The organism is Clostridium frigidicarnis, assembly GCF_900111985.1.
GTDB lineage: Bacteria > Bacillota > Clostridia > Clostridiales > Clostridiaceae > Clostridium_Z > Clostridium_Z frigidicarnis.
Genome location: NZ_FOKI01000026.1, coordinates 1 through 52,021, shown reverse-complemented (window position 1 = coordinate 52,021; position 52,021 = coordinate 1). Strand labels below are relative to the sequence as shown.

General features: G+C 28.6%; 46 protein-coding genes. 11 read left to right on the top strand and 35 right to left on the bottom strand.

Annotated features, from left to right (window positions below; translation table 11 throughout):
• The coding region (locus tag BM119_RS13940; protein WP_423231009.1) for an LTA synthase family protein at window positions 1-1,024 on the bottom strand (1,024 nt) is incomplete at its 3' end.
• A 160-nt stretch (window positions 1,025-1,184) separates the two neighbouring features.
• Here BM119_RS13940 and BM119_RS13935 point away from each other — a divergent pair.
• Window positions 1,185-2,276 (top strand): PRK06851 family protein, encoded by a 1,092-nt coding sequence (locus tag BM119_RS13935; RefSeq protein WP_090042352.1) that lies wholly within the window; start codon window positions 1,185-1,187, stop codon window positions 2,274-2,276.
• A 394-nt stretch (window positions 2,277-2,670) separates the two neighbouring features.
• Here the strand turns inward: BM119_RS13935 and BM119_RS13930 are convergent, their stop codons facing one another.
• From BM119_RS13930 to BM119_RS13885, 10 genes are all read right to left on the bottom strand, one after another.
• Window positions 2,671-3,243, bottom strand: coding sequence for an undecaprenyl-diphosphatase (locus BM119_RS13930; RefSeq protein ID WP_090042351.1), 573 nt, complete (start codon window positions 3,241-3,243; stop codon window positions 2,671-2,673).
• A gap of 17 nt (window positions 3,244-3,260) precedes the next feature.
• On the bottom strand, window positions 3,261-4,112 hold the full coding sequence (locus tag BM119_RS13925; RefSeq protein ID WP_090042350.1) for a polysaccharide deacetylase family protein: 852 nt from the start codon (window positions 4,110-4,112) through the stop codon (window positions 3,261-3,263).
• A 290-nt stretch (window positions 4,113-4,402) separates the two neighbouring features.
• Window positions 4,403-6,520, bottom strand: a complete 2,118-nt coding sequence (locus BM119_RS13920) for a HelD family protein (protein WP_090042349.1) — start codon at window positions 6,518-6,520, stop codon at window positions 4,403-4,405.
• Window positions 6,521-6,940: 420 nt separating this feature from the next.
• The gene (gene ftsH, locus BM119_RS13915; RefSeq protein WP_090042348.1) at window positions 6,941-8,920 is read right to left on the bottom strand and encodes an ATP-dependent zinc metalloprotease FtsH; all 1,980 of its coding nucleotides are present in this window, start codon (window positions 8,918-8,920) and stop codon (window positions 6,941-6,943) included.
• 91 nt (window positions 8,921-9,011) lie between these two features.
• A complete protein-coding gene (gene pepV / locus BM119_RS13910) occupies window positions 9,012-10,388 on the bottom strand; it encodes a dipeptidase PepV (protein ID WP_090042347.1) in 1,377 nt (458 codons plus the stop codon).
• A gap of 19 nt (window positions 10,389-10,407) precedes the next feature.
• On the bottom strand, window positions 10,408-10,953 hold the full coding sequence (lepB, locus tag BM119_RS13905; RefSeq protein WP_090042346.1) for a signal peptidase I: 546 nt from the start codon (window positions 10,951-10,953) through the stop codon (window positions 10,408-10,410).
• A gap of 197 nt (window positions 10,954-11,150) precedes the next feature.
• Window positions 11,151-11,696 (bottom strand): signal peptidase I, encoded by a 546-nt coding sequence (gene lepB, locus BM119_RS13900; protein WP_090042345.1) that lies wholly within the window; start codon window positions 11,694-11,696, stop codon window positions 11,151-11,153.
• Window positions 11,689-11,910, bottom strand: coding sequence for a DUF3006 domain-containing protein (locus BM119_RS13895; protein WP_090042344.1), 222 nt, complete (start codon window positions 11,908-11,910; stop codon window positions 11,689-11,691). Before BM119_RS13895 ends, lepB (BM119_RS13900) begins: the two co-directional genes overlap by 8 nt.
• Before the next feature lie 363 nt (window positions 11,911-12,273).
• Window positions 12,274-13,206, bottom strand: coding sequence for a glycoside hydrolase family 73 protein (locus BM119_RS13890; RefSeq protein WP_090042343.1), 933 nt, complete (start codon window positions 13,204-13,206; stop codon window positions 12,274-12,276).
• 248 nt (window positions 13,207-13,454) lie between these two features.
• The gene (locus tag BM119_RS13885) at window positions 13,455-13,670 is read right to left on the bottom strand and encodes a hypothetical protein (protein WP_090042342.1); all 216 of its coding nucleotides are present in this window, start codon (window positions 13,668-13,670) and stop codon (window positions 13,455-13,457) included.
• A gap of 574 nt (window positions 13,671-14,244) precedes the next feature.
• On the opposite strand from BM119_RS13885, the gene BM119_RS13880 reads away from it, so the two are divergent.
• From BM119_RS13880 to BM119_RS13870, 3 genes are all read left to right on the top strand, one after another.
• On the top strand, window positions 14,245-16,110 hold the full coding sequence (locus BM119_RS13880) for an LTA synthase family protein (RefSeq protein ID WP_177199431.1): 1,866 nt from the start codon (window positions 14,245-14,247) through the stop codon (window positions 16,108-16,110).
• 2 nt (window positions 16,111-16,112) lie between these two features.
• Window positions 16,113-16,373, top strand: coding sequence for a hypothetical protein (locus tag BM119_RS13875; protein ID WP_090042340.1), 261 nt, complete (start codon window positions 16,113-16,115; stop codon window positions 16,371-16,373).
• 223 nt (window positions 16,374-16,596) lie between these two features.
• Window positions 16,597-17,727 (top strand): universal stress protein, encoded by a 1,131-nt coding sequence (locus BM119_RS13870; protein WP_090042339.1) that lies wholly within the window; start codon window positions 16,597-16,599, stop codon window positions 17,725-17,727.
• Window positions 17,728-17,992: 265 nt separating this feature from the next.
• Here the strand turns inward: BM119_RS13870 and kdpC are convergent, their stop codons facing one another.
• The 5 genes from kdpC to BM119_RS13845 form a co-directional block, all read right to left on the bottom strand.
• The gene (kdpC, locus tag BM119_RS13865) at window positions 17,993-18,598 is read right to left on the bottom strand and encodes a potassium-transporting ATPase subunit KdpC (RefSeq protein ID WP_090042338.1); all 606 of its coding nucleotides are present in this window, start codon (window positions 18,596-18,598) and stop codon (window positions 17,993-17,995) included.
• Between the two features lie 12 nt (window positions 18,599-18,610).
• On the bottom strand, window positions 18,611-20,668 hold the full coding sequence (gene kdpB, locus BM119_RS13860) for a potassium-transporting ATPase subunit KdpB (protein ID WP_090042337.1): 2,058 nt from the start codon (window positions 20,666-20,668) through the stop codon (window positions 18,611-18,613).
• A 16-nt stretch (window positions 20,669-20,684) separates the two neighbouring features.
• A complete protein-coding gene (kdpA, locus tag BM119_RS13855) occupies window positions 20,685-22,337 on the bottom strand; it encodes a potassium-transporting ATPase subunit KdpA (protein WP_090042336.1) in 1,653 nt (550 codons plus the stop codon).
• Window positions 22,338-22,366: 29 nt separating this feature from the next.
• Entirely contained in the window at window positions 22,367-22,444 is a 78-nt protein-coding gene (locus BM119_RS20605; protein WP_090042355.1) for a potassium-transporting ATPase subunit F, read from the bottom strand.
• A gap of 364 nt (window positions 22,445-22,808) precedes the next feature.
• On the bottom strand, window positions 22,809-23,186 hold the full coding sequence (locus BM119_RS13845) for a RidA family protein (RefSeq protein WP_090042335.1): 378 nt from the start codon (window positions 23,184-23,186) through the stop codon (window positions 22,809-22,811).
• Between the two features lie 329 nt (window positions 23,187-23,515).
• Between BM119_RS13845 and BM119_RS13840 the strand changes: the two genes are divergently transcribed.
• Window positions 23,516-24,661 carry a YecA family protein gene (locus BM119_RS13840; RefSeq protein WP_090042334.1) on the top strand — a complete coding sequence of 382 codons (1,146 nt, stop codon included), beginning with the start codon at window positions 23,516-23,518 and terminating at the stop codon, window positions 24,659-24,661.
• Window positions 24,662-24,772: 111 nt separating this feature from the next.
• On the opposite strand, the gene BM119_RS13835 is transcribed toward BM119_RS13840, so the two are convergent.
• The 3 genes from BM119_RS13835 to BM119_RS13825 all read right to left on the bottom strand — a co-directional run bounded on the left by BM119_RS13835 (window position 24,773) and on the right by BM119_RS13825 (window position 27,048).
• Complete coding sequence (locus BM119_RS13835) at window positions 24,773-26,392, bottom strand: SulP family inorganic anion transporter (RefSeq protein ID WP_090042333.1); 1,620 nt, start codon at window positions 26,390-26,392, stop codon at window positions 24,773-24,775.
• 241 nt (window positions 26,393-26,633) lie between these two features.
• Window positions 26,634-26,822: a YjfB family protein gene (locus BM119_RS13830; protein WP_090042332.1), complete on the bottom strand. Its 189-nt coding sequence runs from the start codon at window positions 26,820-26,822 to the stop codon at window positions 26,634-26,636.
• Window positions 26,823-26,841: 19 nt separating this feature from the next.
• Window positions 26,842-27,048, bottom strand: coding sequence for a hypothetical protein (locus BM119_RS13825; RefSeq protein WP_090042331.1), 207 nt, complete (start codon window positions 27,046-27,048; stop codon window positions 26,842-26,844).
• Between the two features lie 342 nt (window positions 27,049-27,390).
• On the opposite strand from BM119_RS13825, the gene BM119_RS13820 reads away from it, so the two are divergent.
• From BM119_RS13820 to BM119_RS13810, 3 genes are all read left to right on the top strand, one after another.
• Window positions 27,391-28,158, top strand: coding sequence for a threonine/serine exporter family protein (locus tag BM119_RS13820; protein WP_090042330.1), 768 nt, complete (start codon window positions 27,391-27,393; stop codon window positions 28,156-28,158).
• On the top strand, window positions 28,131-28,610 hold the full coding sequence (locus BM119_RS13815) for a threonine/serine exporter family protein (protein WP_242948434.1): 480 nt from the start codon (window positions 28,131-28,133) through the stop codon (window positions 28,608-28,610). Before BM119_RS13820 ends, BM119_RS13815 begins: the two co-directional genes overlap by 28 nt.
• A gap of 173 nt (window positions 28,611-28,783) precedes the next feature.
• On the top strand, window positions 28,784-29,947 hold the full coding sequence (locus BM119_RS13810; RefSeq protein WP_090042328.1) for an iron-containing alcohol dehydrogenase: 1,164 nt from the start codon (window positions 28,784-28,786) through the stop codon (window positions 29,945-29,947).
• 71 nt (window positions 29,948-30,018) lie between these two features.
• Here the strand turns inward: BM119_RS13810 and BM119_RS13805 are convergent, their stop codons facing one another.
• The gene (locus BM119_RS13805; RefSeq protein ID WP_090042327.1) at window positions 30,019-30,267 is read right to left on the bottom strand and encodes a GIY-YIG nuclease family protein; all 249 of its coding nucleotides are present in this window, start codon (window positions 30,265-30,267) and stop codon (window positions 30,019-30,021) included.
• A gap of 146 nt (window positions 30,268-30,413) precedes the next feature.
• On the opposite strand from BM119_RS13805, the gene BM119_RS13800 reads away from it, so the two are divergent.
• Window positions 30,414-30,824 carry a DUF2383 domain-containing protein gene (locus BM119_RS13800; RefSeq protein ID WP_090042326.1) on the top strand — a complete coding sequence of 137 codons (411 nt, stop codon included), beginning with the start codon at window positions 30,414-30,416 and terminating at the stop codon, window positions 30,822-30,824.
• A 69-nt stretch (window positions 30,825-30,893) separates the two neighbouring features.
• Here BM119_RS13800 and BM119_RS13795 read toward each other — a convergent pair whose 3' ends face one another.
• From BM119_RS13795 to BM119_RS13765, 7 genes are all read right to left on the bottom strand, one after another.
• Window positions 30,894-31,478 carry a CDP-alcohol phosphatidyltransferase family protein gene (locus BM119_RS13795; protein WP_090042325.1) on the bottom strand — a complete coding sequence of 195 codons (585 nt, stop codon included), beginning with the start codon at window positions 31,476-31,478 and terminating at the stop codon, window positions 30,894-30,896.
• Between the two features lie 16 nt (window positions 31,479-31,494).
• Window positions 31,495-32,154 carry a TVP38/TMEM64 family protein gene (locus BM119_RS13790; RefSeq protein ID WP_090042324.1) on the bottom strand — a complete coding sequence of 220 codons (660 nt, stop codon included), beginning with the start codon at window positions 32,152-32,154 and terminating at the stop codon, window positions 31,495-31,497.
• Between the two features lie 38 nt (window positions 32,155-32,192).
• Complete coding sequence (locus BM119_RS13785; protein ID WP_177199430.1) at window positions 32,193-33,356, bottom strand: (Fe-S)-binding protein; 1,164 nt, start codon at window positions 33,354-33,356, stop codon at window positions 32,193-32,195.
• A 65-nt stretch (window positions 33,357-33,421) separates the two neighbouring features.
• Window positions 33,422-34,051: a TVP38/TMEM64 family protein gene (locus tag BM119_RS13780; RefSeq protein WP_090042354.1), complete on the bottom strand. Its 630-nt coding sequence runs from the start codon at window positions 34,049-34,051 to the stop codon at window positions 33,422-33,424.
• Between the two features lie 81 nt (window positions 34,052-34,132).
• Window positions 34,133-35,077, bottom strand: a complete 945-nt coding sequence (locus BM119_RS13775) for a sulfurtransferase (RefSeq protein ID WP_242948433.1) — start codon at window positions 35,075-35,077, stop codon at window positions 34,133-34,135.
• Between the two features lie 352 nt (window positions 35,078-35,429).
• Window positions 35,430-36,320 (bottom strand): chemotaxis protein, encoded by an 891-nt coding sequence (locus tag BM119_RS13770; protein WP_090042321.1) that lies wholly within the window; start codon window positions 36,318-36,320, stop codon window positions 35,430-35,432.
• Window positions 36,321-36,767: 447 nt separating this feature from the next.
• The gene (locus tag BM119_RS13765) at window positions 36,768-38,813 is read right to left on the bottom strand and encodes a methyl-accepting chemotaxis protein (RefSeq protein WP_090042320.1); all 2,046 of its coding nucleotides are present in this window, start codon (window positions 38,811-38,813) and stop codon (window positions 36,768-36,770) included.
• 313 nt (window positions 38,814-39,126) lie between these two features.
• Between BM119_RS13765 and cutA the strand changes: the two genes are divergently transcribed.
• Window positions 39,127-39,447, top strand: coding sequence for a divalent cation tolerance protein CutA (gene cutA / locus BM119_RS13760; protein ID WP_090042319.1), 321 nt, complete (start codon window positions 39,127-39,129; stop codon window positions 39,445-39,447).
• 78 nt (window positions 39,448-39,525) lie between these two features.
• On the opposite strand, the gene BM119_RS13755 is transcribed toward cutA, so the two are convergent.
• The 8 genes from BM119_RS13755 to ssnA all read right to left on the bottom strand — a co-directional run bounded on the left by BM119_RS13755 (window position 39,526) and on the right by ssnA (window position 51,649).
• A complete protein-coding gene (locus BM119_RS13755) occupies window positions 39,526-41,208 on the bottom strand; it encodes an ABC-ATPase domain-containing protein (protein ID WP_090042318.1) in 1,683 nt (560 codons plus the stop codon).
• A 39-nt stretch (window positions 41,209-41,247) separates the two neighbouring features.
• Window positions 41,248-43,008 carry a sigma-54-dependent Fis family transcriptional regulator gene (locus BM119_RS13750; protein WP_090042317.1) on the bottom strand — a complete coding sequence of 587 codons (1,761 nt, stop codon included), beginning with the start codon at window positions 43,006-43,008 and terminating at the stop codon, window positions 41,248-41,250.
• A 418-nt stretch (window positions 43,009-43,426) separates the two neighbouring features.
• Window positions 43,427-43,804 (bottom strand): RidA family protein, encoded by a 378-nt coding sequence (locus BM119_RS13745; RefSeq protein WP_090042353.1) that lies wholly within the window; start codon window positions 43,802-43,804, stop codon window positions 43,427-43,429.
• A 26-nt stretch (window positions 43,805-43,830) separates the two neighbouring features.
• Window positions 43,831-46,389 carry a selenium-dependent xanthine dehydrogenase gene (gene xdh / locus BM119_RS13740; protein ID WP_090042316.1) on the bottom strand — a complete coding sequence of 853 codons (2,559 nt, stop codon included), beginning with the start codon at window positions 46,387-46,389 and terminating at the stop codon, window positions 43,831-43,833.
• A gap of 2 nt (window positions 46,390-46,391) precedes the next feature.
• Window positions 46,392-47,789 carry a dihydropyrimidinase gene (gene hydA, locus BM119_RS13735; RefSeq protein WP_090042315.1) on the bottom strand — a complete coding sequence of 466 codons (1,398 nt, stop codon included), beginning with the start codon at window positions 47,787-47,789 and terminating at the stop codon, window positions 46,392-46,394.
• 21 nt (window positions 47,790-47,810) lie between these two features.
• A complete protein-coding gene (locus tag BM119_RS13730) occupies window positions 47,811-48,899 on the bottom strand; it encodes a 4Fe-4S binding protein (RefSeq protein WP_090042314.1) in 1,089 nt (362 codons plus the stop codon).
• Between the two features lie 26 nt (window positions 48,900-48,925).
• Window positions 48,926-50,302, bottom strand: a complete 1,377-nt coding sequence (locus BM119_RS13725) for a nucleobase:cation symporter-2 family protein (protein WP_090042313.1) — start codon at window positions 50,300-50,302, stop codon at window positions 48,926-48,928.
• Between the two features lie 18 nt (window positions 50,303-50,320).
• Window positions 50,321-51,649: a putative aminohydrolase SsnA gene (ssnA, locus tag BM119_RS13720; protein ID WP_090042312.1), complete on the bottom strand. Its 1,329-nt coding sequence runs from the start codon at window positions 51,647-51,649 to the stop codon at window positions 50,321-50,323.
• 121 nt (window positions 51,650-51,770) lie between these two features.
• Here ssnA and BM119_RS13715 point away from each other — a divergent pair.
• On the top strand, window positions 51,771-52,021 hold a 251-nt coding region (locus BM119_RS13715; RefSeq protein WP_341465758.1), incomplete at its 3' end, for an IS1/IS1595 family N-terminal zinc-binding domain-containing protein.

The window sequence follows — 52,021 nt, the reverse complement described above, 5'->3', positions numbered from 1 at the left end:
AAGTATTGTTAGGATATCTATAAACTACTGTTCCTTGTCTAAGTGGATATATTGAATTTATAGATATAAAATCTCCGTCTGAACTTGTTCCATTATTAACTTGTTCATATGTATTCGGAAAATATATACTATTATCTAACATCTTATTTAAATTAGGAGTAATTTCTTGATTATTAACTTTTTCTCCTATAACAAAATTTTCAAGTGATTCTACTTGAAGAAAAATAACATTTTTTCCTTTCAATTGTGCAAAATAATCATTGTCAGGTAAATCTTCATTATTCTCCTTAAACCAAGCATCTATTTCTTTCTCGTCATTTTCAGTCAACGTTTTATTTTTATTATCTGCAAACTGAAGATATGCATCATATACATGATATCCTGCTGGAGACATATTAGACATAGTTTGAAATTGTGCCCAACACACCTTTAAAAATATTTGATTTCCTTTAGTAACATCTTTTACATCGATCAAATAATGATCTCTACTTATTACTCCTATTGACACTAAAAGTATAATAAAAAAGCTTATTATATTAAATTTTATATTTCTAAACATGCCTTTATAAAACTGTTTATTTTTGAAGGAATAAACTATAAACAAAATACAGTCTACTATAAATAATATATCTATTAAATGCAAATAGCTAAATAACGCCTTATTAGATGGGTTAAAGCTCGCTGGAACAATTATTTGACTTAAGCTTAGAAATCCACCGTAAGCTCTAAAATACACTAAATCCCCTATTAATAATAAGGAGAATATTAAATCTATTATTATATAATAATATAATCGTCCTCTACCCACAAACCACAATCCAAAACTTACAAATAATACTACAAATAGTATATGAGAAATAATCGGTGGTGGAGAAAAATACGTTCTACTAATATTCAATGTGGCAGAATCCTTACCATGAAGCATTGCTAAAAATAACACGGACTTAGCCATCAACAATACTATAAATACAAAAAATAATTTGTCTACTTTTTTAAATTTTTCTTTTAAATTAAGATTCTTCATTGTTTCCCTTCTTTCTACACCTTATTGAATCACCTATAAATTATATCACATATATAATATTTATTTATTAATTTTTTATAATGTTTTATAAATTTCTCAGTAACTCTCTCCTATATCTAATCATATTATATATAGAATAAATTTAAAGGAGTGTAATTTTATGGCTAGAGAAATTAAACATGTATTTCCTGGTGGTAATACTTCAACTGGGTTTTATTCCTTTTACGAATATATATTAGATAAAGAAATTGCTAAAAGAATTATTTGTATAAAAGGTGGTCCTGGTACTGGAAAATCTACATTAATGAAAACAATAGGAAAAACATTTTTTGAAAAGGGCTATGATGTAGAATTCCATCATTGTTCATCAGATAATAATTCTCTTGATGGTATAGTTATTAAAAATTTAAATATAGCACTTCTTGATGGAACCTCTCCTCATGTAGTAGATCCTGTATATCCAGGTGCTGTAGATGAAATCTTAAACATGGGAGAGTGTTGGCAAGAGTTTGGCTTTGAAAAAGATAAAGACAAAGTAATTTCTACAGTTAAAACTATAAGTAAAAAATTTAAAAGAGCTTATAGATATTTTGGTGCTGCAAGAAATATTTTGGATGATTGGAGTGCCTTTAACGAAGATGCAAAAAATCTTAATGAAGTAATTAAAATTAAAGAAACTCTAAAAAAACAAATTCTAAGTGACTTACCTATAAATACTTATGGATGTGAGCGACACTTATTTATGACTGCCTTAACTCCTAATGGAATAATAAGCTTTAAGGAATCCCATAGCAAAAGTTATGAAAAAGTCTTTGTTTTAAAAGGTGGACCTAACACATGTAAAAGTGATTTGTTAAAGTATATAGGTGAAGAGGCCTTAAAAAGAGGTTTATTTGTTGAATTTTATCATGATCCATTTATTCCCGAAAGAATAGAAAATATCATAATACCTATGTTATCTATAGCTATATTTTCTAGTAATGAGATACATTCAATAAAATTAACCAATTCAACTGAAATAGATATGGATGCTTTATTAAATAAAGATATCCTATTAAAAAATAAAGATGAAATAGACTTTGATAAAACTCAATTTTATTTTTTAATAAATAAAGGATTAAGTTCTATAAAAGAAGCTAAAATTCTTCATGATTCCTTGGAGACTTATTATATTAAAAACATGGATTTTAATAAGATAGAACACATAACTCAGGATTTAATTAAAAGAATTGAAGAATATTCAAATCATTAAATAGAATAAAATTCATAAAACATGAAAAGAGAGGTCTAAGCAACACAAACTAGCTGACTACACAAAGTATTGTAAGGCATAAAAAACTTCATATGGCTAAATTCCAATAACTCACTAGGCTCAAACAATTGGAATTCTTAACGCCATACAAAGTTTTTTATACCAACAATACTAGTTGTTCATCAAATATTTTGCTAATGCTTAGTCCTCTCTTTTCTTAATATTTTAAAAATATATATAGAATTTTTAACAGACACAATGCTTTTTTCAATAAGGATACTTACGATTTATCTGATAGTTTACTAACGCTTATAACTCTATTTTTATTAGAGAATATCAAATTTATGATAGAAGTTCATAAAAAATTAGAGGGCATAAAGTTATGCCCTCTAATTTAATGTTTATTTTTATAACTGATACCTAGAATACATTCTATGCTACCATATATTTTTTGAACATATTTTCTTAAAAATTTACTATATAAGTACCCAATTACCCATGCAATAACATATCCTGCTAAAACATCTATTGGATAGTGATTTCCAACATACACCCTAGAGATACCAACAAGTAGAGATAAAACTCCTAAAATTATTCCTAAAATTTTATTATACATACCCATTCCTACAGCTATACTCATAGTACCTAATGAATGATCACTTGGAAATGATGCATTACTTTTATGCTCTATTAAAAGATTAACTTTATTATTTACAAAAGGTCTTTCTCTATAATAAATACTTCCTATTATAAAACTTATCACCATACCTATAACTGTTATAAAAAATGTATCTACCGCTATTTTTCTTTGATTTTCATTTCTGTTTATAAGTCCCATTAAGAATATTGCACATACCACAAATATAGATATATAGGGTCCATAATTAGAAATAAATATCATAACCTTATCTAAAAATTCATTTTTATTAGCAACTCCATTTATCATTGTAAAAATACTATCGTTCATATATTATCTCCTTAGTTTTATTTCATAGATTGAAATTCATACCCTTGATCTTTAAGATATCCTATAACCTTTGGAAGGGCATTCAAACTATTTTCTCTTTGAGGTGAATCATGCATTAATATAACTAACTTTTCTTTATTTTTGATTGTCTCTTTTAAATAGTTTAAAAGCTCATCTACAGTTTTATTTTGATTCCCCTCAGCATCTCCAGTTAAACTGTTCCAATCAACACTATATTTATTTAGGTTCTTTAAGTCTGTAATAAGCTTGTCTATATTTTTATCATTCGAATGTCGTCTAGTCATTTCGCCATTAGGCATTCTTACAAGCCTTGTTTTGAATTTTTTGCCTACACTTTCCTTAATAAGGTTATCAGTATCTGCAATTTCTTTTTCAAATTCTTCTATATTAACATTTTCTTCAGGATAAAGTTTATAATAATCATGTGAAAAACTGTGATTTCCTATTGAATGTCCTTCATCAGCTTCTCGCCCTAAAATTTGTTGAGTTTCTTCATTATCCTTCAAATTTTTCCCACATACAAAAAATGTTGCTTTTATATTTTTTTCCTTAAGTAAATCTAGAACTTTAGGTGTAATATTTGTTGATGGACCATCATCAAAAGTTAAAAAAGCTATCTTTTTACCATCTTTTTTTTGTGACTTATTTATAATATTTCTAACTATGGCCACATCAGTACCCTGGTTCTCTTCATAATTTCTTTTAGGACTTTCATCCTTAACTTTTGCTATAGACTCTCCAGTATTATTATTCTCCTTACTATTAATCTTATCTTTTTCACAAGAAGTTAAGAGAATAGAGCTCCCTAAAAATAAACCTATTACTATTACTACAAAAATTTTTTTCATTTTAATTCCTCTTTTCTGCAAATAACTTTCAAGTAAATATTATACATCTAGAACAATGTAATAAATCTTAAAATAAGCTTAAACTTATATTTACACATATTGAAAATATTCCTTGCAAAAAATTGAAAATTCAACTCATTTAATCTTAAAACAGTAAAAATAATTGAATTTTATTTTATCTTATAGCTAACATCCTCTTCATCCTAGTGAATTAAGGATAATATATCCTTCAGGTTAATTCATCTACCATTTACATGAGGGAAATAAAATCACCTAAATTAACGATTCTTCTATAATGAAATATTATAGTGACACAATCTATGTAATGCTCTTGTGCTCATTACATATTTTATTAAATCTTCTAAATTTGTTTCGTTATTATCTACCATTATTACTCCATCAAACTCAAGACCTTTTGCAAAATAACTTGGTATCAACACAGTTCCACCAATATAAATCATATCCTCATGATCTAAAACTTTAACAGCTAATGTTTCTTTAATTGGCGTTGCTATTTTGTCCATAATATTTTTATTTCTACAGATTATAGCTATACTTTCAAGCCCGTCTTCCTTCATATCCTCCACCATGTTTTTTATACTTAAAATCAGCTCTTTCATATTATCAAAGTTTTCTTTATGAACTTTTTCTCCATTTCTAACAAGAGGAACTATATCACTATTATTTATAAATTTATTAGCATATTCCATTATTTCTCTTGTTGATCTATAACTCTTATTCAATGAGAAAAAGTTTATATCATTCTCTTCAAAGATAGAATCTAAATTCATCATAGGTGCAATTTGTTCTTTTTTTATAAGTCTTTGATTAACATCACCTACTATAGTAAATGAATTGCATGATGTTAACCCCTTTATTACAAGAAACTGTAGTGGTGAATAATCTTGAGCCTCATCTATAACTATATGTTTTAATTCTTCTTTAACTTTTATACCTTGCAACTTAATTTTCAAATATATAATGGCTGCTAAATCATCGTTTAAAATAGGTTTGTTGTTATTAAATTCATTGTAAATATTCTCTATTGATTTTCCTTCTAAATATACTAATGAAGTTTTAGCTTCTAATACTTTTCTTACAAGTTCTCTTATTTCTAATTTTCTTGAAAATTCCAAGTTATTTTCTTCTACAGCTAACTGTTTAGAGTCCATAGATTCTTTTTTATCTCTATATTTTTTCTCAATAACTCTAAATTCATCATCTCTTTTATATTTTATTTTATTATATAATATTCTTTTTACTTTTGCTCCTCGTCTAAATAATGGCATAGATTTATATTCAATATTAATTAATTTTTCTATTTCTTCTTTTGAAATTAAAATTTCTCCATTAAACATAAGATTTTCTACATTAAAATACTCTTTTTCCATTTCATCTATCAATTTATTTAATTCCTCAGTAAAATCACTTGATCCCTTATACTTAATTTCTTTTATAGCTTTATCATTTCCATTCAGAACACTTTCGATTTCATAATTAAATGGAACTATATTTAAATTGGAGTCTACATATTCCATAGCAAAATCTCTAAATGTTTTTTGCTTTACTCCGCCACTTTCTCCTAGGCTAGGCAAAACACTTGAGATATACTCCATAAAAATTGAATTTGGTCCTAAAATAAGAAGTTTATCCTCTAATTGCTTTCTATAATTATAAAGTAAATATGCAACTCTATGAAGAGCTATTGTAGTTTTTCCACTTCCTGCTACTCCATTAACTACAGTTGTTGAAAATCTTGGTTGTCTTATTATTTCATCTTGCTCTTTTTGTATTGTCATTACTATATCTTTTAATTTATCATTAGCATTATTACCTAGAACCATTTGTAAAATTTCATCTTTAACATCTATAGCAGAGTCAAACATTCCTGAAAGCTCACCTTTTTTTATAATATATTGTCTTCTTCCATTTAAATCAACTTCTATTTTTCCATTAGGAACCTCATAAGAGTGATCCCCTAAAGTTCCAGCATAAAACAAAGAAGAAACTGGCGCTCTCCAGTCTACTATAAGAGGCTCAGAGTAGCCATCTGGAGTTACTCCAAATCTACCAATATAATATTTATCTGTATCTTTAAACTCCTTATCTTCAAAAGTTATACTTCCAAAATAAGGTGAGTATTTTAATATATTAAGCTCTCTCAGCTTTTTATCTGCTTTTCTAAAAGCTTCTTCTTGTACATATCTTTCATGGTCAAAATATTCAATTACTGCATCTTCATCATCCCTATACTCTTCTATAAACTTTTTTCTATAGTTTACAATTTCATTAGTTATGGATTTTCTATATGATATAGAATTCAATATTTCTTCATTTATTATATTAATTGTATCTTTAAGCTTTAACTTTTCTAAATGTAAATCATACTCTCTACTCTTATTTTCCATACATAAAACATTCCTTTCTCATTAAGTGATTATTTCAACATTAATAAATAGACTTATACTAATGCATGTTGAATAAACTAATTCCACTTATATTATAATTTTCTTATGTTAAATTGAATTACTCATAATTATATCATCTATCATATAAAATTCTTTCTTTGAAATTATCATTATAATACATTTAAACTTTTTTTCCTATTGTTTTTATTTATTTTCTATTTATTAAGCCTAAAAAAGCGATTTGAATTTTTTCCATAAAGTGCTATAATATTATCATATCATATATAAAACTTAAATATTAGCTCATCTAACACACCATATGAATGAAGATTCTTTCTTTAAGAATACTTTGTTTATCTTTAATTTTATTGTTACAAAATTAAAAAATGGTTTGTAACTCTATTACAAACCATTTTATTATTATTCTTCTAATTTATCTAATTCCATTGTGTCATCATTATTAAGATGTTGCTCTTTATCATCTAAATCTATAGATGTTTTTTCTTCTTTGTTTTCTAAGTCTATATTTTTTTCTTCTTTAGAATCGTTTTTTTCACATTTTTCTTTAACTTTTTTAGGTGGTACAAGCTCGGGTTTTCTATTTCTTATCATATCCATGAACTCTTCACCTAATAATGTTTCTTTTTCTATAAGTTTTTGTGATATTTCTATTAATAGATCCTTATTATCAGCTAAAAGCTTTATTGCATTTTCATGACAAGTTTTTATAATTGATAAAGTCTCATCATCTATTATAGTAGCTGTTTCTGCACTACAGTTCATTATAGCTCTTCCATCTAAATATTTATTCCTAACAGATTCTAATGCCATCATATCAAATTTATCACTCATACCATAAATAGTTATCATACTTCTTGCACTTTGTGTAGCTCTTTCGATATCATTTGAAGCACCTGTAGATATTGATTTAAACTCAACCTCTTCAGCAGCTCTACCTCCAAGCATAACTATAATTTGATCTAGCATTTCTTCTTTAGATACTAAATATTTATCTTCTTCTGGAAGCTGAAGAGTATATCCTAATGCTCCCATAGTTCTTGGAACTATAGTTATCTTGTGAACTGGATCTGCATTCTTTAAAAGCGCTGCTGTTAATGCATGCCCCACCTCATGAAATGCAACTATTCTTTTTTCCTTTGAAGACATTATTCTATCTTTCTTTTCTTTACCAGCTATTATAACTTCTACAGCTTCTTCTAAATCCTCTTGGATTACAACTTTTCTTTTATGCTTCACAGCACTTAAAGCAGCTTCATTAACTATATTTGCAAGATCAGCTCCAACTGCTCCTGGAGTTGATTTAGCTAGAGAATTTAAATCTACATCATCTGAAAGTTTAACTTCTTTAGCATGAACCTTAAGTATAGCTTCTCTTCCAGCTAAATCTGGTCTATCAACTATTACTCTTCTATCAAAACGTCCTGGCCTTAATAAAGCCTTATCCAAAATTTCTGGTCTATTAGTTGCAGCTAATATTACAACTCCCTTAGATGAATCAAATCCATCCATTTCTGCCAACAACTGATTTAATGTTTGTTCTCTTTCATCATTACTTTGAAGTTGACCATCTCTGCTTTTACCTATTGCATCAATTTCATCTATGAATATTATGCAAGGAGCTTTTTCTTCTGCTTGCCTAAATAAATCTCTAACTCTTGCTGCTCCCATTCCAACAAACATCTCAACAAAATTTGACCCTGACATTGAAAAGAAAGGAACCTTTGCCTCACCAGCCACGGCTTTTGCAAGAAGGGTTTTACCTGTTCCTGGTGGTCCTACAAGTAATGCTCCCTTAGGTAATTTTGCACCTATATCAGAATATCTTTGTGGGTTATGAAGAAAGTCTACAATTTCAACTAATGATTCTTTGGCTTCCTCTTGACCAGCTACATCTTTAAATGTTTTTCCAGTCTTACTTTCAGCATATAGTTTTCCAACATTTTTGCCAAAAGACATAACTCCTCCACCCATTTTTTTATCCAATCTTCCAAAAATCAATCTTCCTAAAAGCATAAATATAAATAATGGTCCTATCCAATATAACAATATACTTAAAAGGGGATCATTATTAGGCACATCTGCATTAAACTTAATGTTAGACTCCCTAAGAGTTTTTATTATTTCAGGATCTTTAACATTTCCTGTATAAAGTTCTTTACCTGCATAAGATGAATCTTTTTCGGGAGTTATAACTATCTTGTCTCTTTGGAAATTCACCTCTTTAATTTGTTTTTGCTGTACTAAATCTAAGAACTCACTGTAACTTATTTGCTGCGTACTATAATTAGTTAGAAAATAATTTACACTAAGTACTACAAATAATACTGCTACTAAATAAAACATCCTATACTTAAACTTTTTATCATCTTTATTAAACATAAATTTTACTTACCCTTATGGGGTTAGCTCCTTTCTTTAAGAAGAAAATCTTTAAAGACTTATATAATCTCTAAAGATTTTCTTAAATTAATTATTTTGCTAATTCATATATAGCATTTCCATATATCTTAGCATTTAATATCAAATCTTCAACCTTTATAAACTCATTTGGTTGGTGAATTACATCTGGCTCTCCTGGGAAGGTTGGTCCAAATGCAACTATATTAGGCATTTCTTTAGCATAAGTTCCTCCACCAATTGCCAAAAGAGTTGCTTCTTTACCAGTTTGCTCTGTATAAACTTTTTGTAATTTCACTATAAGTTCATGATCTTTTGAGAAGTATAGAGGATCTTGTTGTTGGATATCTCCTACAGTACCATCAATTTCTTTAGCTTTCTTTTCTAAATTGCTAATTACATCATTCTTATCTAAAGTTACTGGATATCTTATATCAACTCTAACCTTAGCTTCTGTTTCAGTTATATTAATTATACCAACATTAAATGATAATTTTCCTGATGGCTTATCTTCAAATCCAACTCCAAAACTTTCTCCATTCACTTCAAGTCCTATAGATTTATCTAGGAAAGAGAATAATTCTCCCATATCTCCACCTACATTTAAGTAATTTAAGAACTTTACTAATTCCATTATAGCATTATGTCCTATTTCTGGAGTTGAACCATGAGCTGATGTTCCAAATCCTTTAACTTTAATTCCTTCATCAACTTTTTCTATCTCAACTTTAGTCTCTGCTGTTTTAAATGAATTTAATTTTTCTTCTACTGCTGAAAATTCCATTCCCTCTATTAATGCTTCACAGTAATCTGGAACTATATTAACCCTATCTCCAGCTTTAACATATTTTACCTTTATATTGCTATTTGCATTTAATTTTTTATCTAAAGTAAATCTAACGATTCCCTTTTCAGCAAATATTATTGGATATTCAGCATCTGGAGTAAAACCTAATACTGGTGGTTTTTCATGTTTTAAATAGTATTCTATATCTGGTCCGCCTGTTTCTTCGCTAGTTCCAAATATAATTCTTACTCTTCTTGACATTTTTAAGCCTAAATCTTTTATTGCTTTTAATCCATATAATGCAGCTATTATAGGTCCCTTATCATCAGCTGTTCCTCTTCCATATAACTTTCCATCATGTATTTCAGCTGCATATGGATCATACATCCATCCTTCACCTTCTGGAACTAAGTCTAGATGTCCTAATACTGCAATGTAATCTTCCCCTTCACCATACTCAGCATATCCAACATACCCATCTAAATTTTTTGTTTTAAACCCTAAGTCTTCTGATAATTTTAGAGCATATAAAAGAGCTTTATTTATCTCTTCCCCACAAGGCATATTTTCCTTTGGTTCACCCTCAACACTTTTGATTTTTAAAATTTCTTGTGTAGAGCCTATTATCTCTTCTCTTAGTTCTTCAATTTTTTTAGTTAACATAAATTTTTCCCCCTTATTTTTAAAAAAGTCCTATTCTATTAAATGGATAAACCCTTACAAAGGCTTTTCCCTTAATATCATTTTTGTCTATGAAGGGATCTTTCCATCTCCTTGAATCATATGAATTTGATCTGTTATCCCCTAAAAAGAAATACTTTCCTTCTGGAACTTTAAACTCCCCTGCTAGATTGCTTTCATTTTTTACATAAGGTTCATTAAGCTCCTCACCATTTATAAATACTTTCCCCTGATTATCTATCTTAACAGTGTCTCCTGGTAGCCCTATAACCCTTTTAATTAAAAGTTCTTCTTTGCCACCTTCTTTGAAGTTAAACACAATTATATCTTGCCTTTTTATTTTATCATAGTTATAGATTCTTTTTACAAATAAATGATCTCCATTAGTTAAGGCTGGGTACATTGATTCAGATGGTATATAAACCTTAAATATCAAGAATTTATGAATAATTACAGCTACAAATAATGCAACAGCTATTGGAATTACCCAATCCTTAAAAAATCTAAGGGAATCCGAACCACCTTTACCGTTAATCTCATTAGTCATTAGTCCACATTCCTTCCATTAATTTTACTTAACTCTTTTTTGACAATATTATATTTATTTTAAAAATAATGCTTATTTATTTTAAACCCTAAGTTATGTGATAACTAGTTGTACTAATACTCTCATATTCCCAAAAGTTGAATGCATACATGTTCTTAGTTCTTCAACTCTTTTATTTAAAACAATTTTTTATTATTTTAAAAAAGTCCTATTCTATTAAATGGATAAACCCTTACAAAAGCTTTTCCCTTGATTTCATTTTTTTCTATGAAAGGATCCTTCCAGAACCTTGAATCTTTTGAATTTGATCTGTTATCTCCTAAAAAGAAATATCTTCCCTCTGGAACTTTAAATTCACCTGATAAATTACTTTGATTTTTTATATAAGGTTCATTAAGCTCCTCACCATTTACAAATACTTTTCCTTGGTTGTCTATTTTCACAGTGTCTCCTGGTAGCCCTATAACCCTTTTAATTAAAAGTTCGTCTTTACCATCTTCTTTAAAGTTAAACACAATTATATCTTGCCTTTTTATTTTATCGTAGTTATAAACTTTTTTTACAAACAAATGATCTCCCTTAGTTAAGGTTGGGTACATAGATTCAGATGGTATATAAACCTTAAATATCAAGAATTTATGAATAATTACAGCTATAAGCAATGCAACAGCTATTGGAATTACCCAATCCTTAAAAAAGCTAAGAGAAGTCGAAGTATCCTCCCCTTTAATTTCATTATTCATTAGCCCACATCCCATCCATTAATCTAGCTAATTCTTCTTTTCTTTTCTTTGTTTCTTCTTCATCAATATTATATTTATTATCTATTTCAATTATAACACTGCCTTCTTTTAAATCACCATTTATGATATTTTTTTTTAAATTAATTATATTCCCAAGCTCATCTTCACACACAACAAATTGAGATTCTATTCTGTCAATTATAAATTTACTCATATTAAAACCTACCTTAAAAGATTCATTAATACCTATAAAACGTCAACATATTTTATAGTATATCATACTCTAATACTATGCTCAATTCATATAATAAATCTACTTTTCAAAGTTTTTTATTTAAATTAATTTTTATTATTTATTTTTACAGATTTATTAAAAGTTTTAGCATTTTGTATCACCATATATAGAAATTATAAATATTTTTATCCTAAGTTTCAATAAGTTTCAACAGTTTTTTTAATTCTACCTATATATAACAAATTATTTTTTATAACACTAAAAGATATATGCTGTGTATTTTATGGTGTTAACCCATAAAATATCAACATATATCTTTCAATAAATTACCTTTTCACCACATTACTCATCTCTTTGTGCTTCATTATCTATAGTCATTAAATTATTATCTTTTATAATATCAACTAAAAGTTTACCATAGGTTTTATTTCCAAATTCATCCTCAACAGTGCTATATCCAGCCTTTTGTAATGCTGTTGCCTGTTCTATATAATGACCTGATGTAAAAAGCCCTGCTTTTTGGTATCTTTCATTGATACTCAAAAATTTTCCATGATCTTTAAAAGAATCTATTCTATTATCATATTGCCTAAAATCATCTTTAATAGTTTTGTCATTGTATTCTTTTGTATACATATTAATTTTTTTGCCCGTCCAGCTTTTATCTGCTTTTATTCCAAAATAATTATTTGCCTTTGTTGTTAACTCAGATTTCCCCCAACCTGTCTCTAATATTGCCTGGGCAATAGTTATGGATGGTAAAATTTTATATGTTTTATATGTCTCAATTGCTCCTACCTTAATCTCATTTACAAATTCCTTATGAGTATCTCCAGTTGTTGTATATGTCTTAGAAATTTGACTTATAAACTTCTTGGTTTGTTCTTTTTCCTTATCTTTAAATTGTAAGTTGTCCATAATCTCATCCAATGACAACAATTTAGATTCACTATTTTCAATTTCTATGAATTTTTTGCTCATATTTTTAACATCTGATTCAGATACTGATGATAAATCTCCTTTATTTTGTGTAGCTATAACCGCTGCTACCTCTTGCCAATTTATTTGATTAAATGGTTCACTAATTTCATCTGTAATATTAATAAACATACCTTTTTCCAAATTTTTAACTACTACTTCTTTTTTGTTTTTCACTACAATTCCAATCCCTATTGTTACTAAAAATATAAACAGTATGAAAAATAGTATTCTCTTTAATATTTTTCTTTTTCTATCCCTATATCTATCTCTATTAAAATTTATGTACGGTTCCATGTAATCCTCCACTTATACAAATATCCCTTATATTAGGACAATTTAATCTATTATTTATTTACCTTAATAATATAATTATACAAAATATAATGTTATATGTAACCCCTAAAATACTTGAATTATATCCTTAATTTCCTTTATGGTTCTCAGCATATATAAATGCATCCTCATTTAAGATTTTAATCCAAGACCAACCACACCTACTTTTCCTTTTGAATTTTTTGACGCCTCGTAACATCCTCCCATTTCTAAAGCTGATACATTGTTATTTCATTGTTTATTATAAGCTTAGGGTATCTATACATATCTCCTATATAGTTGAGCATATATGTAGTTATTTTGTCTGATATAATAGATTCATATTCTAACTTAACATTATCAATGACTATATTTTGTTTTATTTTACATTTATCTGTAAACTTTTTAAGTTTGTTTTTATAATAACTTTCTTCAAATAGTATCATATATTTGTCTCCTTTATATTTCATTATACATAAATCTCTTAACAATATTGTTAAAATTTATGAAGATTTTCTTAAAATTTCTTAAAAAAACATTAAGTTATATATTAAGTTATTGTTTTCATGAATTTAAGTTGATATTATAATATTTGTTACTAATGAAAACTAATGTTATAAGTATTGTTGAATAATATTGAAACTTACACTAATGTAATGTGTATTATGTAAAAATGTAAGATAATTAAATGTATTTAATCTTAAATATTTTGTATAATTAGGTTAATAAATAAAATACTCATATAAATTAAAAAATATTTAAGAATTAAGTAATACTTATTAAACGATCTTTATCATCAGTATTACTTTTTACATTTTAATTATACATTAAGGCACATTCAAAAAAATAACAAGTCAGTATTCTAGTCTATTTTGTCTTGTTATTTTCTTTCATGTGCCTAATCTAATGGCTATGCCCCTAAAATTGACTCATATAGCATTTAGATTGAAGATTCGTTCTATAACGTTATATACTACTTATAACATTAAAACAATATACTCGTGGGAGGTTTACACAACTATGGATAATAACTCTAACTTATATAAGATAACCTCATATATAGGAAACTTTTTTAAAAATGGATTTAATTCTATTTCTAGAGATAAACTATTTAAATACACATTCATAGCAATTTTTCTTAAAACTATAATTTTTCTTTTATTAATATCTGATGATAATGCAGTGTCAGTTAATTTTAAATCGGTATTATATTCAATGCCACCTATACTGGTTTACTTTTGCTTCATAGCATTAATATTATCATTCTCTTATCTTTTCAAAAATAAATGGCATTGTTGGAGCTTTTTATTTTTAGATATGCTGGTTACATTAATTTATATAGGAGATATATGGTACTACAGAGGTAATAGATCCTTTTTAAATTATCATATGTTTGGATATACCTCTAACCTTGATAATTTAGGGGATAGTATTTTTGCCATGTTTAGACCTATAGACCTTATATTTATTGTAGATATAATACTTTTATTTATATTAATAATTAAAAATAAAAAAGACTATAGAAACTTCAAGATAAGTATGAAAAACTTTCTATTGTTATTTTTAATTCCTATAGTCTATTTAACTTATTGTCATTATAAAGTAGACAAGTTTAGAAGATCTTATGAAAATCAATATATCTTTTACAAAACATGGGCTCAAAATCAAACTATGACTAACTTGACCCCTATAGGGTACCATCTTTTTGATATTTACGACTTTTATAAGGAAAATAAGCCTTATACTTTAACTTCTGATGAAAAAAATGAAGCAATTAATTGGTTTAAAAACAAAAATGAAGACCTACCCGATAATGAATACAAGGATATGTTTAAAGGAAAAAATTTGGTGATTCTTCAAGTTGAATCTTTAGAGAATTTTGTTATAGGAAATACAATTAATGGTCAAGAAATAACTCCTAATTTAAATAAAATTTTAAATAATAGTTTTTATTTTAATAATTTTCATGAGCAGACTTTTAATGGGACAACCTCAGATGCTGAACTTATTACTAACACTTCAGTATTCCCTGTTAGAAGTGGTGGTACATTTTTTAGATTCCCAACTAACTCTTATACTAATTCTTTACCAAATATAATGAGAGAAATGGGATATAGTACTTTGGCTTCTCATCCTGACAAAGGATCTTATTGGAATTGGCTTCAGTCTTTAAAATCAATTGGTTATGATAAATGCTTAGATTCTGCATCCTTTGAGCAAGATGATATCATTGGTCTTGGATTAAGTGATGAAAGCTTTTTGAAACAATTAGCTGACACAATAGAAACACAACCTAAGCCATTTTTAAGTTATTCAATAACTTTAACAAGTCATACACCATTTGGACTGCCTGAAGATTTAAAAACTTTAGATTTAGAACCTGAACTTAAAGATCACATTTTAGGAAAATATTTTGATTCTATTCGATATACTGATAAACAAATAGGTAATTTTTTGGATACATTAGACTCTAAGGGTTTATTAGATAATACAGTTGTTGTTATTTATGGTGATCATGAAGGTCCCAATAAATTCTTTGGAGATGAAATTAAAAACATAAAAAATGGTGAACCATGGTTTCAAAATAATGATAGAAAAGTTCCTCTTATAATGTTTTCTAAAGGTATGGAAGGTAAAACATTTAATACTATAGGAGGTCAGTGTGATACATTGCCAACTATTTCTTATTTATTTGGCGCTGATAAACCTGAATCTAATTATTACTTTGGTAGAAACCTTTTAAATACAAATAAAGACTTTACAGTTTTATCAGATAGATCAATCAGAAGCAACAATATGTCTGAAGAAGAGAAATCTGACATGCTTAAATCAATTGATTTAAGTGATAAACTTATAAGAGCTAATTTTTTTGATGGAGGAAAGTAACTATGAATAAAAAAATTATTCTTGCAATATCTTTTATAACTATTCTACTTTTAGTTCCTATATTTTCTATAGAGGGAATGATCCCTTGGATAATATTCCTTATATTTTCTAGAAGAATCATTAAAGTTATAAAATCTGAAGAATTAATGAAAGATATTCTACCTAAATGTATAGGCTATACTGTAATCTGTATATGTCTAGGACTAGGATTCAACTTATTAATTCAAGAGGGAACTCAATTAATCATTAGTAAGTTACTTTAAAATATGTACAAGCCAAAATAAATTTTTTATATATAGAAAATAAGAACTATAGCTATGTATCCTTATGATTTTTAAGGATATATTGTCTTAGTTCTTTTTATTTATGAAAATTAATTATATTTAACCTTAAATGCCTTAATTTTTTCATTTTATAATTATTTATTTTAGTGATAAATTTAAATTACATTACTATAGATGACTAATCATGAAGGGGGATTCAACAATGGTGGAAAAAAGACTTACTCCAAATGAAGCTCTAGAAAAAGTAAAGATTGAAGGAAGAGGTCACTTAAAGATTTTTATAGGCTATGCTCCTGGAGTTGGAAAAACTTATTCTATGCTTAATGAAGCAAATAGAATGCTAAGTAAAAATGAAGATGTAATACTTGGTTTTTTAGAAACTCATGGTAGACGTGAAACAGAAGAACAGATTAAAAAGTTAATTATATTACCTAGAAAAAAACTGAACTATAACGGTAAAATTTTAGAGGATTTTAATCTAGAAGAAGCACTAAAATTACATCCTCATACCATTCTTGTAGATGAACTTCCTCATACTAATGTACCTGGTTGTAAAAACAAAAAAAGATATGAAGATATAGAAGAACTTTTAAATGCTGGAATTAATGTTGTTACCACTTTAAATATTCAACATTTAGAAAGTCTTAATGATGTTGTTGAAAAAATAACTGGTGTTAAAATTCGTGAAACTGTACCTGATAGAATAATAGAAAGTGCCGATGAAGTTGAGGTTATAGATATAAGCCCTGATGCTCTTAGAACTAGACTTACTCAAGGAGATGTATATAAGCCTGATGTAGCTATTAGAGCACTAAGGAATTTCTTTAGAAAAGGTAACTTAAATGCCTTAAGAGAACTTACCCTTCGCCAAACTGCAGAAGAAGTAGATGTAGATTTAGAAGAGTATAAGAAAAAGCATGGCATAACGGAAACATGGCATACTTGTGAAAGAATTATGGTATGTATAAGTGCCAATCCTTCTTGTAAAAAGTTAATACGTCAAGGTGCTAGAAGAGCTAAAACCTATAAGTGTCGTTGGTTTGTTGTATATGTTCAATGTACGCACTTTATGGCCCCTCAGATTGATCCTGAAAGTCTTAAAATGCTAAATGAAAACATTCAACTTGCTAGGACATTAGGTGCGGAAATAATAAAGCTAACAGGTAAAAGTGTATCAAATGAATTAGTTAACTTTGCCGCTTCTAAATATATAACTCAAATTATTATAGGACATCCTAATAGAAGTAGACTTCAAATTATTATAAGAGGTTCTACTGTATATAAACTTCTTAAACAAGTTAGTGAAGCTGAAATTCATATAATACCTCAATAAAGAGGATACCTTTTCTAAGGTTTAAATTATTAGAAAAGGTATCCTCTTTATAATATATACATGTACTAATTAGTTTTAACAAAAAACAAAACTGTCCCTTATTTAAGGGTGGCAGTATTGTTTTTAATATAGAACGCTTCCTTCAGATTGTGTTCTTTCCACCATCTGAAGAAGGTTAGATGAATTATCTAGAGGCATAGCAACTGTTATCCCTCACCTTGTAAGAGGATGGGTGTGTTACAGGTGGTAGCCATCAGATAATTTTTTATATTAGATTTAGTGCTTTTGCTATTTGTATATTTAATTTAACTACATTTACCCTTGTTTGTCCTAAAATACCTAACTGCTTATTTTCAGTAGCATTGTCTATATACTCATAAAGTGTTTCCTTTGAAATCCCTGTTGAATTACTTACTCTACCAACTTGAACCTCTGCACTTTTTACTGATATATGTGGATCTAAGCCTGAACCACTTGAAGTTATTAGATCCTCTGGTATTTGATCCCTAGTTAAACTTGTATTTTCCTTTAATATTTCCTTTATTGTTACTTCTCTTCTTTCTTTCAACTCATCATTTGAAAGTGCTAGATTTTGTGAACCTGATGCTACAGTTGAAGGATCTATTTCTTCACCTTCTTTAGAAGTATTATAATTTACAGAAGATATTCTTCCTTTAAAAAATTTATCTGAAGTAAAATCTTGTCCTATAAATGTTGATGCTACTTCCTTTCCATCTACTTTTATAAAACTTCCATTAGCTTTATTTGCAAATAAACTTTGTCCAAGTGCTGTAACTATTAAAGGATATATAATCCCACATATAATCAATAGCAATACTGATAATTTTAAACATTGCATAAATTTCTTCATTTTATATCACCTCTAAATATTTAACACATTTAATAATGGATATACTATCAAATCAATAATTTTTATTCCTATAAACGGTACAATAACTCCTCCTAATCCATAAACCAAAAGATTTTTTCTTAAAAGTCTTTCTGCTTTCATTGGTACATACTTTACACCTTTCATCGCTAAAGGTATTAAAGATGGTATAATAACGGCATTAAATATTAAAGCAGATATTATTGCACTATTAGGTGTTGATAGTTTCATTACATTTAAAATTTGCATACTTGGAATAGCTGCTGCAAAAATAGCTGGTATTATAGCAAAATATTTTGCTATATCATTAGCTATACTAAAGGTTGTTAAAGCTCCTCTTGTTATTAAAAGCTGTTTGCCAATTTCTACAACTTCTAATATTTTAGTTGGATCTGAATCTAGATCCACCATATTTGCAGCTTCCTTTGCTGAAACAGTTCCACTATTCATAGCTATTCCCACATCTGCTTGTGCTAAAGCAGGAGCATCATTTGTTCCATCACCTGTCATGGCAACAATTTTTCCTTCTCCTTGCTCTTTTTTAATTACATCTATCTTGTCTTCTGGTTTACATTCTGCTATAAAATCATCTACACCAGCTTCTCTTGCAATTGTTTGTGCCGTAAGTGGATTATCTCCTGTGCACATAATTGTTTTTATCCCCATTTCTCTTAGCCTTTGAAATCTCTCAACAAGACCTGGCTTTACAGTGTCCTTTAAATAGATAACTCCATAAATTTCATTATTTACTGCCACTACTAAAGGAGTTCCTCCAAGTTTTGATATTTCATCAACCTTTTCATCTAAATCTTTTGGTACTGTTCCACCTTGCTCTATTACAAAACTTTTTATAGCCTGTGCAGCACCTTTTCTTATTTTTGTTCCATTTGGTAAATTTAAACCACTCATTTTAGTCTGAGCTGTAAATTCTATAAATTCACTATCTACAAATTCATTTATATCAATCTTTAAATCTCTTTTTTCACAAAGATCAACAACTGATCTTCCTTCTGGAGTTTCATCTTTTAAAGAAGATATTAAAGCATATTTACTTGCCTCTTCTTTTGAATGATTGTTAACTTCGTAAAACTCATATGCCATTCTATTACCAAAAGTTATAGTTCCTGTTTTGTCTAATATCATTGTATCCACATCACCGCAAGATTCTACTGCTTTACCAGACATAGCTATAACATTGAATCTTGTTACTCTGTCCATTCCTGCAATACCTATTGCTGAAAGAAGCCCACCAATAGTTGTTGGTATTAAACATACAAGTAATGCTACAAGAGTTGGTACTGATATTTCTACTTTTAAATATAGCGCTATAGGATATAAAGTTGCTATGACTATTACAAATATTATTGTTAAGCTTACTAGTAATGTACTTAATGCCATTTCATTAGGTGTTTTTTGTCTTTTGGCACCCTCAACTAAAGTTATCATTTTATCTAAAAACGATTCCCCTGGAACAGCTGTAATTTTAACTTTTAAATAGTCACTTACAACCCTTGTTCCTCCTGTAACTGAACTAAAGTCTCCACCTGCTTCTTTCATAACAGGAGCTGATTCTCCAGTTATTGCAGATTCATCAACTGATGCTAACCCTTCTATTACTTCACCATCATTGGGTATTATATCTCCAACTTCTATAAGAACTATATCGCCTTTTCTAACTTCACTAGAACTTACAATAACTATTTCCCCACCATCAGTTAATAGCTTAGCTTTTGTATCTTTTCTTGTTTTCTTCATACTATCAGCTTGAGCCTTACCTCTTCCTTCTGCAACTGATTCAGCAAAGTTACTAAATAGTACTGTTAAAAATAATATTATTGATACTGCAATGTTATATGCCCTTGATGCATCATTAACTTTTGAAAAAGCTTCTGGAAAGAAACTTAGTATAACTGTTAAAATCATACCCATTTCAACTATAAACATTACTGGATTTTTCACCATATATTTAGGATTTAACTTTTTAAAGGCTCCTTTTACTGATGAATTTAATATATCTTTAGTTATGAATTTTGATGATTCTTTCTTTTTCATAATTCTATCCTCCCTTCTATAACCCCATTGTCAAATGTTCCGCTATTGGTCCTAAGGCTAATGCTGGTAAGAAAGTTAATGCTCCTACTATTAAGATTGTTGCTACAAGTATAACTCCAAAAGTTCCATTATCAGTTTTAAGCGTACCATCGCTTTCTGGAACTAATTTTTTGTTTGCCATTGAAGCAGCTACCGCTATAAGAATTATCATTGATAAGTATCTTCCAAGGAACATAACTAATCCTGTCAATAGATTCCAAAACACTGTATTATCTGCTAGTCCTTCAAATCCTGATCCATTATTAGCCGCACTGGATGCAAATTGATATATGACCTGAGATATTCCATGATAAGAACCATTTGTTATTGCTGATGTTCCAGCTTGTACATTTAATGCTATAGCAGATGGTATTAAAATTATTATAGGATGTATTAATATAGCTAATGATAATAATTTTATTTCCTTAACCTCTATCTTTTTACCTAAGAACTCTGGTGTCCTTCCAACCATTAAACCACATAAAAATACAGCTATAATTGAATACATAATTGAATTCATAAAGCCTACACCTTTTCCACCAAAAACAGTATTTAGCATCATATTGCCCATGGCAACCATTCCACCTAAAGGTGTTAGTGAGTCATGCATATTATTTACTGATCCTGTAGTAAATGCTGTGGTTACAGTTGTAAATAAACTTGAATCCACTATTCCAAATCTTAATTCTTTTCCTTCCATATTTCCTGATATTCCAAATGAACTTTCACTATGATAACAAATTGCTAGTCCTACTATAAATAATGCTAATAATGAAATAAATATTGTCCATCCTTGTTTCTTATTCTTAGTTGCTAACCCAAATGCATAAATCATAGCTCCTGGTATAGCCATCATAGATAACATTTCAATAGCATTAGTTAAAGGTGTGGGGTTTTCAAATGGATGTGATGAATTGGCTCCAAAGAAACCACCACCATTTGTTCCTAAATGTTTTATAGATTCTAAAGATGCTACTGGTCCTAACGGTATTACTTGCTCCTTATTTTCTATAGTTGTTACAACCTTAGGTCCATTTAAGGTTTGAGGCACACCTTGTGCAATTAATATAACTGATATTACTATACATACTGGAACTAAAAGTCTTAAAACTATTCTTATCATATCTTGAAAGAAATTTCCTACGCCTTTTTTATCTCCAGTTATACACCTCATAAAAGATCCTGCTACGGCAAATCCTGTTGCAGCAGATGTAAACATTAAAAAAGTTATAACTGTCATTTGTGATAAATATGATAAACTGGTTTCACCTGCATAATCTTGAAGATTAGTATTGGTCATAAAACTAATTACTGTGTTTATTGATAAATCGCTAGACATTGCTCCTGCCCCATTTGAATTTAACAACAATCCACCTTGTAATTTTAATATAATAAAGCCAATAACCATCATTATTATGTTACTGCCTAATATACATAGTCCATAAATTTTCCACGACATATTCTTATCACTTTGAATTCCTAAAAATTTATAAATTGGATTTTCTAACTTATCAAAAAACTTGTCCATTTTAGATTCTTTAAAAACCATTATTTTATATATATATTTACCAAATACTACACTTAAAATAATGAATATAAAGATTATTACTCCCATTTCTAAAAAACTCATTTTTTCCACCTCCTAAATAATAGTATGAGTTAAAATTTTTCTGGGTGTAGTAGTGAATAAAATAAATAACACAAAACCAAGAATACTATAATAACTACAATCACCATTTTTATTACCTCCCTGTCGTGACTATTATGATTATATTCTTCAGTAACAAAAAGTTAAAATTCAACTATTTATATCTAATTATTTAAACTAGCTCATTTAAGTTCAAATAATTAAAATGCATTAGATTTCCTCATGCAATCTAATAGTTTTGTTGATTATTTTAATGGTACGAAGTTGACTTATTAAATTATTAGAGGAAATATTTAAATAATTTTTTGTAAACATTTTCTTTTCATTTCATTTACTTAATTCTAATTATTTTCTTATTTTTCAATGTATCTTCTCTTTTATAAAACAAAAAAATACAAATAAAAAAAGACACTTAAAAAGTGCCTTTTTTATTTGTATTTTTATAAGCTTATATTAAGCTAATGCTATTACTTCTATTTCAATCTTCACATCTTTTGGCAATCTAGCTACTTCTACACAACTTCTTGATGGATATGGTTGAGTAAAGAACTCAGCATAAACTTCATTTATATTTGCAAAATCATTCATGTCTTTTATAAATACTGTAGTTTTAACTACTTTATCTATAGTTGTTCCTGCAGCTTCTAATATAGCTTTAATATTATTTAATGATTGTCTAGTTTGCTCTTTCACATCACTTGATACATTTCCTGTAGCAGGATCTACTGGAATTTGTCCTGAAGTGTAAACTAGTTCTCCTATTTTTATACCTTGAGAATATGGTCCTATTGCTCCTGGAGCCTTGTCTGTTGATATTACTATTTTTTCCATTTAGGTACCCCCTGTATTATGTATTATTTTATGTTTCTATAATAATTATAATACTTTATAATTAACGATTACAATAATAATCTAACTTAATTTATAAAGTATTACATATTTTATTATTTTTCATAACTTTTATCATAAATTCAGTGTATTTTTAGCAAATTCTTATTGTCTCAATAAGAATTTATAAGTTTAAAGTCTATTATGTGTATTAAAAATATGTTTATACAAATATTTATTACAATTTTTAACACAAATTCAAATGAAGGTTGAAAATATCTCGGTTTTGAATTAAACTTAATTAGTGATATTTTTTATAAAGGTGATACGGAATGAATTTATCAACTAATTCTAAAAACACAGCCAGTGAAAAAGTTGAAAAGGAGCTAAAGTCATTGTTTAAAGATTTAAAAAATAATAAAATAAGTTCTAATATTTTGAACAGTTATACAAAAAGTGATTTAGATGAAATTAGAAAGTATTACGGAATACCAGGAGCAAGTTCCTTAAAAAAGGGTGATCTTGTAAATAAAATCGTAGATTTTACTAAAGAAAATATGGAAGATATCTTTTCCAATCATTTAAATGCCGAGGAGTTTAATCTATTAAAGAAAATTACTTTTGATAGTGATAAAACTTACATAATAAGCTATGATGAAATAACTTTATTAAAATCATTGAAAATTCTTGGACTTGCCTTTCCTTGTTTAATAAATAAGGAAAACTCTGTAATTATACCTAGTGATTATTTAGATCAAATTAAAGAACTTATTGGGAATTGTTCAGTAGAAGAAAAGATTATTTCAAGTAATAAGATGATAAAGATTGTTAAAGGTTGTCTTTATCATTACGGAGTTATAAGTATTAATGATATTCATCCAATTGTACTTACTTATTTAAAAGAAGATATTTCAATGGATAACTTTATTAAATTATTGAACTTATATTGTAAAAAATATGATGATATAAGAATTAAAGATAAAATTTTATGTCATAAAGACATATTTAATACTAATTCATTAATCGAAAATCAACAATCAAAAGAAAATCTAGACTACAAACAATTTAGTATAGATGATATTTTATTGTATAGTGATGGAAATACTTTTAATTGGAATCATTATGAAACTCATTTATATACTTACTTAAACTCTATAATGGACGTTAATAGTGAAGAAGTAGCCAAAATAGTTAATAGATGTACTATATGGATTAAAAATAATTTTAACATCCCTACTATCTTAAACTACTTAAATACCTATGTTCATTTTAAAGATGAAGGCCAAATGATACATGTTACTCCTTATATAAAGGATGTTATGAACAACGTATCATTATGGGCATTTAAAGGACATTGCAACAATGATTTATATGGACGCAAACAAACTTCCAATTTGATTACATCAAATAAAATTGGAAGAAATGACCCATGTCCTTGTGGCAGCAACAAAAAATACAAAAAATGCTGTGGCAAATAGAGACGGTTAAGTCTTAAAATCATCATAAAAATAAATAGGGACAGTTAATTATCAAATTGAGTTCAATACTTAATTTAGTGATTAACCGTCCCTATTTATATATGTTAGATATTAAAATGAACTTAATGCCTCTTCTTTTGTTTTAAATATAGATTTTTCTCCTATTAAATCAATAAAGCCCATTCCACGTAAAACTTTCTTAGGTTGCTTATTAATATCTGCTAAAAGCAATCTTACATTATGAGTTTCACATCTTCTATGTAATCTAATCAATGCATCCATTGCTGTAGAATCTATTGCTGTTGCATTCTTCATATCTAATACTAAAACATCATGTGTAGAATTAAGCCCTTTCATTGCATCTATAAATTTCTGAACAACACCAAAGAAAAATGGTCCGTTTATTTCATAAACTAATACATTATCATTCATATTATTTTTATCCGTACTTTTATTAAATTCATTAGAACATTCACTTGTTTCTATATTTGTAGTTTCTGAAATTCTCTTCATAAATAAAAACATTGTTAATACCATTCCTATTTCTATCGCTACAACTAGGTCAAATATAACTGTTAATAGAAAAGTTACTATTAAAATTATTACATCGCTTTTAGGCGCTTTAAAAAGTGAATAAAAAGTTTTCCATTCTCCCATATTATATGAAACTATTATTAATACCCCAGCTAATGTTGTCATAGGTATTAGCTTTGCTAAAGGCATAAACACTATCATAATTAAGAACAGCATTATAGCATGTACTATTCCAGCTATTGGGCTTTTTCCGCCATTCTTTACATTAGCTGCAGTTCTAGCTATTGCACCTGTTGCTGGTATACCACCAAACAAGCCTGATGCTATATTTCCAACGCCTTGAGCTATAAGCTCCATGTTTGAGTCATGCTTACTGCCTATCATTCCATCTGCTACTACAGCTGAAAGTAATGATTCTATTGCTGCTAATATTGCTATTGTAAATGAAGGCTTTATTAAGCTTTGTATTGTTTGTAAATTTATGTTCGGTATTGATGGAGTAGGTATTGCTGCTGATATCTCAGTATATCTACTACCTATTGTATCTACAGGTAATTTAAGCAAATTTACTAATAATGTAGTAATTATTATTGCTATTAAAGAACCTGGTATTGTCTTATTTACTTTAGGCCAAAATATCATTATTATCAACGATATTATTCCTATTGCTAAAGCTGTCAAATTTATTGTACTAATATTTTGTAAATATGAATTTATTTTAGGAATAAACTCGGCTGGAACCTTTTCTATATTTAAGCCTAAGAAATCTTTAATTTGAGTTGATAAAAGTGTTATTGCAATTCCTGCTGTAAATCCAACTGTTACAGGATGAGGAACAAATTTAATTACACTTCCTAGTCTCATTAATCCTAAAAAAATTAGAATTATTCCCGCCATAATAGTTGATATTACTAAGCCTTCAAAACCATAGGTTTCTATAATCCCATATACTATAACAACAAATGCACCTGTAGGTCCACCAATTTGTACCCTACTTCCACCCAAAAATGATATGAGTAATCCTGCTATTATTGCAGTTATAAGTCCTTTTTCTGGAGATACTCCTGAGGATATTCCTAATGCTACTGATAAAGGCAATGCTATTATCGCAACTATTATTCCAGCTATGATATCTTTTATAATCCTTTCCTTATTGAACTCCCCCTTTTTAATCATTGTAAATAACATTGGTTTCATAAATATAATCACTCCTATATTAAATTTGACCGCGACAAAAGCTCTTACCCTCTTTTTGCATAGAAGTTAAGAGATATTTATATTAATTTTATGTTAAAAGTATTAATGAAAATTTAACTCTCTACTATAAAATCATACTCCTAGTTAATATTTATGTCAAATTTTCAATAAGATTATCTTATAATTTTATAACAATGAAAAAAGTACATATAAAAATTATATGTACTTTTTATTGTAAACTTTATGCAAAAGAATCTATTGAGTTTCCTTTAGATGGGTCTTTCGCTACATTTGTAAGTTTACCCATATCATGAATCATATTTTGAGCTACTTCTTTTCCATTATTCATTTGAAGCTTCATTAGAGATAATTGCACACCTTGCATTACTCTAGCTTGACTTAATCCCATAGACATAGATGCTATATCCATTTTCCTAGCCTCCTAATATTTATTCTCTTAATATATCGTACAAAACATCTCCAAACCTAACTTCTTGATATATTAGTCCTTTACTTATTTTTAATAATTTTAATCCTCTATTTGTTAACTTAGATTCAAATTCAAACATACCTTTGCACAGTTTCATAATTCTTAAATACCCCTTCTTATCATCTATGAATTTAAATAAGTTTATTTCACTTATACTTCTAATCATTATATTTTATCTTCTTCTTTTATTCTTGCTAATCTAGGCGTATAGTCCCTCTTAACTTAATTTTAAATTAAAACTACACATCTAAATTCTAGACATTATTTAAATTAGTATTCTTAAATTCAAACTAATTATACGTATTTTTTATTAGTTTTTTATTATAACCGTATCAGATTGTTCTATATATTATATTATCTTTCAAAATCTCATTTTTCATTAACTATTATATATTGACATACTCCGATATTATATAATAATATTAGCATGTATATTGAATATTAATATTATTTTAACAATAATATTTTACTTAAATTAAATTTCTATACATAAGAAAGGAGACTAGCTATGGACATAGACAAAATTCTTCATTTATCTGCTTATGCCGGTCAATTAATGTTAGAAAGTGGAGCTGAAACTTATAGAATAGAAGAAACTATATGCAAAATATGTAGTTCCTATGGATTAGAAAACCTTCAAACATTAGTAATACCTAAAGGTATTTTTGTTTCGGTCTGTGAAGGATTATCTCAATCTCATACTGTTGTCTTAAAGGTAGAAAAAAGAAGCTGGAATATAGAAAAGGTAGCTAAAATAAACAATTTATCTAGATCATTGCAAAAGGGAACCTATTCTATGGATGAACTCTATGAGGAACTAAAATCCATAGAACAATGTAAGACATTTGGTCTTTTGACACAAACCCTTGCAGGAGCTGTTGCAGCTGCTTGCTTTTCTGTATTATTTGGAAGTAACCTAAAAGATTTTATTTGTACATTTTTTATAGGTATTGCTATTCAGTTATTTGGATATTTAGGTGGTATTTTGTCTATTAATAGCTTTTTTATGAATGCCTTAAGTGGGTGTTTAGGTGGTTTTCTAGCTCTTTTAGGTGTAAGTTTAGGCCTTGGTGATCATGTTGATAAAGTAACCATAGGCTCTATAATGTTACTTGTTCCCGGGTTAGTCATTACAAATGCTATAAGAGATACAATTTCTGGTGATTTATTGTCTGGTCTAATTAGAGCTGCTGAAGCATTTCTTATAGCTATTTCTATTGCAATTGGAACTGGACTATCCCTTACTATATGGATTTCTATTTTTGGAGGTGCTTAATTATGATTATTGAAACTATTGCTGCTGCTTTTGGTACAATGGGTATTGCCATAATATTTAACATTCGCGGAAAAAACCTTATATATTCAGCTATTGGTGGTGGTATTGGATGGTTATCATTTAAAATCCTTATTTCGCTTAGTGTAGGAAAGATAGGTGCTATGTTTATTGCCTCTTTGATTATAAGTATGTATTCTGAAGCTTGCGCTAGAATCTTTAAATGCCCTGTTACAACTTTTGTAATATCTGCTCTTATACCATTAGTTCCCGGTGGTGCTATGTATTATACTATGTATGAAGCAGTCCAAGGAAACCTTGATACAGCTTTATATATGACCGTAGATACTATCGCTTGTGCCGGCTCACTAGCATTTGGTGTAATAGTCGTATCTACTTTCCTTAAGATCATTAAGACGGCTAAAACATTAATTAAAAAAAATCTTAAAAATTAGTTATCATATAAATAAACTTTTTTACTACAATAAAGTATAAGGTTTATTTATATGATTTTTTATTTTTATAGTTAATCTTAAATATGTTTATCACATTAATAATTTATTCTAAATAGAATTTATTATTATGTGTTAATATAAATATTAAATAAATTGTCTAGTGAGGTGTTATTGTGCTAAATTTTAAATTCAAAAATCCAACTAAAATAGTTTTTGGTAAAGATACTATATCAACCATAGGTTCAGAAATTGCAGATTTTAAGGTAAAAAAAGTTCTTTTAGTCTATGGTAAAGGTTCAATTTTTAAAAATGGTGTCTATGATACCGCCGTATCTTCATTAAAAAATAATAATATTGATTTTTTAGAGCTTTCGGGTATCAAAGCAAACCCTTTACTTTCTAAAGTTAAAGAGGGGATTAACATTGTAAAAGAAAATAATATAGATGGAATATTAGCAATAGGTGGTGGAAGTGTAATAGATTCCTCTAAAGCAATTTCTGCTGGTGCATGTTATGAAAATGATGTGTGGGAATTATTTGAGGGAAATGGAAAACTTTTAAATGCATTACCTGTATTCACAATACTTACTCTTTCTGCAACAGGATCTGAAATGAACTTTGGTGGTGTTATAACAAATGAACTTGAAGGCAAAAAATGGGCCTTTGGTTCTCCTCTACTTTATCCAAAGGTATCAATAATAGACCCATCCATTCAATTTACATTGCCAAAAATCCAAACTGTGAATGGAGCTGTTGATATTATCACTCATGTTTTTGAAGCTTACTTTGATGGAGTAAAGAACACAGATATGATTGATGAACTTTGTGAAGGTATTATAAAAACTGTAATTAAACATTCTAAAATTCTTATAACTGATCCTAAAAACTATAACTCCAGATGTGAATTAGCCTGGGCTTCTACCCTTGCCTTAAACGGTTTAACTGGTGTTGGTAGACATGGTGATTGGGCTTCTCATGATATTGAACATTCTCTAAGTGTGTTCAATGATATATCTCATGGTTCAGGTTTAGCTATAATTATGCCTGCTTGGATGAAATATGTTTATACGTGTGATACAGCTAAATTTGCTAAAATGGCTAAAAATATATTTAATATTCAAGGTGATAATAATGAAACTTTAGCTCTTAATGGAATAAATGAGCTACAAAATTTTTATAAGTATCTTGGTGCTCCTACAACACTAAAAGAAGTTGGAGTAAAATTTGAAGATATTAATACCATTGCTAATAATGCCAGTTTACTTTCCCCCATGGGTTCACTAAAAAAACTTGAAAAACAAGACATACAAAAAATTCTACAAATAGCATTTGAATAATAATTAAAAAATGACAAATTAGGCAAATTAGGGACAGTTAATGATAGATATTTATCATTAACCGTCCCTTACTATTTATGTTGGCTTAATATAAGTTTTATTTTATCTTCTCTAGTCAATCTTTTTATTCTATATTCTCTTTTTAACGCCTCACTTTTATTATCAAACTTTTCACAATATACAATTTTTACTGGCAGTCGTCCTCTTGTATATTTCGCACCTCTCCCAGATAAATGAGTTCTAAGTCTATTATCAATATTATTTGTCCATCCTGTATACAATGTTTTATCACTACACTCTAGTATATATACATAGCACATGTCATGTCACTCCTCTTATTCAATAAAATTATTATAAATTTAATTATCCTTATATTCAATAGCTTTAAAACCATATAAACTATTATTATTTAATTATAGAATTATTTATTAATTTTTACACATCATATACCTAAGAGGTGATAATAATGAATCAATCCATAGATAATTTTATGAAGGGTATTTATATGGGAATAGATACATTTTCATATTTATCTTCTAAATGCGAGGAATCTTCCCTAAAAGCTCTCTTAGACGAAACATTAGCAATGTATGAAAATCATAAATCAACACTAAAAAACAGATTAAAAGATTTGAATATATGTAGCAGTGATAATTCTGGAGTAATTGGAAAAATGACAAAAACCGTATTTGAAATGAAAAACATTTTTACTGATACCCCTGAAGAAATAAAATTAGAAGCTAGAAAAGCTTTAGAAACTGGAATAAATATGAGTAAAAAATTCTTATCTGAATATGACACAAGTGATAATGAAACACTACTATTAATTAAAGGAATGGTTGAGGATAGCCAATCTATATTACAAAAATATAATTAATTTCAAAAGTTAAAGGGATGGTTAATGATTCAATTTATATAAAACAAATCATTAACCGTCCCTATATTATTAGTTTAATATTTTTTTCGCTTCTAATAACCTTTGTAGAGCTGTTACAATAACCATTATAGAGAATATATTAGTTATTAATGGCATCCACTGAGTAAAAAGAATCATTAATGAAAATAATATAAACCCTTCTGTTCTTTCTGCCACTCCTGCTTGATAATAAAATGACTTTACACCTTTTTTTTCTGATACCGCCCCCACAGTTAAAAATATAGTCATAGATATCAATATTGCTGATGCTAATATTAGTAAATTAAAGTTTGCATCTTTAATTTTTAGTGCTAATGATAAAATCATAGAAATCTCAACAATTCTATCAAAGGTAATATCCATAACCGTCCCAAAGGATGATGTTTTATTTAACCTTCTTGCCATTGCACCATCTACAGCATCTAAGTATCCAGAAATCCATAAAACTATAATAGCTATATATTTATAATCAAAATATATAAATACAGATGTTGTTATTCCCATAATTAAAGCTAAAACTGTCACATTATTTGGAGTTAATCCTAGCTTTCCAAAAAACATAGCACCATAGTTAATAAATGGATTCATATATTTCCTACCATATGTATCTAACATGTAATGATCTCCCCTTTTATATATCTTTAACTTTTTTATCTAGAAATTTATGTTTTAAAAACATAGATATAAGAAATAAAAATATAAGTGATGCTACTGATATATAAAAACTAGTTTTACCCACATTAACCCATTGAGCTCCTATATTAGTAAAAACTAAGATTCCCGGAATTGTTCCTATAAATGTGGCCAGTATATACTCTTTATATTTTATATTACTTACCCCTGCTCCATAACTTATTATATCAAAAGGAAATAGTGGAATAAGTCTCAAGAGCACTATTATTAGAAAACCATTATCACCAATAATCTTCTCTACCTTTTGTAGCTTATTTTTTGAAAATTTCACCACAAAATCTCTTCCTAATATTCTAGCTAACAAAAATGATATACTAGCTCCAATTAACGCACCTATTGTTGTAAATATATATCCTTTTATTAATCCAAAAACAAGTCCTCCTGAAATAGCTAGAATAGAGTCTGGAAACAAAGTTAATGGAACCAATGCAAACATAATAATATATATTACTGGTGCAAAAATACCAAAAGATATTATATAGGTTTTTATATCTTCAACACTATAATTTTTTTTATACAAAGTAAAGATGATACCTATTAAAACAACTATAATTCCTATAATCAATAAATACTTTAAACTTTTTTTTAATTTATTCATATATTATCCACCTAAAATTTATATTTTTCTTCTATTGGCTAACTTTCTATTTTAGCTGCTTTATATCTTTCTACCCATTTACTAGAAAATGATTTTAAACTTTGAGAAAAACATTTTTTATTTAAAATATCTCTATTAAATATAAAATCTAAAACATGTAATGAATTCTTCTTAGCCATTAGCATAGCCTCAACACAACTTTCACAGTACGAAATAATATACTGTGTATCTACTGAATTAGCTCTTTTATTCATTTGCTTTATAGCTAGTTCATTATTGAATACACCTACCATTGCACCATATCCACAACATTCTGTGTTTCTTCTGTTTTTATCAAATTCTACATATGATACTCCTAAATAATTTAGTACTTCTCTAACACTATTATGTACATTGTCTTCTTCCTTTATTGGACATGGATCATGTAGTGCAAATTTAATGTCTAGATCTTTATAAAAATCTTTTAAATTACTTGGCAATCCATACTCATGTATAACTTCCCAAATCATTTTAACCTTAACATTTGGGCTATTATTTTTTATTGTTTTATAACAATTCGAACATGCTACTATAACTTCCTCTACATTTTTTTCTTGAATTATTCTATCAATTTGTGAATAATAGTTTTTAAAACCTACAGAATCCCCTACATCTAGTGTTGGCTTTCCACAACATTTAACTACTAATTCTATATTATCAAAAATATTTTTCAAATAATTGTATGCACCATAAACTATTTCATTACTATAACTACTTAAACTACACCCTGGTATAAATACTCTCTTTACAGATTTCTGTTTAACTTTAGAAGAAAATATGGGTACAAAACTACTCTTTTGATGGTATTTTACAATTTTATATCCTATTGAATTTAATTCCTTCCTATGATTTAAAAACATATCTTTTCTCATATCATAAAATACTGATTTTAAATCTACACCCTTAGGACAAACTTCACTGCACTTATTGCAAAGCATACAGGAATAAGGTAGTAACTTATCAAATTCACCATCATCTATTATTTTACCCATGAGGTCTCTAGGTGACTTACAAAAGTTATCCATCATTGGACATTCCTTATAACACAGTTTGCAATTAATACATTTTTCTTTACTCTCTATTATATCTGACAGCATCTTTCCATTTATCTTAACCTTATCCAAAACTAACTCACCACCATAATTGATTAAATTTTCTTTCAAATAATCCTATATAAGATTATATGGACTGTTCCATAGCACTGAAACAATCCATATAACATTAAAATTTATTGTTTTTTATATCTATCATTCCATACTTTTTTAAATACATATATTCCAATACTTAGGGCTAATAAAGTCATTATCCCAATCATCATTAGCTTTGCCCCACCTACAAGCATTCCCCCAACATAAGAGTAAATTATAGTTGCGGGTAACTGCCCTAATCCTGTTGCTATAAAAAAAGATATAAAACTCATAGATGTAAGACCTGCTGCATAACTTACAATGTCAAAAGATATAAATGGTAATAATCTTGCTATAAGAATTGTATGTTTTCCATATCTATTAAAAAATTCATCAACACTATCTAGAGCAAATTTACTAGTCAATTTTTCCACTGCATTCCTTCCTAAACATTTAGCAATATAAAAACATAATGCTGCTCCAACCATGGCACTAAACCATGATAATATAGCACCCTTCCACCATCCAAACAATGCCGCATTAGCAAAAGTTATCATAAATGCTGGTAATGGAGCTACTATAGATTGAAAAACCATAAGGAAAAATGATATTATTGGTGCCCATATTCCAAAAGATAAAACATATTCTTTTAAAGCATCTAAATTTAACATGGTAAGATAAAATACCATTTGATTTATATTTCTCTTAATAGGTTCTACAAAATAGTACATACAAAATACTAAAGCAACAATCAAAATCTTTATATAGAGTGATTTTTTTTGTTTAGCTATAATAATCCCATCCTTTGACAACTATTTTTCTATTGAATTTGAACTATCTCCTGCCCATTCATAAAATGACGCATCATAGTTCTTAACATTTTTATATCCTGCTAAATCTAGCATTAATGCTAAATGAGCTGAACGTATACCAGCTGTACAATAAGTAACTATCTCATCATCTTTGCTTAATCCTGCATCTTTAAATATCTTTTCTAGTTCAGTTTTATTTTTTATAGTTCCATCTCCGTTATAAACTTCTGTAAATGGTAATGATATAGCCTTAGGTAGATGTCCACCTTTTGCTTCACCAAACTTTATAGCTCCATTAAATTCGTCTTTTGCCCTACTATCTACTATTTTAACCTTATCTAGGTTTTCTTTTAATTGGTCTGTAGTTATGTTCATATTATCACTTAATTTTTCAACCACATAATTAGATTGTTTTGGAGTAACACTTTCTTTTGAAATCTCTTTTTTCTCGCTATTCCATAGATCTATTCCACCATTTAGTATTTTGGCATCTATTCCTGCTCTTTTAAACATCCATAATAGTCTACCATCTTCTCCCCATCCGTCTTTATTTGCATATACTATAACTTTTTTATCCTTATCTATACCTAACTTAGAGAACTTTTCTGATAATGCTTTTTCATCTAAAAGTACTCCCCATCCTTTATCTCCAGACTTACCTGTCATATTAGCAAAACTTTGCCACACAGCATTTATAGCTCCTGGAATATGTCCTGCATTATAATCCTTCTCAACTCTTGTGTCTATTAATATCAAATCTTCACTTTTTAAGTTATCTTGTAACCAATTAATATCTACTAAATAGTCATTATTTTTATAAGTGTACTCCTCTTTTGTAGTAGTATCACCATTTTCTTTTACATTACTTTTACTTCCACATCCAGCTAAAACAGTTAATCCTAATGCTAATGTTAAAGCTGTAAAAACTTTTAAATTTTTTTTCATACTTATACCTCCACTTTATTTTTTATTCTCATATGTATATTAACAGTTTATTAATATATGTTAATGCATAATTAAAATTCTTCAATTTATATATAAATTGAAGAATTTTAATTTTTTTTGCCTTTTCATGTAGAACCTTATAATAAATTATAACAAAATATATGTATTTTAAAAATTTGAATTTCAAATAGATGAGGTACCATCTATTTGAAATACAAATAGATGGTACCTCATCCCTATAATAAAAATGTAGTTTCATAGATTCTAATAAAAAGTCTAAAAAATACATTTTTATTTATTAATACTTATTTAAACTATATAATTACTTAACCGTCCCTATTACAGATTACTACTAAAGATATTTATCTATTGTCTCTACTAACTTATCTATTTCTGGCTTACTAAGCTGTACATCAGCCCCAACAGATAAACCCTTATGTCTTAATTCTTCTGTTATTAAAGATGAAAATATTACAACTGGAAGACTTTTCAATATTGGGTTTTCCTTTATTCTTCTTGTTAACGTATATCCATCCATTTGTGGCATTTCTATATCTGTAATTAATAGCTGTACTTCTTCCTTGAATTTATCTTTTTTATTATCTACTAGTTTTAATAAATAATCTAACACTTCTTTTCCATCATTAAAAATCTTAAAATCTCTAAATCCTGCCTTTGTAAGAGTGTCTTGTAATAATTTTCTTATAAGAAAAGAATCATCTGCTAAAATTATCTTTATATTTTCTCTTTCCTTATATTCAACATTAGAAATTCTTTCTTCACTTATTCCTGTCCTTGGGCTTATATCGGTTACTATTTTCTCAAAATCTAATAGTAATATTATTTTCTTATCCATTACAATATTTCCTATTACTAATGAACTGGCTGAAACATCATCAGGTTTTCTTATATCTTCCCACTTTATACGATGAACAGCAACTATATCATCTATATTGAAAGCAACTTTCAACTTATTAAATTCACAAACTATTATCTTAGAATTTTTTTCTTCACTTTTCTTCTTTTCTAAAATATATTTTAAATCCACTAATGTTAAAATCTCATCTCTTGATAATATTAGACCAGCTACTTCATTTGGTGTTTCAGGCAATCTAGTTAGATTGTCAATCTCAATAACTTCCTTTACTTTTATTACATTTATTGCATAATGTTTATTATTTACAACAAACTCTAATATTTCAACTTCCCCTGTACCTGATTCTAATAATATATTATTATTCATACAATCTACTCCTTATTAATTCCTATACTATGTATAATTTAAGTTCCTGAGGTATTTAATTTACGATGTAAGCAAACTCCAACCAAACTTATTTATAAATTTATAATCTATTACTAATACATATAATAAATAATGCGTTCAAATAAATTTAATCTATACTAAGTATATTCGTTCAATTTATTAAAATTTTTAGACTTATTGCATTAATAAAAAACATTGATCTTAAATATAACTATATTAGGCGTATGAAAAAAAATAACAAGTCAAAGATGCCATGTATATTTTGTGTCAGGCAATGAAGTGATATTAGTTCATTGCATACAATGGGCTAATATCACTGAAGCAGTATGATGCAAAATAGACTAGCATACTGACTTGTTATTTTTTGAATGTCCCTTATATAGATTAAATTTAATAATCAATGTTTTATTCTTAAGTTTTTTATTATTACATTTTAAATTTACTTAAGTTATTTTGGAGTTCTACAGACATCTTAGATAAATCTTCACATGCTTTAGATACTTCCTCCATAAATGCAGTTTGTTCCTCACTGGATGATACTACATTTTCAGTATAATTATTTACTTTATGTGATATTCTTTCGGTTTCTTTGATTGAGCTAGTCATAGTAGTTGTACTATTTACTGACTGTTTCAATAAATCATTTATATTGTTCATTAATGAAACAACACCAGTTGTGTTTCCTAAAATCTCTTTAAACGCATGTCCTGCATCATTAGCTAATGTAATCCCACCTCTAACTGCGTTTTTACCATCATTCATTGACTTTACAGCCTGTAAAATAAGGTCCTGTATATCACTTATTAATAATGATATGCTATTTGCTGCTCTTGATGTCTCATCAGCTAATTTTCTAACTTCTTCAGCTACAACTGAAAATCCTTTTCCGGCTTCTCCAGCTCTAGCTGATTCAATAGCTGCATTTAGCGCTAATAAATTTGTTTGAGACGATATTTCTGTTATAACAGAAATTATATCTCCAATTTCCTTTGATTTTTCTCCTAAATTATCTACCAATTGAGATGATGTAGATACTGTGTTATCTATACTACTCATTTGATTTATTGTTTGCTCAACAACACTATTACCATTATTGGCACTCTTATATGCAATTTCTGATACTTTTGTTGCTTCTTCAACTTTACTATAAACATTTTCAATACTTAAAATTAATTTACTACACTCTTTCTCAACATTATTATTAGCTTCAATTTGGAGATTGTTTCCTTCTGATACTTCCTTAATTGATTTATTTATACTTATAGCTGCTTCTTTAGTTTCATTAGCTGTGGCTGTTAACTCTTCTGATGATGCAACTACTTGCTCTAAATTTTCACTTACATTACTAATAATATGTTTTAAATTATCATTCATCACATTTAATGAATTACACATCTGTCCAATCTCATCCTCTGATTTTATATCTAATTTTTGTGTAAGATCCCCTTCTGCTATAGTTTTAGATAGTTTACTTACTGTCTCTATACTTTCACTTAACTTTTTTACAAACAATATAATAATAAATGAAATTATTATAGTTGCTACCATTACTGTAATAAGGTTATTTTTAAGTAAATTATTTAAGGGAGAGTATAATTCATCCTCAGATATATTTAATCCTACAATCCAATTAGTACCTGGAACTTCAGCATAATAAATACTATGCTTTTTACTACCATTATCATACTGACCCACACCATTTTTATTACTTAACATTTCTTTTGCAAGAATTGCTATACTTTTATTATCATCTTGAAGAATACTTTTAGTCATTATTTTTTCTTTTTCATTAGTAGCTACATATACGCCTTTATCATCAACTAAAAATGCATATCCTGTATTTCCTATTTTTACATTGCTAATCATTTCCTGAATACTGCTCAAGTTAATATCCCCACTTACAACACCAGTAAACTCCCCATTGTTGCTATGTATAGGTACAATCGCAGTAACCATTGCTTCATTAGTCAAGTTATCTACATATGGATAACTCCATCCAAGTCCACTATTTAAATTTTTACCTATTTTATACCATTCTTCTTGTGTATAATTAGAATCTCCATATTCATTTGTATATTTTATATTATTGTTTTCCTTATATGCAAATGGAGAAAATAATTCTGTATCTTTATTATACTTATATGGTTCATACCACACTCCAACTCCTGAAGTTTCATTGTTTGATGGCAAAATTTTATTTAATAAATTTTTATAAGAATCTTTTTCTAAAACACCTCCATTTGTTTCTAATAGATCTCTTGTAGTCTCTACTATTTTTCCATGAATGCTAAGCTTTTTATCAATATTTTCTAATAAAACGCCTATTTGACTTGTCATTTTAGTCTTAACTTCATTTGTAATTATTTTCTTAGAGTTATAATATCCTGTTAAAGATAAAATACCCATGGCTATAAAGAATAGGGGTAATAAAATAATTAAAATTTTACTTCTGATACTTTTAGATTTTTTCAATATACACACTCCTGTTATAAATTAGCATATCCTGTTTAATTATAACAAATAATTACAAAATCATCTACCAAATTCCATAATCAAAGAAATATTTTTAAAATTACAAATTATTTTCTACATATATCATGTACAATCCTTCTAAAAAATATTGACTTAACATTAAATGCTTATTAATTTAATATTTTTGTTATGAGTTTAAATAGTTATTAACAATATATATTAATATGTTTAATTATTAATATTACTTCACTAAACCTCATATTATGTAAATTTATATTGGGTTTTGAGTATACTTATATTAGAGGTGAATTTTATGGATATAATGAAAATTAAAGTTGAAACCTATATTCCTGAATCTTGTTTTGGTACTTTAGTTCAAGCTCTTAATAAAATTGGAGCATTAAAAATTGGAAACTATGATTCATGTATATGTTGTTATAAAGTAAACGGCTTTTGGAAGCCATTAGAAGGTTCTACTCCATTCATTGGGAAAATGAACAAACTCTCATCGGAAGAAGAACTAAAAGTGGAATTCAAATCACGCTATAGCTTAATGGAGGAAATTTACTCCACAATAAAACAGGTTCATCCTTACGAAGAACCTGTTATAAATATTTTTCCACTTTTATATTAACCATATTAAAAATAATTTTATGGGGGACACCCCCCTTTTTTACAAAAATAATTTATTCAAACATATTGTAAAAATAAATTATTTAATTTTTAGACATCTAAACCTATTTAATACTGCTAAAACTTCGTATTTCCTAGGTAATGCTAAATTTCCTATTGATCCTCTTGTAGCTACTATAGAATCTAATCCTTTTTCATCTATTAACTCATATATTTTATATACGCTATCTCTTAATGAACTTATATCATTGCACATATGAGCTTTTATAAATTTAATTATCTCTCCTATTGCTCTTGTTTGACTTATATCTACTAGTTGCTCTATTCCTTGAAGGTCGATTTCACAATCATTATACAATAATTTATTTAAAGAAAGTGTTTTTACCTTCACCCCTTTGTATCCATTAGGAAAAGATGTTTTTAAAAGTATTCTTGAATTTTTTATTATTAATTTTTCTTCAATAGTATTAAAATCAGCATCTCTTAATCTTATTGCTTTATCTGTAACATCTATAACATTATACTCATCAAGCATTATAACCTTATCTGCAACATTAAAATATTCTCCAGAACTTCCAACAACCAAAATTGTGGATATATTATTTTTATCATATAAAGATTTTACTCTATTTATAAAAGGAGTTATAGGTTCCTTATTATCTTCTACTATATATTTCATCTTTTCATCTCTTACCATAAAATTAGTAGCTGCTGTATCCTCATCTATTAACAACAGTTTTGATCCGCTATCTATGGTTTCAATTACACTTGCTGCTTGAGAAGTACTTCCACTTGCATTAAGGGTTGAGAATGTTGAAGTATCTTCTTTATTTGGGAGATTGTTAACAAATGGGGATATATCTACTTTTTCTATGTACCTTCCATCTTCTGATCTTACCTTAACTGCGTCATCTCTTGTAATTACATATTCCCTTCCATCCCCTAAAACATGATTATAAATTCCTCTCTCTATAGCTTTTAAAAGTGTTGATTTTCCATGATAACCTCCCCCTATCATAAGAGTTATTCCCTCTTTTATTGCCATGCCTTTAATTTTACCCTTATTAGGAACTTCTATTGTAATCTCCATTGTTTCTGGACTTTTAAATTTTACTGCTTTCTTTAATGGTTTGTCACATACTCCACTTTCTCTTGGAAGAATTGAATCATTGGCTAGAAAAGCAACAAAATTATTATCTTTAATATAATTTCTTATAAAATACTGGTCTTCACTTAATTCTACAGCTTTTTTCAAACTATTTTTATCCAAATTATCATAATATAAACTTTTATTAACTATAATTTTAAGTTGGTTGAAGAAAATATCATAAGCTTCCCTTGATAAAATTTTTCTTCCTGCAGCTGGTAATCCAACTTCTAACCTAGCTTCTATTATATTCTTATCAATATATATAGATGTTCTTTCTAAAACCTCTTCTCCGCACTTGTCTATATATAAGACTCCACTTTTTCCACTTCCCTTAGCTCTTTCATAAAGTCTACTAATATTTGAATAAAAGTTTCTTGAAACAAAATCACAAAGTGCTATCTTTTTATGTTTATTGTCATAAAGTTCATATGGTATTTTAGCCTTATCAATATGAACTCTAACCCTTATTCTCGAAGGTGATGCAAAAGGATCACCCTGTACATGATCTACAATTAAAGTATAGTCATTAAAATCATAAATTCCTTCTATTTCTTTGTATGCCTTATATCCCTTTCCATCTATAAATCTAAATATATTTTTCAAATTATCCATAAAACTATTTCCTTTCTTAAAATTATAATGTTACCTTAATCAATTATTCATTAACGTCCCCATTTTTTTCATATTATCTATTCTTCTATATAGTGTTGCAATTCCCATTCCTAATTTTTTTGCAGCTAATTCTTTCCCCTTTGTATCTGTCCCATACTTTTCCAAAGCTTTTCTTATATATGTTTCTTCTATTACTCTCAATGGAATTATTTCTTCAATATTCTCTTCTTCTTCATTATTATTTTTAAGTATTGCTTCTGGAAGAGTTTCTAGTGTTATAACTCCATCGCTTCCTGCCACATTTATTATAAACTCAACGGTATTTTCTAACTCCCTTACATTTCCTGGCCAGTTATATTCTAAAAGCTTTTTATTTGCCTCATCTGTTATTGTATGTACATACTGTCCAAATAATCTATTATATTTTTTTATTAACTTTCCTAATAATAATTCTATATCACCTTCACGTTCCCTTAATGGAGGTATTTCTATTGGAATTACATTTAATCTATAATATAAATCTTCTCTAAATTTATTTTCTTCTATTAGTTCTTTTAAATCCTTATTAGTTGCTGCAATAACTCTAATGTCTAAGTCTATTAATTTATTCGATCCTATTCTTACAAACTTTCTTTCCTGTAAAACTCTTAATAACTTAACTTGAAGATGAATAGGCATATCCCCAATTTCATCTAATAGTATTACTCCACCATTTGCTAATTCAAATTTACCCACTCTACCATTAGGATCTGCTCCACTAAATGCTCCCTTTACATATCCAAAAAGTTCACTTTCTAATAGTGAATCTGGTATTGCCCCACAATTTATTGCAATAAAAGGTGTTTTTTTTCTATCACCTTCTCCATGTATAGCTCTTGCTATAACTTCTTTTCCTGTTCCACTTTCCCCTGTAATTAACACTGTTGATTTTGAACTTGATATTCTTTTTATTTTTTCCTTAAGTTCAATCATTTTAACTGACTTTCCTATTATATTATTAGTATCTATAATACTTGTAGCTGCTGTAAGTTTATATGCTTCTTCCTTTATTTTTTTAACCATATTAAATATAAAAATTTCTTTATTTTCCCCTAAACTTCCATCACCCCTTATTTTTTTACCTATAACACTATACTTTCTTCCATTCGCATCAATCTCAAAAACCTGTTGTCCACCAAAATAATCATCTAAATTTTTAATGTTTATTTCATTATTTTCTATATCTGTAGAAAGTTTTAATTGTTTAAAGGCACTATTATTGAACTCTGATACAGAATCATTTTCATTAATTATCAGAACCCCATTTTCAATATTATTAATTACCTGATTTAAAAGTAATATTGATTTCTCATGCTCTTTTCTTTGCAATTCTTCTGAAATCTTAGATTTTATTAAATCTGCTATTTGATTTAGAAATTCTAAGTGTACTTCTACTTTACTTGAAAGAGATATCCGTTGCTCCTCAGTAAAACACACAAGACCTATTACTCCAACAATTTTTTCATCATAAAATATAGGAGTTGCTATTTCCATTGTTTCTTTGCACTTGTCCTTAAATAAACATCCTTCACATATTTTATCTTCTTTAGGGGTATTTACGATGTTTTGTTTTCCTGTTTTTAAAACTTCTAAATAGGCTTTACCCTCACATTTTATATTTACTTCACTATATATTCCTGTGCCACAAACTCTATTAAGATTAGAGTCCACAATTTCTACATCTACTTCTAGTACATTAGCTATGACTTCTGAATACTTTTTTACAGATGGTTGTATTTTTTTTAATAACGTTTCATCCAAATTATATCATCCCTTTTTTTAATTTTATCTGATGACTATGCCTCTATATTAACTTATCTAACCTTCAGATGATAGAAAGAACACCACTCCCCTAGAGGACTTTTATTTAAACTTGTAAGTTACAACCTCTCACTAGTTAAGCCGTCACTTTCAAACCAAATTTTAATAACCTATTATTTAAAAACTCTGCCTTTATCTAAAATCCACTTGATATATAATGTTTAAAATATATCTTATATATATTTTTCATAAATCCTTGTATGTTAAAATTATATCACATTTATTTCCATACAGAATCTAATTATAATAAGGCATAAAAAATTATCACTTTGATAAAATATCAAAGTGATAACATATAAACACATAAAATATTTAAAAGAAATTGTATGTTAAATTAAAATATACATAAATTTTCATCTTAATCTACGATTGCTACTGCCTCTATTTCTATTAAAGCATCCATAGGAAGTTTTGCAACTTGGAAACAACTTCTAGAAGGTGGATTCACAGAGAAGTATGTTGCATAAACTTCATTTAATGCTACAAAATCTTCTAAGTCCTTTACAAAAACTGTTGTTTTTACTACTTTATCCATAGATGATCCTGCTTCTTCTAATATAGATTTAAGATTCTCTAAACTTTGTTTTGTAGCAGCTTTAATTTCTGTTTGTAACTCCTTTGTTTCTGGATTTACTGGCAATTGTCCTGAAGTATATATATAATTACCTATTTTTACTCCTTGTGAATATGGTCCTATTGCAGCTGGTGCATTATTAGTTTTTATTGCTTCTTTCATCATTATTATTCTCTCCTTAATATATATTATTTTTTAGGTTTTCTATAGAATGTATCATCTAAAGGTAGTTTAGTTCTAAACTTTCCATCTAGCTTATAGTAAGCGCCTTGAATAGCTGGTGCCGTTGGTATACATGTTATTTCACCAACTCCTTTAGCTCCATAGGATAACTCATTAGAATTTTTTTCTATTATTATTGGATGAATTTCTGGAACAGTAGATGACCTAAATAATCCTAATGTTCCAAATTTAGCAGTTGGTACTCCATTATTTAGTGGATAGTCTTCTGTTAGACCGTATCCAAGCCCCATAACCACACCGCCTTCTATTTGCCCTTCTACATTTGTTGGATTTATTGCTCTTCCAACATCATGAGCAGCTACTACTTTTTCAACCTTTCCTTCTTCATTTAATATAACAACTTGAGTTGCATATCCATAAGCTACATGACTTACAGGATTAGGTTTTTCACTGCCCATCTTATCTGTTACCCCTAAATATTCTCCATAAAACTCTTTTCCCTCTAATTGTTCAAGAGTTAAATCTTCTAAAGCTTCACTAAGTTTTAAAGCAGCATTTCTTGTTGCTTCTCCTGTAAACACAGTTTGCCTAGAGGCCGTTGTAGTACCTGAATTAGGGGTTAATTTAGTATCTGGCCTTTCATGTATAACATTTTCTGGGCCTACTCCACATGTTTCACATACAATTTGAGTCATTACTGTTCCTAGCCCTTGTCCTATACATGCAGCTGATGTTCTAGTATGAACCTTGGAATCTATAACTTTTAATGTGCATCTTCCTATATCAGGGATACCTACTCCAACTCCTGCATTTTTAAACGCACATGCAATTCCAGCAATCTTAGCTTCCTCATATTGTTTTTTTACAGCTAAAAGAGTCTCTCTTAATGCGGTTCCTTCATCTGCAATCTGTCCATTTGGTAATACTTCTCCAGGTTTTACAGCATTTCTCCATCTTATTTCCCATGGTGAAATTCCAACCATTTCAGAAAGCAGATTTAAATTGCTTTCATTTGCAAAAACTGATTGAGTTACCCCAAATCCTCTAAATGCCCCCCCTGGTGGATTATTTGTATATACAGCTACTCCTTCTATGTCTATATCTTGATAATTGTAAGGTCCCGCAGCATGAGTACATGCCCTTTGTAGTACTGGTCCACCTAATGATGCATATGCTCCTGTATCTGAAATTATTTTAGCCTTCATAGCTGTTAATTTTCCATTTTCATCACATGCAGTTGTAAGTTCCATTTCCATAGCATGTCTCTTTGGGTGAGTCATTATACTTTCTTTTCTTGTGAGAGTCATTTTAACAGGCTTATTAGTTAAGTAAGCTAAAAGTGCTGTATGATGCTGACAGCTCATGTCTTCCTTTCCACCAAATCCTCCACCTACATATTCACTAACAACCCTTAATTTATCACTTTCTACTCCAAGTAATTTACTAATTTCTCTATGGTCATCATATATACTTTGAGTTCCTGTATGAAGTTCTAAATAATCTTTTTTAGGTATGCCTAATGCGGATTCTGGTTCTAAAAATGCATGCTCTGTAAAAGGCACTGAAAACTTATTAGTAACAACATATCGTGAATTTTGAATCTTTTCTTCTGCATTGCCTCTTTTAAGAACTTCATGAGCTAAAATATTTCCACTCGGATGAATCTTAGGGGCATCTTCTTTCATTGCCACTTCTGGGCATGTTAAAGGTATTAATTCTTCATATTGAACCTTTATAGTATTAATAGCTTTTCTTCCAACTTCTTCGCTTTCAGCTGCAACTAAAGCTATAACATCCCCAACATATCTAGTTTCTTCTCCTATGGCTATAAGAGCTGGCCAATCTTGTTTTAAATGCCCCAGAAACCTATCTCCTGGCACATCACCAGCCAAAACTATTTTTTCTACTCCCGTTAAATCTAAGGCTTCTTCTATATCTATATCCTTAACTAAAGCTCTTGGATATTTACTTCTAAGTGCAAATCCATAAAGCATTCCTTGTGTCTTAAGATCTCCTGCATATTTAGCTTCTCCTAAAGTTTTAGCTTTTGCATCTACTCTTCCAAGCTTTTCTCCAACTAGCCCTTTGCATTGAACCTTTTTAACTTCTTTATCTTCTCTTAAAATTTCTGCTGCCATCATAATAGCTTTTTCTATTTTTATATACCCAGTGCATCTACATATGTTACCCTTTAAAGCATTTTTAACTTCTAAAGGTGTTGGATTTAAAGTTTTGTTAAATAGCGCCTTTCCACTTATAACCATGCCTGGAATACAAAATCCACATTGTACAGCTCCCGATTCTGTAAAAGCCCATGCAAATACATCTTTTTCTCTTTCACTTAGCCCCTCTATTGTGGTTACTTCTTTGCCATTTACTTTTTCCATATTTAAAATGCACGCTCTCATAGCGTTTCCATTAAGAAGTATCATACATGCCCCACATGCACCTTCCCCACAACCATTTTTTACTGATGTTAAATCCACATCTTCTCTTAAATAGTCTATAAGTTTTTTATTTTCCTCTACTTTAACCCTATTTCCATTTAACAAAAACTCAAACATAACTATTTCACCCCATAACTACTTTTATTTCTCTTAATGTAGTTTCCTCTATGTTTGTTATCAAGTACTTTCCCATTAATGACCACTTTGTCTCCTCTTAAAAATACATACTCTATACTTCCTTTACATTGGATTCCTTCGTAAGGAGTATAGTCTACATTCTGCACCTGGTTTTTATAAGATATTTTAAAAGGTTTATTTTCATTTAAAACTACTATATCTGCATCACTACCTACCTGCAATTCTCCCTTTTTAGGGTACATACCAAATATTTTTGCAGGATTTGTAGATGTAATTTCTACAAATTTATTTAATGTTATTTTGTTTTCTAAAACTCCTAAATTATAAAGAAGTAACATTCTATGTTCTACTCCAGGTCCACCATTAGGTATTTTAGAAAAATCATTTATTCCTAAATCCTTCTGTCCTTTATAATTAAATGAACAATGATCTGTAGAAACTATATCAATATTTCCTTGTGATAATCCATTCCAAAGAACTAAATTATTTTCTTTTTTTCTAAGGGGTGGAGAAATTACATATTTAGCTCCCTGAAAATTTTTGTCTTCTTTCTTTCCATATAAAGATTTATCTAAAACTAAATACTGAGGACAAGTTTCCACAATAACCTTTGCTCCTTGTTTTCTTTGAAATTCTATTTCATCAAGACCTAATTTTGAGCTTAAATGGACTACCCACACTGGATAATCTATTAATTGACCGATTGATAAAAGTCGTCCTATAGCTTCTTTTTCTACCATAGGTGGTCTAACTTCACCATGATAAAATGGACTTAATTTTCCCTGACTTTTAAACTCTTTTATTCTTTCATCAATTAAATCTCCATTTTCACAATGAACACCAATTAAGACATTAAGCTCTTTTGATTTTTTTATGGCATTGTATAAACTTCCATCACTAACCTTAAGATTTTCATATGCCATATACATTTTAAAGGATGATATTCCTTCTTCTTTAACCATGTATTCCATTTCTTTTTCTATGTTTTCATTCCATTGACTAATACTCATATGAAACCCATAATCACAAAAACACTTATTGTAAGTTTTGTTTTTATATTCTTCAAGGGATTGTTTTAAGGTATTTCCTCTTACATGATTGACAAAATCTATTATTGTAGTTGTACCACCTACTATAGCAGCCTTAGTTCCACTTTGAAAATTATCAGCTGTAACTGTTATACCTACATCTAAGTCAAAATGTGTATGTGCATCAATTCCTCCAGGTACAAGATAACATCCTTTTACGGATATTATCTCATCTCCTGTAATCTCAATATTGGTACCTATATCTACTATTTTTTCATTTTCTATTCTTATATCTGCAATATAAGTCTCTTTAGATGTTACTATTGTTCCACCTTTTAAAACCTTACCCATATTGATTCTCCTTAAGTTCAGCTATTTATACTGTATTTTCAAAGCATTCTTTGGACATTTAGTTACACATAATCCACATCCAAAACACTTATCATTATTTATTTCTAGTTCATCATTAATTGTTATAGCTTCATAAACACAACTAGCTTTACATTGTCCACACTTTATGCAATTCTCTTTATTTACTGTTGGTGATATTGCATGAGTTCTAAATTGCCTTTCATTAGCCTTTTTATAAGCTAATCCTTTTATTTCATTTACATCTTTATATCCATGACTATCTAAGAATTCATTTAATTCTTTAGCTATTATTCCATATACTCCCGGTCCCTTTAATATAGCCTCTGTACAGACTTGAACTGCTGATGCTCCTGCCATTATCATTTCCGCTGCATCTCTTCCACAAGTTACTCCACCAACACCTATTATTGGAATACTAACAACTTGAGCCGCATCATATATGTTTCTTATAGCAAGTGGTCTTATTGGGGCTCCTGACAGCCACCCATATCCTGTTTTACTTCCCATTATTGGATATCCTGTTTCTATATCTATGGCCATACATGGTCCAAAAGAATTTATCATTACAAGACCATCTGCTCCAGCATCTTCTAAAGCTTTTGCTATTGTTTGAATATCTGTATGTGGACTCATTTTCATAAATACTGGACAATCAAGTGCTACTTTAGCTGCCTTCATTGCCTCTATTATTGGAGCAACATCTGTTCCTACATAATGAGTTGAAAGTTCAACTGCATCTGCATAAGGCTTTACCAGTGGTGCAACCTTACTTATTTGTTCAGCCGTATATCCCATGCTTACTATCATAGGAACTCCAGCCTCTTTAGCTCTTTTGTATTCCTTTTCTATCCATTGTTCCTTTGGAAGCTCTGACCATAACTCTGTATTTAAAAATCCTGCATTTGTTTTTGCCATACAAGGTCTTGGTACTGGTGCTGGATCAACTGATATTGTTTTAGTAACAAGTCCACCAGCTCCTCCCTTTACAGCTTCAACACAAAGTTCCCCATCTTTAGCTCCTGGACCTGCTGCTGTAAAAATCGGATTATTGAATTCCATTTCTAATATGTTTACGTTTAACTTTGCCATAATAATATTCCTCCTAATGTCCTATTCTAATTTGCCTCTAAAAATATTTCTTTCCCTTTAACTATTTCTTTGTTCTCGCTACCAATTACATTGAAAAATATATTTAATAAAATTGCTGTTAAACTTCCTGTTGTTATTCCACTATGGAACAATGTGTTAACCCATTCAGGAAAACCCTGATAGAAGTTAGGTACTGCTAATGGAATCATTGAAAGACCTATACTTACAGCAACAATCATTCCATTTTTATTTCCATCAAATTTAACCCCACCTAATGTTTTTATTCCACCTGATGCAACCATTCCAAACATTACAAATCCCGCTCCACCAAGTACTGGATAAGGTATAGATGCAAACATAGCTGCAAGTTTTGGAAATAATCCTAAACAAAATAGTAAAACTCCAGATGTTGCAACAACATATCTGCTTTTTATTCCAGTTAAGCTCACAAGACCAACATTTTGTGCAAATGCCGTATGAGGAAATGTATTAAAAATAGATGCTATAAATGTTGCAAATCCATCTGTTCTTAATCCTCTTGCTAGATTTTTATCATCAATTTCTTTACCTACAAGCTCATGAATTCCAATTATATTTCCTGTAGCTTCTGTCATAATTACTAACATTACTAAAAGCATAGAAATTATAGCTGTTAAATCAAACTTAGGTAGTCCAAAATGGAATGGAGGATTTATATTTATCAAAGCTGCTTCTTTTACAGTTGTAAAATCAGACATTCCTAAAAAAGATGCTATAGCTGTTCCTATTATTAGTCCAAATAATATTGCACAACTTCCCCATATACCCTTAAGAAACTTATTTAATGCAAGTATAATAACAAGAACTGTAAGTGCCATTATTATATTTTTAGGACTTGCAAAACTTTGAGATTGGGTATCATTGCCTGCTGACCATCTAACTGCAACGGGTAATAATGATAATCCTATTATTGTTATTACTGTGCCTGTTACTACCTTTGGAAAAAACCTTAATAACTTACTAAAAAACGGTGCCATTACAAATACAAAAATTCCAGAAACCATTACTGCCCCAAAAACCGTTGTTATTGCGGTGTATGGATCACCTTTATAGGTATTAGCTATAGCAACCATTGCATTTACTGTTGCAAAGCTTGTCCCTTCAACCATTGGTATCTTAGCTCCTATATGTTTTCCTAACCCAAGAGATTGAATTAATGTAGCAATACCAGCTACAAATAAATCTGCATTTATTAAAAACACAATTTCGTTTTGTGATAATCCAGCAGCATTTCCAACTATTAATGGAACTGCCACAGCCCCAGCACACATTGCTAAAACGTGTTGAAATGCAAATAATAAATTCCTTCCCATAGGTAATTTCTCATCAACTAAAGAAACCTTGTTTTCATTAGCCCCTTTCATTTAATACACCTTCTTACATTAGATTCTGTTCCATAAACATTTTGATACTTCTCTACATTTACTTAAAATTTGTTTTTCATCAATATTTTCAAGTTTCCTATTTTTCATAAGTACCTTACCATTTATTATGGTAGTGTCAACACTTCTTCCCATTACCCCAAAAAGAATGTGTGAATTAATGTTATTTTCGTTTATTGGTGTTAAAGAATCATAATCAACAATTATTATATCTGCATTAGCATCTTTATCAATTATTCCTAGATTTCCACTAAAATATTTTTCTGATATCTTTCTATTATTTTCAAATACCATCTTTGGTACTTCTAAAAATGCCACACTCGGATCACACAAATGATGTTTATGAATTAAATTTGCTGCCTTCATTGACTCAAACATATCTGATGTATATCCATCTGTTCCAAGTCCAACAGTTATTCCTCTTTTAATCATTTCTAGTGCTGGAGAACACCCTACAGCATTCCCCATATTTGATTCTGGATTGTGAATAACCATTGTATTGGTTTCCTTTAATAAATCTAATTCATGAGAATTAACATGTATACAATGTACAGCTATTGTATTATCCTTTAATATATTAAAATCATGTAGTCTTTCTACAACTCTTTTTCCATGTTGTCTAACACACTGATGTAAATCATCTATGCCTTCAGCAGTATGTATATGATATCCTGTATCCATTCCTTCCATTGCCTCTACACACATGTTAAGACTTTTATCTGAAAGTGTAAAACTTGCATGCATTCCAAACATACCAGCTTGCATATTGTTGTTATTGTTTTTGCAATACTTTATAAAATCTATGTTTTCTTTTATTCCCTCTTTTAAAATTTCTTCTCCATCTCTATCAGAAACCTCATAGCATAAACATGTTCTTATTCCTAAATCTTTTGCTACTTCTGATATTTGAAATAAAGATTCCTTTGCTACGTATGGGCTTGCATGATGATCAAATACAGTGGTAACTCCATACTTTATACAATCCATATATGTTGCATAAGCACTGTACTTAACATCCTCTAAAGATAATTTTTTATCTAGTCTCCACCAAAGATTATTAAGTATATCTAGAAAACTAGTTGATGGATTTCCATTTAAAATCATTCCTCTTGCAAAGGCACTATATATATGCATGTGAGTATTTATTATTCCAGGCATTATAAGTTTGCCCTCTGCATCAATAAATTCGTAACCTTTATACTTTTTCTTTATTTCTTCGGTTGTTCCATAGTCAACTATTTTTTCATTTTCTATAGCAATACATCCATTTTCTATATAAGGACACTTTGTATTTTGAGTTATTAATCTTCCATTGCCTACTAATAACATAGCTACCTCCTATTTACCTCTTCCGATCTGTTAAGTTATATGAACATTGATCTTCTCAACCTAAGGAAATACAATAAGTTTGCGAAACAAAATAATACCCCCTTAAAAGGAGAGAAGAACAATGAACAAAGCTAATATAAAATGTCCTCGCTGCCATTCTAATAAATTGTATAAGTTTGGTTTGAATAAGCAGGCTAATCAAAAGTATCAGTGTACACAATGTAAGCGTCAATTCGCCTTAGGCGATGGCGACGGATTACCTAAATTAAATTATCCTAAATGTCCTATGTGTGGTAAGGGTACATACTTACATCATTCTTATAAATATTACAATCGTTATAAATGTAATAATAAAAAATGTAATCATATAAT

Coding starts and splice junctions, on each gene's coding strand:
- BM119_RS13925 (WP_090042350.1), bottom strand. CDS start 4,112: ATGAAAAAAATTTTTGTAGTAATAGTAATAGGTTTATTTTTAGGGAGC.
- BM119_RS13775 (WP_242948433.1), bottom strand. CDS start 35,077: ATGAAAAAAAATTTAAAAGTTTTTACAGCTTTAACATTAGCATTAGGA.
- lepB (WP_090042345.1), bottom strand. CDS start 11,696: ATGAATAATGAAATTAAAGGGGAGGATACTTCGACTTCTCTTAGCTTT.
- BM119_RS13840 (WP_090042334.1), top strand. CDS start 23,516: ATGAATTTATCAACTAATTCTAAAAACACAGCCAGTGAAAAAGTTGAA.
- BM119_RS13795 (WP_090042325.1), bottom strand. CDS start 31,478: ATGTTAGATACATATGGTAGGAAATATATGAATCCATTTATTAACTAT.
- BM119_RS13835 (WP_090042333.1), bottom strand. CDS start 26,392: ATGAAACCAATGTTATTTACAATGATTAAAAAGGGGGAGTTCAATAAG.
- BM119_RS13725 (WP_090042313.1), bottom strand. CDS start 50,302: ATGAAAGGGGCTAATGAAAACAAGGTTTCTTTAGTTGATGAGAAATTA.
- ssnA (WP_090042312.1), bottom strand. CDS start 51,649: ATGTTATTAGTAGGCAATGGAAGATTAATAACTCAAAATACAAAGTGT.
- BM119_RS13830 (WP_090042332.1), bottom strand. CDS start 26,822: ATGGATATAGCATCTATGTCTATGGGATTAAGTCAAGCTAGAGTAATG.
- BM119_RS13805 (WP_090042327.1), bottom strand. CDS start 30,267: ATGTGCTATGTATATATACTAGAGTGTAGTGATAAAACATTGTATACA.
- hydA (WP_090042315.1), bottom strand. CDS start 47,789: ATGGGTAAGGTTTTAAAAGGTGGAACAATAGTAACATCTAAAGAGACT.
- BM119_RS13845 (WP_090042335.1), bottom strand. CDS start 23,186: ATGGAAAAAATAGTAATATCAACAGACAAGGCTCCAGGAGCAATAGGA.
- BM119_RS13895 (WP_090042344.1), bottom strand. CDS start 11,910: ATGAGTAAATTTATAATTGACAGAATAGAATCTCAATTTGTTGTGTGT.
- BM119_RS13780 (WP_090042354.1), bottom strand. CDS start 34,051: ATGTACTATTTTGTAGAACCTATTAAGAGAAATATAAATCAAATGGTA.
- BM119_RS13920 (WP_090042349.1), bottom strand. CDS start 6,520: ATGGAAAATAAGAGTAGAGAGTATGATTTACATTTAGAAAAGTTAAAG.
- BM119_RS13935 (WP_090042352.1), top strand. CDS start 1,185: ATGGCTAGAGAAATTAAACATGTATTTCCTGGTGGTAATACTTCAACT.
- BM119_RS13815 (WP_242948434.1), top strand. CDS start 28,131: ATGGATTTCTATTTTTGGAGGTGCTTAATTATGATTATTGAAACTATT.
- pepV (WP_090042347.1), bottom strand. CDS start 10,388: ATGTTAACTAAAAAAATTGAAGAACTAAGAGAAGAGATAATAGGCTCT.
- BM119_RS13825 (WP_090042331.1), bottom strand. CDS start 27,048: ATGATTAGAAGTATAAGTGAAATAAACTTATTTAAATTCATAGATGAT.
- BM119_RS13870 (WP_090042339.1), top strand. CDS start 16,597: ATGGTGGAAAAAAGACTTACTCCAAATGAAGCTCTAGAAAAAGTAAAG.
- BM119_RS13770 (WP_090042321.1), bottom strand. CDS start 36,320: ATGAATAATAATATATTATTAGAATCAGGTACAGGGGAAGTTGAAATA.
- kdpB (WP_090042337.1), bottom strand. CDS start 20,668: ATGAAAAAGAAAGAATCATCAAAATTCATAACTAAAGATATATTAAAT.
- BM119_RS13930 (WP_090042351.1), bottom strand. CDS start 3,243: ATGAACGATAGTATTTTTACAATGATAAATGGAGTTGCTAATAAAAAT.
- BM119_RS13885 (WP_090042342.1), bottom strand. CDS start 13,670: ATGATACTATTTGAAGAAAGTTATTATAAAAACAAACTTAAAAAGTTT.
- BM119_RS13875 (WP_090042340.1), top strand. CDS start 16,113: ATGAATAAAAAAATTATTCTTGCAATATCTTTTATAACTATTCTACTT.
- BM119_RS13820 (WP_090042330.1), top strand. CDS start 27,391: ATGGACATAGACAAAATTCTTCATTTATCTGCTTATGCCGGTCAATTA.
- BM119_RS13755 (WP_090042318.1), bottom strand. CDS start 41,208: ATGGATAATTTGAAAAATATATTTAGATTTATAGATGGAAAGGGATAT.
- kdpC (WP_090042338.1), bottom strand. CDS start 18,598: ATGAAGAAATTTATGCAATGTTTAAAATTATCAGTATTGCTATTGATT.
- kdpA (WP_090042336.1), bottom strand. CDS start 22,337: ATGAGTTTTTTAGAAATGGGAGTAATAATCTTTATATTCATTATTTTA.
- BM119_RS13890 (WP_090042343.1), bottom strand. CDS start 13,206: ATGGAACCGTACATAAATTTTAATAGAGATAGATATAGGGATAGAAAA.
- BM119_RS13745 (WP_090042353.1), bottom strand. CDS start 43,804: ATGAAAGAAGCAATAAAAACTAATAATGCACCAGCTGCAATAGGACCA.
- BM119_RS13730 (WP_090042314.1), bottom strand. CDS start 48,899: ATGGCAAAGTTAAACGTAAACATATTAGAAATGGAATTCAATAATCCG.
- cutA (WP_090042319.1), top strand. CDS start 39,127: ATGGATATAATGAAAATTAAAGTTGAAACCTATATTCCTGAATCTTGT.
- BM119_RS13790 (WP_090042324.1), bottom strand. CDS start 32,154: ATGAATAAATTAAAAAAAAGTTTAAAGTATTTATTGATTATAGGAATT.
- BM119_RS13800 (WP_090042326.1), top strand. CDS start 30,414: ATGAATCAATCCATAGATAATTTTATGAAGGGTATTTATATGGGAATA.
- ftsH (WP_090042348.1), bottom strand. CDS start 8,920: ATGTTTAATAAAGATGATAAAAAGTTTAAGTATAGGATGTTTTATTTA.
- BM119_RS13880 (WP_177199431.1), top strand. CDS start 14,245: ATGGATAATAACTCTAACTTATATAAGATAACCTCATATATAGGAAAC.
- BM119_RS20605 (WP_090042355.1), bottom strand. CDS start 22,444: ATGGTGATTGTAGTTATTATAGTATTCTTGGTTTTGTGTTATTTATTT.
- lepB (WP_090042346.1), bottom strand. CDS start 10,953: ATGACTAATGAGATTAACGGTAAAGGTGGTTCGGATTCCCTTAGATTT.
- xdh (WP_090042316.1), bottom strand. CDS start 46,389: ATGTTTGAGTTTTTGTTAAATGGAAATAGGGTTAAAGTAGAGGAAAAT.